This is a genomic window from Streptomyces panaciradicis (assembly GCF_023516615.1).
GTDB lineage: Bacteria > Actinomycetota > Actinomycetes > Streptomycetales > Streptomycetaceae > Streptomyces > Streptomyces panaciradicis.
Window position 1 is genome coordinate 1 of record NZ_JAMGBF010000031.1, and the last position, 57,671, is coordinate 57,671.

Consider the following 57,671-nt stretch of genomic DNA (forward strand, 5'->3'; position numbering starts at 1 on the left):
GTCGACGGACTCCGCCGCCACAGCCGCGGGCGCGACGGGCTGCGCCGCCGGCTGCGGCCGCCGTACGGGCTCGGCTGCGGGCCGGCGCGGCGCTGGCTCGTCGAAGACGGCGGCCACGGGCTTCTGACCGCTCTCCACGGCCCGCACCGCCGCCAGCAGATCGGCGGCCGTGCCGCTCAGCTTGGCGCCCGCCTCGACGGGGCCCTTCCTCTCGGCCTTGCGCCGCTCGATCCGCTCCCGCTCCAGGCGCTGCGCGGCCAACTCGGCCTCCGCCTCGGACTGCTGCTTGCCGGTACCGCCCTCGGCGTCCGTGTCCGTGGCCGTGTCCGTGCCCTCGCCGTCAGCGGCGTCCGGGGCGTCCGGGGCGCCCTCCCGCACGGCGCCTGCCTCCGTCGCGCCGTCCTCCGTCGCGCCGTCCGGCGTCTCCGGACCGGTCTGCTCCGTGGTCTCCGGCTCCGTGCTCACAGCGTGCTCCAGTCGTGATCGGGATAGCGGTGCACGGGCGCCGACACGTCGTCGAGCGCCCGGCAGATCTCGTCAGGAAGACTAAGGGCCTCCACTGACAATGCCGCCGTGAGCTGCTGCGCGTTGCGCGGACCGATGACGGGGGCGGCCACGCCCGGCCGGTCGCGGATCCAGGCGAGGGCGACCTGGAGCGGGGTCACGGCGAGCCCGTCCGCGGCGGTCTGCACGGCGTCGACGATCCGGCTCGCGGTGTCGTCGAGGTAGGGCGCGACGAACCGCGAGAGGTGCTCGGAGGCGCCGCGCGAGTCGGCCGGCCTGGCCTCGCCGCGGTACTTGCCGGTCAGCACGCCGCGGCCCAGCGGCGAGGACGGCAGCAGGCCGATGCCCAGATCCAGCGCGGCGGGCAGCACCTCGCGCTCGACGCCGCGCTGCAGCAGCGAGTACTCCATCTGCGTGCTGGCCAGGCGGGTCCGGGTGCCCGGCGCGGCGAGCTGCCACGTCGCCGCCTTCGCCAGCTGCCAGCCGCAGAAGTTGGAGACACCCGCGTACCGGGCGCGACCGCTGCTGACCGCCAGGTCGAGGGCCTGGAGGGTCTCCTCCAGCGGGGTGCCGGGGTCGAAGGCGTGCACGTGCCAGAGGTCGACGTAGTCGGTGCCGAGGCGGGCGAGCGAGGCGTCCAGGGCGGAGAGCAGATGGCCGCGCGAGCCGTCGAAGCGGCGGTCCGGGTCGGGCACGCTGCCCGCCTTCGTGGAGATCACCAGGTCCCGGCGCGGGACCAGCCCTTCTATGAGGCGTCCCAGCAGGTACTCGGCCTCCCCGTCGCCGTACACGTCGGCCGTGTCGACGAGGCTGCCGCCGGCCTCCCAGAAGGTCTTCAAGAGGTCCGCGGCGTCGTGCTCGTCGGTGTCCCTGCCCCAGGTGAGCGTGCCGAGTCCGATACGGGACACGCGAAGGCCGGTGCGGCCGAGATGCCTCTGCTCCATGAACGCCGAGATTACTGTCCGGAACCTGCGGTGTGGGGGCCTGTGGACAACCAGTTTCCACAGGTTAGGGTCTGCGCAACAGGACGACGTTACTGATCGGTAAGGGGAACGGCCATGCAGCTCGGGATCAACCTCGGCTACTGGGGCGCCGGAATGGACGCGGACAACCTGGAGGTCGCCAAGGAGGCCGACCGGCTCGGGTACGCCGTGTGCTGGGCCGCCGAGGCCTACGGCTCCGACGCGGCCACCGTGCTCAGCTGGGTCGCCGCCCACACCGAGCGGATCGACGTCGGCTCGGCCATCTTCCAGATCCCCGCGCGCCAGCCCGCGATGACCGCCATGACCGCCGCCACCCTGGACTCCCTGTCCGGCGGCCGCTTCCGCCTCGGCCTCGGCGTCTCCGGACCGCAGGTCTCCGAGGGCTGGTACGGCGTCAAGTTCGACAAGCCGCTGGCACGCACGCGTGAGTACGTCGAGATCGTGCGCAAGGCCATGAGCCGCGAACGGCTGTCGTACGAGGGCGCGCACTGGACGCTGCCGCTGCCCGGCGGCCCGGGCAAGCCGATCAAGCTGACCGTGCACCCCACGCGCGAGCACATCCCGCTGTACATCGCCGCGATCGGCCCGAAGAACCTGGAGCAGACCGGCGAGATCGCCGACGGCGCCCTGCTGATCTTCCCCTCCGCCGCGCACCTGGAGGAGACGACCGTCAAGTACCTGCGCGCCGGGCGCGAGAAGGCCGGGAAGACCATGGACGGCTTCGACGTCCACCCGACCCTGCCGCTCGCCGTCGGCGAGGACAAGGACGTCACCGCGCTCGCCGACGCCTTCCGCCCCTACACCGCGCTGTACGTCGGCGGCATGGGCAGCGCCAAGCAGAACTTCTACAACCAGCTCGCCCAGCGCATGGGCTTCGAGGCGGCCGCCGCCGAGGTCCAGGAGAAGTACCTGGCCGGCGACAAGCAGGGCGCCGCGGCCGCCGTCCCGCACGAGCTGATCGACCAGACCACCCTCCTCGGCTCCGTCGACCGCATCGCGGACCGGATGAAGGAGTACGCGGCGGCCGGGGTGACCACCCTGAGCCTCAACCCGGCGGGCTTCACGCTGGAGGAGCGGCTCGCTTCGCTCCGCGCCGGCACCGAGGCCCTGGAGCGCGCCGGCCTGGCCTGACGCCCGGCCGGGGCACTCGCATCGTTCCGCGGCCGTGGTGGGGGCTCGGGGGTCTTCCCCGCCACGGCCGTCACGGGGAACAACGCGCCGCGGCACCCGCGGTTACGCCCTGGACGTGACCGGGCGCCTCCCCCTTTTGGCGCAGTTGTCCGGCACAGCTGTTGCGGCACCTCGAAGGCCGCACTTGACTCGTTCTTTGCGGAATGCTCCGGAACCCGCGACATCCGCGACATCGGCGAGTCCTGCGGAGAGGTGCCCACGATGCTTTCGGCCAAGAGTCTGTTCCAGGAGATCCTCGACGACGACCGGTCCTTCGCGCTCTTCTGCTCCATCGCGGCCAGCGGCGAGTCGCAGGGCGGCTGGGAGAACGGCCGCATCGCGGCCCTCGTGCCGGAGAGCGAGCGCGCGCTCGCGCCCAAGATCACCCGGCACGGCGCCGACGAGGACAAGCACGGACGGATCTTCACCGCCCTGATGAGAAAGCGCGGCCTGAAACCCGTCCCGGTCCCGCCCGAGACCGACTACACGATGCTCCTGGAGCGCCACGGCATCGGCCTGGCCCACGACAAGCTCAAGGGCGACCGGCCGCTGACCGAGCAGGACATCGTCACCTACCTCGCCCACAGCAGGGTCACCGAACAGCGCGCCTCGGAACAGATGGAACTGCTGCGCCGGCACTTCTCCGACCACCCCGACATCGGGCGCGCCGTCCGGATGATCTCCGGCGACGAGGACAACCACCTCGCCTACTGCCACGAGGAACTGCTGCGCCTCGCGTACGCCGGACACGGCCGCGCCATCCAGCGCATCCTGCGCGAGTGCGCGCTCGCCGAGATCCGCGTCTACCGCGACGTCAGCCTCGCCGTCATGGACCACATGGGACGCATCCTCCGCTGGCCGAGGGCCAAGTCCGCGGTGCTCGCCGCCGGCATCCACGCCGTGTACGTCTACGAGCGGATCGCCGGCTGGCGGCGCATGGTGAGCCTGCGCATGCCCCAGCGGCGCGACGCGCTCGGCGGACCGGCGACCACCTCCGCCGAGTTCGCCTGAGCCCGCGGGGGCCCGGCCCCGCTACAGCCAGCCCCGGCGCTTGAACAGCCCGTACAGCAGCACCTCCAGGACGGCCATCAGCGCGATCACCGCCGGGTAAGACCACCACCAGTGCAGCTCCGGCATGTGGTCGAAGTTCATGCCGTAGATCCCGGCGATCATCGTGGGGACCGCGGCCATGGCCGCCCACGCGGAGATCTTCCGCATGTCGTCGTTCTGCCGGACGCCCGTCTGCGCCAGATGGGCCGAGAGCACGTCCGACACCAGCCGGTCCAGGCCCTCCACGGACTCGTTCACGCGCGTGAGGTGGTCGCTGACGTCGCGGAAGAAGGGCTGCGCCTTCTCGTGCACGAAGGGCACCCGCCCGCCGGACAGGCCCCCGCCCGCGAGCCGGGCCAGGGGCTGCGCCAGCGGGCCCGTCGCCCGGCGGAACTCCATGACCTGCCGCTTGAAGGCGTAGATGCGGGACGCGGTGTGCCGTGAGCCGCCGAGCGTCGGCGAGAACACCTCCGCCTCCAGCTCCTCCAGGTCGGTGCCGAGTTCGTCGGCGACCTCGACGTAGTGGTCGACCACGGCGTCGGCGATCGAGTACAGCACCGCCGTCGGACCGTGCCGGAGATTCTCGGGCTCCTCCTCCAGCCGGTGCCGCACATCGGCGAGCGGCGCCTCCTCGCCGTGACGCACGGTCACCACGAAGGAGTCGCCTACGAAGACCATGACCTCGCCGGCGGTGACGATGTCGCTCTTCGGCTCGTACCCCACCGGCTTGAGGACCACGAACAGCGAGTCGTCGTAGACCTCCAGCTTGGGCCGCTGATGCGCCTTCAGGGCGTCCTCGACGGCCAGCGGGTGCAGCCCGAACTCCTCCGTGACCTTGTCGAACTCGTCCTCCGTCGGCTCGTACAGGCCGATCCAGACGAAGTCGTAGGGCCCGCGACGGCACTGCGCGAGCGCGTCCGAGAGGTCCGAGGGCCCCTCCGTCCGGCGCCCGTCGCGGTAGATGGCACAGTCGACGATCACGGAGCGTATTCTCCCTTCGTAGTACGGCGGGTGCACCTCTTCGGGCGCCTACCCTTGGCCGCATGCCCACGCTGATCCTTGTCAGGCACGGACGTTCCACCGCCAACACCGAGGGAGTGCTCGCCGGGTGGACACCCGGTGTCGCGCTCGACGAGCGCGGGGCGGCACAGGCCGCCGCGCTGCCCGGACGGCTCGAAGGGCTGCCGATCTCCGAGGTCGTCAGCAGCCCGCTGCAGCGCTGCCGGGAGACGATCGAGCCGCTCCTGCGCGCCCGGCCCGAGCTCACCGCGCACACCGAGGAGCGGATCGGGGAGGCCCACTACGGCGACTGGTCCGGCCGCAAGCTCGCCGAGCTCAAGGACGAGCCGCTCATGGAGGTCGTGCAGGCGCACCCCTCGGCCGCCGCGTTCCCCGGCGGCGAATCGATGCGCGCGATGCAGTCCCGCGCCGCCGAAGCCGTACGAGAATGGAACGCGCGCGTGGAGCGCGACCACGGCGCCGACGCCGTGTACCTCATGTGCTCGCACGGCGACATCATCAAGTCGCTCGTCGCGGACGCACTCGGACTTCATCTCGACCTCTTCCAGAGGATCTCCGTCGAACCGTGTTCCATCACCGCCATCCGTTACACCCGTCTGAGGCCGTTTCTCGTACGCCTCGGCGACACCGGTGACTTCGCGTCACTGGCGCCGCGCGAAGAACCCCCGGCCGGCGACGCCACGGTCGGGGGCGGCGCGGGCGCACCGTGATCGTCGGGCGCAGTAGGGTGAAGCGGTCGCACTAGCGCCGTTGCCGATCTTCGACTCCAGGAGACAGGACGTGTCCCGTCAGGTGTTCCTCTACGACCCCCCGGACCGCTTCGTGGCCGGTACGGTCGGGCTTCCCGGACGCCGTACGTTCTTCCTCCAGGCCATCGCAGGCTCCCGGGTGACCAGCGTGGCCCTGGAGAAGACCCAGGTCGCCGCACTCGCCGAGCGCATGGACGAGCTGCTCGACGAAGTGGTGCGGCGCAGCGGCGGCAACGCCGCCGTCCCGGCCGTTGCACCCACCGAGATCTCCGACACCGACCCGCTGGACACCCCCGTCGAGGAGGAGTTCCGGGTCGGCACCATGGCCCTCGCCTGGGACGGCGAGGAGCAGCGCATGATCGTCGAGGCGCAGGCCCTCGTCGAACTCGACGCCGAGTCCGAGGAGGACCTCGCCGAGGCCGAGGAGCGCCTGCTGCAGGACGAGGAGAACGGACCCCCGATGCTGCGGGTCCGGCTGACCGGCGCGCAGGCGAGAGCCTTCGCCAAGCGTGCCCTGGACGTCGTCAACGCCGGGCGGCCGCCGTGCCCGCTGTGCAGCCTCCCGCTCGACCCGGAAGGACACGTATGTCCGCGCCAGAACGGATACCGCCGCGGAGCGTGACCACGGTCGAGCTGCTCACCCGGGGTGAGCTCACGGTCCGCGGGCAGATCCGGGACGCCTCCAACGCCGTGCTGTACTGCTCCGTCGCCCACGAGGGCGAGGAGGTCCCCTGCGTCTACAAGCCGGTGCGCGGCGAACGCCCCCTGTGGGACTTCCCCGACGGCACCCTCGCCCAGCGCGAGGTCGCCGCGTACGAGGTCTCCGAGGCCACCGGCTGGGGGCTGGTGCCCCCCACCGTGCTGCGCGACGGGCCCTTCGGCGAGGGCATGTGCCAGGCGTGGATCGACGGCGAGCCGGACACCGAGCTGCTCGCCCTCGTGGACGGCGAGGAACCCGAGGCCGGCTGGAAGGCCATCGGCTTGGCCGAGGTGGGCGAGGGCCGCACGGCCCTCCTCGTGCACGCCGACGACGAGCGGCTGCGCCGGCTCGCCGTCCTGGACGCGGTCATCAACAACGCCGACCGCAAGGGCGGCCACCTGCTGCCCGGCGGAGGCGGCCGGCTCTACGGCATCGACCACGGAGTGACCTTCAACACCGAGAACAAGCTGCGCACCCTGCTGTGGGGCTGGGCGGGGGAGCCGCTGACCGAGGAGGCGGTGACGGTCCTGAAGGGACTCAAGGAGTCTCTCGGTCCCGGCGCCGCGCTCGCCGAGCGGCTCGGCGCGCTGATCACCCCCGCGGAACTCGACGCCACGCGCGCGCGTGTCGCCGTACTGCTGGAGACGGGCAGACACCCCGAGCCGAGCGGGGAATGGCCGGCCATTCCCTGGCCGCCCGTGTAGGAGCAGACGGTTCGCTGCGGCGCAAGACGGCCTTACCGGCCATCCGGCCCGGTCCGGTTCGTATACGGAACATCCGTCCGGTTAGGCTCATGACATGCATGCCTGGCCCGCTTCCGAGGTCCCCGCCCTGCCTGGTCAGGGCCGCGACCTGAGGATCCACGACACCGCGACCGGCGGCCTCGTCACCCTCGACCCCGGTCCCGTCGCCCGTATCTACGTCTGCGGCATCACCCCGTACGACGCCACCCACATGGGGCACGCGGCGACCTACAACGCGTTCGACCTCGTTCAGCGCGTGTGGCTCGACACCAAGCGGCAGGTCCACTACGTCCAGAACGTCACCGACGTCGACGATCCGCTGCTCGAGCGCGCGCAGCGGGACGACGTCGACTGGGTGGCCCTCGCCGAGAAGGAGACGGCCCTCTTCCGCGAGGACATGACCGCCCTGCGGATGCTGCCGCCGCGGCACTACATCGGCGCGGTCGAGGCGATACCGGGCATCGTGCCGCTCGTGGAGCGGCTGCGGGAGGCGGGCGCCGCCTACGAACTCGAGGGCGACGTCTACTTCTCCGTCGAGTCCGACCCGAACTTCGGCAAGGTCTCCGGCCTGGACGCGGCCGCCATGCGGCTGCTGTCCGCCGAGCGCGGCGGCGACCCGGACCGCCCGGGCAAGAAGAACCCCCTCGACCCGATGCTGTGGATGGCCGCCCGCGAGGGCGAGCCCAGCTGGGACGGCGGCTCCCTCGGCCGCGGGCGCCCCGGCTGGCACATCGAGTGCGTCGCCATCGCCCTGGACCACCTCGGCATGACCTTCGACGTCCAGGGCGGCGGCTCCGACCTCGCCTTCCCGCACCACGAGATGGGCGCCTCCCACGCCCAGGTGCTCACCGGCGAGTTCCCGATGGCCAAGGCGTACGTCCACGCCGGCATGGTCGCCCTCGACGGCGAGAAGATGTCGAAGTCCAAGGGCAACCTGGTCTTCGTGTCGCAGCTGCGCCGCGACGGCGTCGACCCCGCCGCGATCCGGCTCTCCCTGCTCGCCCACCACTACCGCTCCGACTGGGAGTGGACCGACCAGGTGCTCCAGGACGCGGTGGACCGGCTCGGCCGCTGGCGCGCCGCCGTCTCCCGGCCCGACGGGCCGCCCGCCGAGGCCCTCGTCGAGGAGATTCGCGAGGCCCTCGCCGACGACCTGGACGCCCCGGCCGCGCTCGCCGCGGTCGACCGCTGGGCGGCGCTCCAGGAAGAACAGGGCGGCACGGACACCGGCGCCCCCGGCGTGGTCTCCCGCGCCGTCGACGCGCTGCTCGGCGTGGCCCTGTAGGCAGGTCGTACGAGAGGGGCGCCTCCCCCGCGGGGAGGCGCCCCTCGTGCGCTGTGCGGGCCGCGTCAGATCCGCTGGATCCGCACGCTGCGCAGGATGTTCGGGGACTGCGTGTCCCAGACACCGATCACCTGGTGACCGAGGGCGAAGGCCTCCTGGATCTGCTGGTGCAGCTGCGGAACGGGGTTGTTCAGGACCCGGAACTGGCCGTTGATGCGCAGGTAGACCTGCTGCGGCTGGCCCTGCAGCGGCTGCGGGATGTCGACGAAGCCGTTCGCCACGCCGGAGGCGAGCGCCTGCGTCTGGACCTGCTGGATCACCTGCTGGACCACCGACTGCGCGAGCTGCGCCAGCTGCTGCTGGGTCTGCTGCTCCTGCTGCCGCGCCTGCTGGTCCTGCTGCTGCATCTGCTGGCCGAGCTGGCCCTGTTGCGGTCCGAACGGCTGCTGTTGCTGCTGCCCTAGCTGCTCCAGCAGCTGGTGGAAGGGCTGCTGCTGACCCAGCTGCTGCAGCTGCGGCATCATGCCGGCGCCGGGCCAGCCGGCGGACTGCTGCTGCCCGAACGGCTGCTGCTGGCCGTAGCCCTGCTGCTGCCCGAGGTTCTGCTGCCCGAGGTTCTGCTGCTCGAAGTTCTGCTGCTCGAAGTTCTGCTGCTCGTAGGGCGAGGTGCTGGGGAACGCCTGGCCGTGCCGGCCCTGCTGTTCCATGTGGCCCATCTGCGGGGTGATGCTCATACGGATGTCACCTTCCCTTGATGTGAGGCCTTGCCTTGCCGGACCGTCAGCCGGAGACCACCAGGCCGACGATCTCGTCGTCCGAGAACCACACCCGGACGTCGGGCCGTCCCCCCGCGAACGCGGCGTGCACCGCCTGGCGGAGCTCGGGGGACGGACGATCGAGGTTGCGCCAGGCGCCGGCCACGAACAGGCGGAGCCTGGGCGGAAGTTCACGGGGGTAGGGCAGCAGCTCGTCCCAGTACCGCTCGGCGCGGCCCGAGCCGATCGCCTGCGGCAGCAGATGGGTGACGGCCGCCTTGATGTCGGGCCGGTTGCCGATCCGCTGGGAGGCGGGGCGGCCCGGTGCGTCCTGCTGCGCGGAGCCGGTGGCCCGCAGCACCAGCCGGGCCCGCTCCGGGGACATCGGTGGCTGGCCGGCCGCCTTGAGCATGCCCTGCAGCGCGGCCAGCGCGCCGACCACCACCGGGGAGGCGGAGGAGGTCCCGGAGAACGTGTCCGTGTACCAGGCGATCTCCTCGGGTCCGCCCTGCAGATCGCCGGGCCGGTCCCAGGAGCCGCCGGTGGTCGTCACCTCACGGCCCCAGCCCTGCGCGTCCAGCCGGGCGCCGTAGTTGGAGAACGCCAGCCGGGAGCGGTCCGGGCCGTGGTCGCGGCCGTGTGTGCCGGGCGGTGGCGCGCCCGCGCCGACGAGGACGGCGGACGAGGACGGGTGGGAGGAGTTGAACGGGTTGCGCCACCACTCGGGGAATTCGTCCGGTCGGCGCTCGTAGAGAGCGTCGTCGAGCGACTCGGCGCCGTTGCCCGCCGCCTCGACGACCAGGACGCCCTTGGCGGTGGCGTACCGGATGGCCGCGAAGTCGTCCGGCCACCATTCGAGGGGGATGCAGCCGCGCTGGTCGTCGCGCTCGGCGTACTCGAACCGCGGCCCCGGCCGGTGCAGTTCGACCAGGACGACGTCGCCGGGGCCGAGCCGGTCGGCCGCCGCGTGGATCGCCGCCGCCGTGCCGATGCCCTGGAAGGAGGCGGCCGCGGTCACCGCGTCGGGCACGATGCCGTTCACCCCGAACTCGCCCCGGTCGCCGCCGATCACGCCGATCACCGCGGTGCCGTGGTTGCGCCACGCGAGGTCGGTCAGGGGAGTGCCGACCACGACGCCGGCCAGCTTGGCGGCCAGGTCCTCATGGCCCAACTGCCAAGCGCCCTCGACGTCGATGACCGTCACCCCCTGACCGGTCCCACCGGGGCGCTGCCAGGCCCAGTGGGCGTCTACCCCCTCGGGGGCGGGGCGCAGGTAGCCCTGCCGGCCGCTGAAGTCCGGTGTGGCCGGGGCGCCTTCCTTCAGCCGGCCGCTGCCGCCGGTGACGGTGGCCGGCACCGCGCCCGGTTTCACGTACGCCGTCTCGATCCCCGGCAGCGCCGCGATCCGTGAACGCAGTTCCTGGGCGCGGCTCTCGCCGCCGCGCACCCGGTAGAACAGCGCGAGGTCGGGCACGCCCTGCTCGCCCGGCGGGGCGGAGGACTGCTGGAGCCGCTCCTCGCTGCCGAACAGCGGCTCCAGCGTGAGCTGTTCGTCGCCGAGGAACATCTCGAGCGCGGAGACGTCGGCGCCGGCCGCCGAGCGCACGCCCTCGGGCCGGGCGCGCAGCCTGGCCTCGGGGCGGGCGACGACGATCAGTTCCTGCTCGGCTCCGCGATAGGTGAATCCCGCTCCGTCGGGGCCCGGCCCGGAGGCTCCGGGGCCCTGCGCCGGCTGTACCTGGTCGCTCATCGCTGCCGCTCCCTTCGGTCCGCGCGGGTGCGCCTTCGCTGCACAACCAAGCACTCCGACGGCGAGGCGTCCAGACCGTTTTCACCAACTCCGTTTGAAACAAGTTGAATTGGGTAACGTGTGCAATCCGTCCGGAAAAAGATGTCACGCGTCAATCCGGCCAAAGGTCACGGACCGTCGCCGGAGTCCGGGGACACGAGAGGGGCGGTGCGCCCGGCGCACCGCCCCTCTCGGTCACTCCTCGGAGGAATCGTCGTCCTCCCCGCCGGGTTTCGGCGGAGTCGTCGGCGGTTTCGTGTGCCCGTCCCGCCGCCGCAGATACCGCTCGAACTCCCGGGCGATCGCCTCGCCGGACGCCTCCGGCAGCTCCGCGGTGTCCCGGGCCTCCTCCAGCGTCTGCACGTACTCGGCGACCTCGCTGTCCTCCGCGGCCAGCTGGTCCACGCCCACCTGCCAGGCGCGCGCGTCCTCGGGCAGCTCGCCCAGCGGGATGCGCACGTCGATCAGGTCCTCCAGCCGGTTCAGCAGCGCCAGCGTCGCCTTGGGGTTGGGCGGCTGCGACACGTAGTGCGGCACGGCCGCCCACAGGCTGACCGCCGGCACGCCCGCGTGCGTGCAGGCCTCCTGGAGGACGCCGACGATGCCCGTGGGGCCCTCGTACTTGGTCTCCTCCAGGTCCATCCGCTGAGCCAGGTCGGCGTCGGACGTCGTTCCGCTGATCGGGACCGGCCGCGTGTGCGGGGTGTCGCCCAGCAGGGCGCCGAGGATGACGACCAGCTCCACGCCCAGCTCGTGCGCGAAGCCCAGCAGTTCGTTGCAGAACGAACGCCACCGCATCGACGGCTCGATGCCCCGCACCAGCACGAGGTCGCGCGGCTTGTCACCGCCCACCCGCACCACCGACAACCTTGTTGTCGGCCAGGTGATCTTGCGTACTCCCGCGTCCATCCACACCGTGGGGCGGTTCACCTGGAAGTCGTAGTAGTCCTCGGCGTCGAGCGCCGCGAACACCTCGCCCTTCCACTCCCTGTCCAGATGCCCGACCGCGGCGGAGGCTGCGTCACCGGCATCGTTCCAGCCCTCGAACGCGGCCACCATGACCGGGTCGATCAGCTCGGGAACCCCCTCGAGCTCGATCACCCAGTGCCTCCTTCCGACGTGCCCTCGCTTGACCCACCAACCTTACGGCGTTCCGCGGGGGCGCCCGCAGCCCCCTTGCACGGGGGAGTGAACGGATCACTGCCCCGTACGGATGCCCCGGACACCCAAGATCGCCACCCCGGGCCACCCCTCGGCGGCAGGCCGCTCACAGCGACGACCGCAGCCACTGCTCCACGCTCGCGATGTGCACCGTCGCCCAGGACCGCGCCGCCTCCGCGTCCCGGTCCCGCAGGGCCGACAGGATCGCCCGGTGCTCGCGCAGGGTGCGGCTGACGGCGTCCTCCTGGGTCAGACCGCGCCAGATCCGGGCCCGGGTGGTGGGACCCGACAGGCCGTCCAGCAGTGAGCACAGCACCGAGTTGCCCGAGCTCTGCACGATGCCCCGGTGGAAGTCGAGGTCGCAGGCGACCAGTTCCTCCACCGAGGGGGCGTCCCCGAGCTTTTCCAACTGGGCGGAGAGCGCGTCCAGTTGCTGCTCGCTGATCCGGGAGGCCGCCATCGCCGTCGCGGCCGGCTCCAGGATGCGGCGCACCGCCAGGAACTCCAGGACGGTGTCGTCGCGGTGGAAGTCCACGACGAAGCTCAGCGCCTCCAGCAGCAGTTGGGGGTCCAGGCTCGTCACATAGGTGCCGTCGCCCTGCCGCACGTCCAGGATCCGGATCAGCGACAGGGCGCGGACGGCCTCGCGCAGGGAGTTGCGGGACAGGCCCAGCTCGGAGGCGAGTTCGCTCTCCTTGGGCAGCCGGTCGCCCGGGCGCAGCGCCCCGGAGACGATCATGCCCTTGATCTTCTCGATCGCCTCGTCGGTGACTGCCATGACCGGCCTCCCTCTCGCCCATCCCTGTCGCCGCACCGTGCCGAGACCTCGGATGTCTGACCTCATTATGTGCCCGCCCAGGTACCCGCCTCCAGGTCGGCGGCCGGCGCCCGCGGGCACGCGAGAGGGGCGGCTCCGTCGGCAGGGAGCCGCCCCTCTCACCGGGGTCCGGCGCCCCGGGGAGAGGGGCCGTTCCCGTCCGTGCCGGCCCCCGGTCGGGTGGAGGGCCGGTGCGCGGTCACTTCTCGTCGAGCAGGTCCTGGACCTTGGCGCGCACCTCGTCCGTGGCCAGGCCGCGGATCGTCAGCGTCGTCCGGCGGCGCAGCACGTCGTCGGGCGTCTCGGCCCACTCGTTGTCCCGGGCGTAGACGACCTGCGCCCAGATCTCCGGGGCGTCGGGGTGGACCCGCCGGCCCAGCTCCGGGTTCTCGTTCGCCAGCCGCGCGATATCGAAGGCCAGCGAACCGTAGTGCGTGGCCAGGTGCTTGGCGGTGTCGGCGGCCATGCGCGGCCCGGGCGCCGGGTTGTCCACCAGCAGCCGGTGCGCGACCGCGCGCGGGTTGGCGACACCGGGCAGCGGCAGCTTCCTGGGCAGGGAGGCGATCGGCTCGAAGTCGTCACCGAGCGGAGCGCCCGGCAGGGCCTCCAGCTTCTTCATGACCGTACGGCCGATGTGCCGGAAGGTCGTCCACTTGCCGCCCGCGACGGACAGCATCCCGCCCCGGCCCTCGGAGACGACCGTCTCGCGCTTGGCCTTGGCGGTGTCGCCGGGGCCGCCCGGCAGCACGCGCAGACCCGCGAAGGAGTACGTGATCAGGTCACGGGACAGCTGCTGGTCGCGGACCGAGAACGCGGCCTCGTCCAGGATCTGGGCTATGTCCTTCTCGGTGACCGCGACGTCCGCCGGGTCGCCCTCGAACTCCTCGTCGGTCGTGCCGAGCAGCAGCATGTCCTCCCAGGGGAGGGCGAAGGTGATGCGGTACTTGTCGATGGGGGTCGCCAGCGCGGCCTTCCACGGAGAGGTCCGCTTCAGGACCAGGTGCGCGCCCTTCGACAGCCGGATCGACGGGGCGGCGTTCGGGTCCTCCATCCGGCGCAGGTGGTCGACCCACGGGCCGGTCGCGTTCAGCACCAGACGGGCGTTCACACCGAACTCGTCGCCCGTCGTACGGTCCTTCAGGTCCGCGCCCGTCACCCGGCCCCGGGTGAACCGCAGCCCGGTCACCTCGGCGTGGTTGAGGACGACGGCGCCCGCCTCGACGGCCGCGCGGACCGTCATCAGCGCCATGCGGGCGTCGTTCATCTGGTCGTCGCCGTAGACGGCGACGGCCTTGAGGTTGTCGGTGCGCAGCTCCGGCACGTCCTGCGCGGCCCGCGCGGGGGACAGCAGGTGGCCGACGCCGTCACCGAACGCGGAGAGCGCGGAGTAGGCGAAGACGCCCGCCCCGAGCTTCGCCGCGCCGTGCGGACCGCCCTTGTACACGGGGAGGTAGAACGTGAGCGGGTTCGCCAGGTGGGGAGCCACCTGGCGGGAGACCGCACGGCGCTCGAAGTGGTTCTCCGCCACCAGCTTCACCGCGCCGGTCTGCAGGTAGCGCAGACCGCCGTGGAGCAGCTTGGAGGAGGCGGAGGAGGTGGCGCCGGCGAAGTCGCCGGCGTCGACCAGAGCCACCCTGAGGCCGGACTGCGCGGCGTGCCAGGCGGTGGAGATGCCCAGGATGCCGCCGCCGATCACGAGAAGGTCGTACGACGCCTTGGAGAGCTGCTCCCGGGTCTCGGCGCGGCTCGGGTTGGAGCCGGAGGCCGGGTGCGTACCGAGGGCAGGCACGGACTGCAGGGTGGTCTGACTGGTCATGTCGGGTTCTTACTCCTCATCGGAGCCGCGAGCCTTGCGGGGCGCTCGTCAGCTCTCGTCCTCGATCCAGCCCATGGTCCGCTCGACGGCCTTGAGCCAGGTCTTGTACTCACGGTCGCGGGTGTCCGCGTCCATGCGGGGGGTCCACTCGGCGGCCCGGCGCCAGTTGGCGCGCAGGTCGTCGGTGCTGGTCCAGAAGCCGACGGCGAGACCGGCGGCGTAGGCGGCGCCGAGGCAGGTGGTCTCGGCGACCATCGGGCGCACCACGGGGGCGTCCAGGAAGTCCGAGAGGGTCTGCATCAGCAGGTTGTTGGAGGTCATGCCGCCGTCGACCTTGAGCGCGGTGAGCTCCACGCCCGAGTCCTTGGTCATGGCGTCCGTGATCTCACGGGTCTGCCAGGCGGTGGCCTCCAGGACGGCGCGGGCCAGGTGCGCCTTGGTGACGTACCGGGTCAGGCCGGCGATCACACCGCGGGCGTCCGAGCGCCAGTGCGGGGCGAACAGACCGGAGAAGGCCGGCACGAAGTAGGCGCCGCCGTTGTCCTCGACGGAGAGCGCGAGCGTCTCGATCTCGGCGGCGGTGGAGATCAGGCCCATCTGGTCGCGCATCCACTGCACCAGCGAACCGGTGACGGCGATCGAGCCCTCGAGGGCGTAGACCGGGGCGTCGTCGCCGATGCGGTAGCCGACGGTGGTGAGCAGACCGGAGTACGAGTTGATGATCTTCTCACCGGTGTTCATGAGCATGAACGTGCCGGTGCCGTACGTCGACTTGGCCTCGCCCTCGGAGAAGCAGGTCTGGCCGAACAGGGCCGCCTGCTGGTCGCCGAGCGCCGAGGCTACCGGGATGCCGCCGAGCAGCTCGCCCAGCTTGCCGCCCTTGATCTCGCCGTAGACCTCGGCGGAGGAGCGGATCTCGGGCAGCATCGCGAGCGGCACGCCGATGGACTCGGCGATCTTCTCGTCCCACTCCAGCGTGTGCAGGTTCATCAGCATGGTGCGGGAGGCGTTGGTGACGTCGGTGTAGTGCTTGCCGCCGTCGACACCACCGGTCAGGTTCCAGATGACCCAGGTGTCCATGGTGCCGAAGAGGATGTCGCCGCGCTCGGCGCGCTCGCGCAGGCCCTCGACGTTGTCGAGCAGCCAGCGGGCCTTCGGGCCGGCGAAGTAGGAGGCGAGGGGGAGACCCGTCTCGCGGCGGAAGCGGTCCTGGCCGACGTTGCGGCCGAGCTCCTTGCACAGGGCGTCGGTGCGGGTGTCCTGCCAGACGATGGCGTTGTGGACGGGCTCACCGGTGTTCTTGTCCCACAGCAGCGTCGTCTCGCGCTGGTTGGTGATGCCGATGGCCTTGATGTCGTCGCGGGTGATGCCGGCCTTCTGGACGGCCCCGGCGACGACTTCCTGGACGTTGGTCCAGATCTCGTTGGCGTCGTGCTCGACCCAGCCCGGCTTCGGGAAGATCTGCTCGTGCTCCTTCTGGTCGACGGAGACGATACGGCCGTCCCGGTCGAAGACGATGCAGCGGCTGGAGGTGGTGCCCTGGTCGATGGCGGCGATGAAGGGGCCGGCGGTGTGCGCGTCGGTCACTGTGTGCTCCTGGGTTCCGTGAGATGGGGGAAGGTCTACCGAGTTGCTTTAGGCGAAAGCGACGTTGTAGATGCCTGCAGCGATCGCGCCGCCGATCAGCGGACCGACCACCGGGATCCAGGCGTAGCCCCAGTCGGAGCCGCCCTTGTTGGGCAGGGGCAGGAGGGCGTGCACGATGCGCGGACCCAGGTCACGGGCCGGGTTGATCGCGTAGCCCGTCGGGCCGCCGAGGGAGAGACCGATCGAGACGACCACGAGCGCGGTGATCAGCGCGCCCAGGGTGCCCAGGCCGTTGCCCTTGTCGTTGAGGCCCTGCGTGAGCACGGCCAGGACCAGCACGATGGTGCCGATGATCTCCGTGGCGAGGTTCTGCCACACGACACGGATCTCCGGACCGGTGGAGAAGACGCCGAGGACCGGGCCCGCGCCCTTCTCCTGCGCCTCCACGGCCTTGGCCGTCGTGGCCTGCGCACCGGGGCCGCCGACGATCTCCTTGTCGGTCAGGTGCGCGTGGAACTGGCCGTAGTAGGCGACCCACACCAGGGTCGCGCCGATCGCGGCGCCGAGCAGCTGGCCGGCCCAGTAGACCGGGACGTTGCTCCAGTCACCGTCCTTGATGGCGAGCGCGAGCGTCACGGCCGGGTTGAGGTGGGCGCCGGACAGCGGCGCCGAGGTGTAGACGGCCGTCAGCACGGCGAAGCCCCACCCGAAGGTGATGGCGAGCCAGCCGGCGTTGCGCGCCTTGGAGGCCTTCAGCGTGACGGCCGCGCAGACGCCGCCGCCGAGCAGGATGAGTATGGCGGTACCGATGGTCTCGCCGATGAAGATGTCGGAGCTGGACACCCGCGACTCCTTTGTCCTTCGTCCAGGGGACCGAACCCCGGGTCCCTCCGGAGGTTCGAGCTGCCCTCGGGGTGAGAGCGGTGTCGGCCCTTGGCGTTGTCACACTCTAACGCGTATTGCCGGTAGGTGTTCGACAATGCCGACCGATGGACGGGAGTCTCGCCGCGGCGTCACGTGTGCGTCAAGAGTTCTGTTGTCGAAAGCACGATCGTTACTGATTGCCGTGAGTCGTCGATCTTGCTGGTCAGATGCGTACGGCGGAGTAACAAGCACCCTGCGTACCGGCCGGGTGGTACGTCCGTTGTGTCAGGGTACGGGTGAGACCGGGACGCGCCCAGAGGCGTCCCGGTCATCGAACCGCCGGTTCAGAAGCGCCCGGCTCCCAGATCCCGCGAGACGGCGCGGGCGCAGTCCCGCACGGCGGCGATCAGCTCGGGGCGCAGCGCGTCCTTCTCCTCGGCCCGGCACAGCCGTTCCACGGCGCCGGTGATGCCGACCGCGCCGACCGGCATGCGCCGCCGGTCGTGGATGGGCGCGGCGACGGACGCCACGCCCTCCCAGGTCTCCTCGACGTCGGCCGCGTACCCACGCGCGCGCGTGATGTCGAGGATGTGCTCGAAGTCCTCCGCCTCGCACACCGTGCGGTCGGTGAACGGCTTGCGGTCGGCCTCCATCGCCTCGCTGTGCGCGACCGGGTCGTAGGCCGACAGGACCTTGCCCAGGGCCGTGGAGTGCAGCGGCTGCATGGCCCCTATCTCCAGCACCTGCCGGCTGTCGTCGGGCCGGAAGACGTGGTGCACGATCAGCACGCCCTGCTGGTGCAGCACCCCGAGGTACACGCTCTCGCCGCTGGAGCGGGCCAGGTCGTCCGTCCACACCAGGGCACGCGCGCGCAGCTCGTGGACGTCCAGATAGGTGGTGCCCAGCCGCAGCAGCTCCGCTCCCAGCTGATAGCGCCCGGAGGCCTCGTCCTGCTCGACGAAACCCTCCTGCTGGAGGGTGCGCAGTATGCCGTGGGCGGTGCCCTTGGCGAGACTGAGCGACGAGGCGATGTCCGAGAGGCCGAGCCGCCGCTCGCCGCCCGCGAGCAGCCGCAGCATCGCGGCCGCCCGTTCGAGCGACTGGATGTTCCGTGCCATCGCCGTACTGCCTCCGTCCCCTTCGAACGTCGACGTAACGTCGTCGTTGCCACCGTTCGGCAATGCCGAACACTACCGGTCCATGCCGACCCACCGCTAATACTCGTACGGCACCTGTTGTGTCACACGTCTCCCCCCAGGTACCTGTCGGCCATCCCGGTCCGCCTCGTGGACGCCCCGAACGCGGGGCGGCCCACCCGGTTACTCTGGCCAGGTGCGCCCACCGCGGAGAGTTCCACGGAACGCGCAAAGCCGACAGCCGTCGCACCATAAGGGAGCCCCTTTCATGGCCTCGTCGCCAACGACCCCTTCCGCCGACAGCCGGGCCCGTGTGTCCGCGCTCCGTGAGGCCCTCGCCACCCGAGTGGTGGTGGCCGACGGAGCCATGGGCACGATGCTCCAGGCCCAGGACCCCACCCTCGAGGACTTCCAGAACCTCGAAGGATGCAACGAGATCCTCAACGTCACCCGGCCGGACATCGTCCGCTCCGTCCACGAGGAGTACTTCGCGGCGGGCGTCGACTGCGTCGAGACGAACACCTTCGGCGCCAACCACACGGCCGCCACCGAGTACGACATCGCCGACCGTGTGCACGAGCTGTCCGAGGCCGGGGCCCGCATCGCCCGCGAGACCGCCGACGAGTTCGCCGCCCGCGACGGCCGCACCCGCTGGGTCCTGGGGTCCATCGGCCCCGGCACCAAGCTCCCCACCCTCGGCCACGTCGGCTACACCACGATCCGCGACGGCTACCAGGCCAACGCCGAGGGCCTGCTCGCCGGCGGCGCCGACGCCCTGATCGTGGAGACCACCCAGGACCTGCTGCAGACCAAGGCCTCGGTCGTCGCCGCCCGCCGCGCCATGGAGGCCACCGGCACCCAGGTGCCCCTGCTGGTGTCGATGGCCTTCGAGACCACCGGCACCATGCTGCTCGGCTCGGAGATCGGCGCCGCCCTGACGGCCCTGGAGCCCCTCGGCATCGACATGATCGGCCTGAACTGCTCGACCGGCCCCGCCGAGATGAGCGAGCACCTGCGCTACCTGGCCCGGCACTCCCGCACCCCACTGCTGTGCATGCCGAACGCCGGACTGCCCATCCTCACCAAGGACGGCGCGCACTTCCCGCTCGACCCCGAGGGCCTCGCCGACGCCCAGGAGACCTTCGTCGGCGACTACGGCCTGAACCTGGTCGGCGGCTGCTGCGGTACGACGCCCGAACACCTGCGCCAGCTCGTGGAGCGCGTCCGCGAGGCCGCGCCCGTCGAGCGGACCCCCGAGCCCGAGCCCGGCGCCGCCTCCCTCTACCAGACCGTGCCGTTCCGCCAGGACACCTCCTACCTGGCCATCGGCGAGCGCACCAACGCCAACGGCTCGAAGAAGTTCCGCGAGGCCATGCTGGAGGGCCGCTGGGACGACTGTGTGGAGATGGCCCGCGAGCAGATCCGCGAGGGCGCCCACATGCTGGACCTCTGCGTGGACTACGTCGGCCGTGACGGCGTCGCCGACATGGAGGAACTTGCCGGCCGCTTCGCCACCGCCTCCACGCTGCCGATCGTGCTGGACTCCACCGAGGTCGACGTCATCCGGGCGGGCCTGGAGAAGCTCGGCGGCCGCGCGGTCATCAACTCCGTCAACTACGAGGACGGCGACGGCCCGGAGTCCCGCTTCACCCGCGTCACCGAACTCGCCCGGGAGCACGGCGCCGCGCTGATCGCGCTGACCATCGACGAGGAGGGCCAGGCCCGCACCCCGGAGAAGAAGGTCGAGATCGCCGAGCGGCTCATCGACGACCTCACCGGCAACTGGGGCATCCAGGAGTCGGACATCCTCATCGACACCCTGACCTTCACCATCTGTACCGGTCAGGAGGAGTCCCGCAAGGACGGTCTCGCCACCATCGAGGCGATCCGCGAGCTCAAGCGCCGCCACCCGGACGTGCAGACCACGCTGGGCCTGTCCAACATCTCCTTCGGCCTCAACCCGGCCGCCCGCATCCTGCTGAACTCCGTCTTCCTCGACGAGTGCGTCAAGGCGGGCCTGGACTCGGCGATCGTGCACGCCTCCAAGATCCTGCCCATCGCCCGGTTCAGCGAGGAAGAGGTCACCACGGCCCTCGACCTCATCTACGACCGCCGCAGCGAGGGCTACGACCCGCTGCAGAAGCTCATGCAGCTCTTCGAGGGCGCCACCGCCAAGTCGCTGAAGGCCGGCAGGGCCGAGGAACTGGCCGCCCTCCCGCTGGAGGAGCGCCTCAAGCGCCGCATCATCGACGGCGAGCGCAACGGCCTGGAGGCCGACCTCGACGAGGCCCTCCAGGACCGCCCCGCCCTCGACATCGTCAACGAGACCCTGCTGGACGGCATGAAGGTCGTCGGCGAGCTGTTCGGCTCCGGCCAGATGCAGCTGCCGTTCGTGCTGCAGTCCGCCGAGGTCATGAAGGCCGCCGTCGCCCACCTCGAACCGCACATGGAGAAGTCCGACGCGGAGGGCAAGGGCACCATCGTGCTGGCCACCGTGCGCGGCGACGTGCACGACATCGGCAAGAACCTCGTCGACATCATCCTGTCCAACAACGGCTACAACGTCGTCAACCTCGGCATCAAGCAGCCGGTCTCCGCGATTCTGGAGGCCGCCGAGGAACACCGCGCCGACGTCATCGGCATGTCCGGCCTGCTGGTGAAGTCCACGGTGATCATGAAGGAGAACCTGGAGGAGCTCAACCAGCGCGGACTCGCCGCCGACTACCCCGTCATCCTCGGCGGTGCCGCGCTCACCCGCGCCTACGTCGAGCAGGACCTGCACGAGATCTACGAGGGCGAAGTCCGCTACGCCCGCGACGCGTTCGAGGGCCTGCGCCTCATGGACGCCCTCATCGGCGTCAAGCGGGGCGTGCCCGGCGCGGTCCTGCCCGAGCTCAAGCAGCGCCGCGTGCGGGCCACTTCGGCCGTCGAGGTCGAGGAGCGCCCGGAGGAGGGCCACGTCCGCTCCGACGTCGCCACCGACAACCCGATCCCCACCCCGCCGTTCTGGGGCACCCGCGTCATCAAGGGCATCCAGCTCAAGGAGTACGCGTCCTGGCTCGACGAGGGCGCCCTGTTCAAGGGCCAGTGGGGCCTGAAGCAGGCCCGCACCGGCGAGGGGCCGACGTACGAGGAACTCGTCGAGACCGACGGCCGCCCGCGCCTGCGCGGGCTGCTGGACCGGCTGCAGACCGAGAACCTGCTCGAAGCGGCCGTCGTCTACGGCTACTTCCCCTGCGTCTCCAAGGACGACGACCTGATCATCCTGGACGAGCAGGGCAACGAACGCACCCGCTTCACCTTCCCGCGCCAGCGCCGCGGCCGCCGCCTGTGCCTGGCGGACTTCTTCCGCCCCGAGGAGGCCGGCGAGATTGACGTGGTCGGCCTCCAGGTCGTCACCGTCGGCTCCAGGATCGGCGAGCAGACCGCCAAGCTCTTCGAGGCCAACGCCTACCGCGACTACCTCGAACTGCACGGCCTGTCCGTGCAGTTGGCCGAGGCCCTCGCCGAGTACTGGCACGCGCGTGTGCGGTCGGAGCTCGGCTACGCCGGGGAGGACCCCGGCGACATCGAGGACATGTTCGCCCTGAAGTACCGCGGCGCCCGCTTCTCGCTCGGCTACGGAGCGTGCCCGAACCTGGAGGACCGGGCCAAGATCGCCGACCTCCTCGAACCCGAGCGCATCGGAGTCCAGCTGTCCGAGGAGTTCCAGCTGCACCCCGAGCAGTCCACGGACGCCATCGTGATCCACCACCCGGAGGCGAAGTACTTCAACGCCCGCTGAGAAACCGCCCGCGCCGCGAGCGGAAAACCGCCCGCGCCGGGCACGGAAAACCGCCCGCGCGGGCGCGGAAACGCAGCTCACAGCGCCCCCCGGCGGTACAGACGGTGTGCCCCGGAGCGCGCCGGATAAACGAGGCGCTTCGGCGCCGGGCGACGTACACTGGTCGGTCCACTGCAGGCCGGTTCCCCGCGCGGGAACCGGCCTGCTCGTCCCCAAGGAGGTGCGCCCGGATGACAAGCACGGTCCCCGCGCTCGGAACCCGTACGGCCGAAGGCTCAGCACTGCAGGCCGTGCTCCTCGACATGGACGGCACTCTGGTGGACACCGAGGGCTTCTGGTGGGACGTCGAGGTCGAGGTCTTCGCCGCCCTCGGTCACACCCTCGACGACTCCTGGCGCCACGTCGTGGTCGGCGGCCCCATGACCCGCAGCGCAGGGTTCCTGATCGAGGCCACCGGCGCCGACATCAGCCTCGCCGAGCTCACGGTGCGGCTCAACCAGGGCTTCGAGGACCGTATCGACCAGGCCCTGCCCCTGATGCCGGGCGCCGCCCGGCTGCTCGCCGAACTCTACGAGTACGAGGTCCCGACCGCCCTGGTCTCCGCCTCCCATCGGCGCATCATCGACCGGGTGCTGACCTCGCTCGGCTCCCAGCACTTCGCCCTGTCGGTCGCCGGCGACGAGGTGCGGCGCACCAAGCCCCACCCCGACCCCTACCTGGTCGCCGCCGCCGGGCTCGGCGTGGACCCCGCCAGATGCGCCGTCGTCGAGGACACCGCGACCGGCGTCGCGGCGGCCGAGGCGGCCGGCTGCCATGTCGTGGCCGTCCCCTCCGTCGCCCCCATCACCCCCGCCGAGCGGCGGACCGTGGTGAACTCGCTCGAACAGGTCGACCTCGCCTTTCTGCGCGGGCTGATCGCCGGCCGATGACGGAAATGCGCCGCCCGTTCACACAGCGTGCGGCGCGGATAGCGCGGCGAATTCCGGCGCGGGCGCGCGAGCGAATTCGAACCCATCCGGACGGCCGAATTCCGGTGGCTCACCCCGTTGTTGATGTGTGAGGTTCACCACGCGCACAGGGGTCGACAGCCTCGGTTCGCTGTGCTGCGCACGCCCTTTCCCGGGTCTGCGGCGGGACCTTGTGTCCCGATTGATGGAAAGCTGCACGAATCCTTCCGCTGTCGGGTTTTCGGTGTGTCCACGCCCGGTTTCGCTGCGTGATGGCCGCTCAACTCCGGTGACCGCGAACCTCCCCGCAGGTGCGGACTAATCTCGTCGCGAGAACCGTCGCCCTTACCCCCGTGTGCCGCCGCGACACCCCTGCATGCCGGTTACACGGACCTGAACAGCTCTGGAGAAACACGAGCATGAACCGCAAGACTTTGGTGCTGCCGGCCGTCGTCGGCCTGCTCGCGCCCGTGCTCGCCGCCTGCGGCGGCTCCGACAGCGGCAGCGATGGTGGCGGTGCCATCAAGGTCGGCACCACCGACACGTTCACGGCGACGAAGTCCGCCCCGGCACCCCTGGACCCGGCCTACGCCTACGACGTCGGCACCTGGAACATCCTGCGCCAGACCGTGCAGACCCTGATGATCCAGCCCAAGGGCGAAGGCGCCCCGGTGCCCGAGGCCGCCAAGAGCTGTGGCTTCACCGACAGCGGCAACGAGCGCTACGCCTGCACCCTGCGCGACGGCCTGAAGTTCGCCAACGGCGACAAGATCACCGCGGCCGACGTGAAGTACTCCATCGACCGCGCGCGTGCCATCAAGGCCGACTCCGGCGTGTCCGCCCTGCTGAACACCATCGACACCGTCGAGACGCAGGGTGACAACGAGGTCATCTTCCACCTCAAGACCGCCGACGCCACCTTCCCGTACAAGCTGTCGACCCCGGTCGCCGGCATCGTCAACCCCGACGACTACGAGAAGAACAAGCTGCGCGACGGCTTCGACATCGACGGCTCCGGCCCCTACACCCTGTCGACGGACGTCAAGAACGACGCGATCGTCACCGCCACCTTCACCAAGAACCCCAACTACAAGGGGACGCTGAAGGTCAACAACTCCAAGGTCCAGATGGTGTCCTACCAGGACGCCTCGGCCATGGGCGCCGCCCTGGACAAGGGTGACATCGACGTCATGACCCGCACGATGTCGCCGGAGCAGATCCAGAAGCTGTCGAACAGCACCAGCGACAACGAGGACCTGGTCGAGCTGTCCGGCCTGGAGATCCGCTACCTCGCCTTCAACACCGACGCCAAGTCCGTGAAGGCCAAGGCGGTCCGGCAGGCGATTGCCCAGCTGATCAACCGCGGCGAACTCGTCTCCAAGGTCTACGGCACCCAGGCCGAGCCGCTGTACTCGCTGGTCCCGGCGAGCATCACCGGCCACTCCAACTCGTTCTTCAACAAGTACGGCGACCCCAGCACCGCCAAGGCCAAGGCCCTGCTGACCAGTGCCAACATCACCACCCCGGTCAAGCTGACGCTGCACTACACGACCGACCACTACGGGCCGGCCACCGCGAAGGAGTTCAAGATCCTTCAGCAGCAGCTCAACAGCAGCGGTCTGTTCGACGTCAGCATCCAGGGCTCCAAGTGGGACGACTTCGTCCCCGCCGAGCGCAAGGGCAAGTACGACGTCTGGGGCATGGGCTGGTTCCCCGACTTCCCGGACGCCGACAACTACGTGGCGCCGTTCCTCGACACGGACAACTTCCTGAAGCTGCCGTACAGGAACAGCCGGATCATCAACACCCTGATCCCGGACTCCCGGCGCGAGGCCGACCGCCTCGCCGCCGGCTCCGACATCACCACGATCCAGGACATCGTCGCCGAGGACGTCCCGATCATCCCGCTGTGGCAGGGCAAGCAGTACGTCGCCGCCCGCGACAACGTCACCGGCACCGCCTATGCTCTCAACTCCTCCGCGACCCTGCAGCTGTGGGAGCTCGGCCGTGGGGTGAGCGGCTAGTCTCTTGGTGCCCGGGGCCCGGGGACGGCGGCCCCGGGGTCCCGATACCGACGACAAGGCACATGCTGTGAACATGCGCAACCAGTGGCCGGTCCTGCCCATAGTGGCGGGGCTGGCCTCCGGCCTGTTGACCGGCTGCGGCGCGGGCGACGGCGATTCCGGGGGAACCGGGCCCTCCGTGGTCATGGGGATGTCCGACGACGTCCTGGCCACCGACCCCGCCTCCGGTTACGACCCCGGCTCCTGGCTGTTGTTCAACAATGTCTTCCAGTCGCTGCTCGCCTTCCCCAACGGAGGCACCGAGCCGGTGCCCGAGGCCGCCAAGTCGTGCGACTTCGCCGACACCGCGACCAAGGTCTACCGGTGCACCCTCAAGGACGGCCTGAAGTTCAGCAACGGTGACTCGCTCACCTCCGAGGACGTCAAGTTCTCCTTCGACCGCATGCTGAAGATCAACGACGACGCCGGTCCGGCGATCATGTTCCCGATGCTGGGCAGGATCGACACACCGGACGCGAAGACGGTCGTGTTCCACCTGAAGGAGCCCGACGCCACCTTCCCCAGCAAGATCGCCTCCGGCGCGGGTTCCATCGTCGACCACAACGCGTACGACGCGGACAAGCTCCGCAAGGACGGCAAGGCCGTCGGCTCGGGCCCCTACAAGCTGGACTCCTTCGACGACGGCAAGGCCGTCTTCTCGGTCAACGGCAACTACAAGGGCACCGCGAAGGTCAAGAACTCCGGCGTCACCCTCAAGTTCTTCCACGGCGACCAGGCCAAGCTGAAGCAGGCCCTCCAGAACGACAAGATCGACATCGCCTACCGGGGCCTGAGCGCCGGCGACATCGCCGACCTGCAGAACGCCGACAACAAGGCCACCACCGAGGTCGTCGAGGGCAGCAGCGCCGAGGTGCAGCACCTCGTCTTCAACATGAAGGACCCGGTCGCCGGAAAGCTCGGCGTGCGCAAGGCCATCGCCTACCTGCTCGACCGCGACGCCCTCATCAAGAACGTCTACGAGGGCACGGCCACCCCGCTCTACTCGATCATCCCGGCCGGCATCGTGGGCCACAACACGGCGTTCTTCGACACCTACGGCGCCAGCCCCTCACCGGCCAAGGCCGCCGCCGCCCTCAAGGCCGCGGGCATCACCGGCAAGGTCAAGCTCACCCTCTGGTCCACGCCCTCCCGCTACGGCCCCGCCACCGACCAGGAGCTCAAGGCCATCGCCGGACAGCTCAACGCCAGCGGCCTGTTCGACGCCGACGTCAAGTCCGTCTCCTTCGACCAGTACGAGAAGGACATCGCCAAGGGCAAGTACGGCGTCTACGTCAAGGGCTGGGTGCCGGACTACCCGGACGCCGACAACTTCACCGCCCCCTTCTTCGGCAAGGGCAACGTCCTGAGCAACAACTACCGCAACGACACCATCACCGGCACGCTTATCCCGCGCACCGCCGCCGAGAGCGACCGCGCCGCCACCGACAACGACTACGGCAGGCTGCAGGACATCGTCGCCCAGCAGCTGCCCGTCCTCCCGGTCTGGCAGGCCAAGCAGTACGCGGTCACCCGCGAGAACGTCTACGGCCTCGAGTACTGCCTCGACGCCTCGACGGTCTTCCGCTTCTGGGAACTCAGCAAGAGCTGAGCGACGGCCCCGCACACACGAAAGGGCGCCCCTCGGCCACAAGGGGCGCCCTCCGCCGTCACCGGCCCCGCTACTGCGCGCCGGGGCGCACCAGCCCGCTCTCGTACGCGTACACCGCGGCCTGCACCCGGTCCCGCAGCCCCAACTTCGTCAGCACATGACCCACATGCGTCTTCACCGTCGTCTCGCTGACGAACAGGTCGGCCGCGATCTCGGCGTTCGACAGACCGCGCGCCACCAGCTTCAGCACCTCCACCTCACGCTCGGTGAGCGTGTGCAGCGTGTCCGGCACCGGCTCGTCCCCGGAGGGCAGATGCGTGGCGTACTTGTCCAGCAGCCGCCGGGTGATGCTCGGCGCCAGCATGGCCTCACCCGCCGCCACCACCCGGATCGCCTGCACGAGCTCATTGGCCGGCGCGTCCTTCAGCAGGAACCCGCTCGCCCCCGCCCGCAGCGCCTCCACCACGTACTCGTCGAGGTCGAAGGTGGTCAGCACCAGCACCTTCGCCGGGCCGTCCCGGCCGGGCCCGGTGATCTGCCGGGTCGCCTCCACCCCGTCCATCCGAGGCATCCGGATGTCCATCAGAACCACATCGGGCTGCAGCGCCCGCACCTGGTCGAGGGCCTGGAGGCCGTCTCCGGCCTCGCCGACGACCGCGAGATCCTGCTCCGCCTCCAGGATCATCCGGAAACCGGTACGCAGCAGCGGCTGGTCGTCGACCAGTAGGACGCGGATGGCCACGTGACACTCCTTCGCTAGTCCGGCCCCATTCTGCCCTGCGGGACGTCCCCCGACCCGACCGCCCTCACCGGCAGCGGATACGGCGGGGGAGTGCCCCCGAACTCCGGGCAGTGCGCCTGGTGGTCGCACCAGCCGCACAGCTTCGTCGGCCGGGGCCGCCAGTCGCCGGACTCGGTGGCCTGCCGGATCGCCTCCCACAGCGCGAGCAGCTTCCGCTCGACCCGCTCCAGGTCGGCGAGGACCGGGTCGTACGTCAGAACGTCCCCACTGCCGAGGTACACCAGCTGCAGCCGCCGCGGGACCACCTTCTTCAGGCGCCACACCACCAGGGCGTAGAACTTCATCTGGAACAGCGCGCCTTCGGCGTACTCCGGCCGGGGCGCCTTGCCCGTCTTGTAGTCGACGATCCGCACCTCGCCCGTCGGCGCCACGTCGACCCGGTCGATGATCCCGCGCAGCGTCAGCCCCGAGTCCAGCTCCGCCTCCACGAACAACTCCCGCTCCGCGGGCTCCAGCCGGGTCGGGTCCTCCAGCGTGAACCACCGCTCCACGAGCCGCTCGGCCTCGCCCAGCCAGCGCGCCAGCCGCTCCCCGTCGGGATCGTCCTCGAACAGCTCCACGACCTCCGGCCTGCTCTCCCGCAGCCGGTCCCACTGACCCGGGATCAGGGACTTGGCGCGTGGCGCCGTCCGCTCCGCGGCGGGCGCGTCGAAGAGCCGCTCCAGCACCGCGTGCACCAGCGTCCCGCGGGTCGCCGCCTCGCTCGGCTTCTCCGGCAGCCGGTCGATGACACGGAAGCGGTACAGCAGAGGGCACTGCATGAAGTCACCGGCACGCGAGGGCGACAGACTCGCCGGCGCCATGGCGGCAGGCCGGTCCGCCTCCGCCGCCGCCCCCACGACCGCTGCCGCCGTCACCGCGGTCATCACCGTCGCCGTCACCGTCGGCACCGCCGTCTGCTCGGCCACCTCAGGAAGATCCACCGGTGCCGGACCCCCGCCATGGGCCTCAGCCGTGCCCTCCGCGCTGTTCTCCATGCCCACAGACCTTACGGCCCGCCACTGACAGTGACCCACCCACCGGCGCGACAGGCGCCGCCGCCGGGGAAACACCGGGGGTGCCGGGGCGGAACGCACCGCGACGGACGCATACCATCGACCCCAAGACCCTTCCGCCCGGCAGGCGCGGAACGCTTCGAACGAGGGGACATCGTGGACCAGAGCGGCGGGAGCGGGCAGCCGCGGCCCGGCACCGACGAGCCGGCCGGGCCCCACACGGCACCGGCCACCCCCTCACCCGGCCAGACCGACGCACAGCCCACGGACGCACGACGGACCACCACGACCAGGGACGCCGCCAAGGGAGACCCCTCGATGGGCGACAGCACGCCGACCACCGACACCGGGACCACCCCGGCCGACAGCGCCCCGAACGCGCACCGCGACGAGCACGGGCACCCACGCCGGGACACCACCCCGGAGGACGGCCCCGCTCCCCAGGAGCACCCCGGCCGGCCCGCCGCCCCGCAGAGCGACGACGCCTCCCCGGCACACCGCCCCGCGCAGCCGGACACCGACCGGCCGACCCCCACGAACGACACGGACGCCGCAGACGCCACGGACGCCGGCCAGGCCGCCCCGGACGAGCCCGCAGGCCGCCCCACCGCCCCCCACACGCCCGCGGACCACCCCACCGCCCCCGACGCCGGCCACCGCGCCGCGCACGGCGCAGGCACCGCCCCCGGCCACATGTCCCACCCCGACCGCACCCTCGCCCACTCCGGCGCCAAGAACCCCCCGCCACAGCGCCGCGAATCCCCCCGGGGCGGACTCCTCATGGGCCGCCCCTTCGGCGTACCCGTCTACGTCGCCCCCAGCTGGTTCCTCGTCGCCGCCCTCATCACCTGGGTCTTCGGCGGCCAGCTCGACCGCGTCCTGCCCGAACTCGGCGCCGCCCGCTACCTGGTCTCCCTCTTCTTCGCGGTCGCCTTCTACGCCTCCGTCCTCGTCCACGAACTCGCCCACACCGTCGCCGCCCTCCGCTTCAAACTCCCGGTCCGCCGCATCCAGCTCCAGTTCTTCGGCGGCGTCTCCGAGATCGAGAAGGAAGCCGAGACCCCCGGCCGCGAGTTCGTCCTGGCCTTCGTCGGCCCCCTGCTCTCCCTCGTCCTCGCCGGGATCTTCTACGTCGCCATGCAGCCCGTCGAGCCCGGCACCGTCCCCGGCGTCCTGCTCGCCGGCCTGATGATCTCCAACCTCATCGTCGCCGCCTTCAACCTCCTGCCCGGCCTCCCCCTCGACGGCGGCCGGATGCTCCGCGCCGTCGTCTGGAAGATCACCGGCAAGCCCATGAACGGCACCGTCGCCGCCGCCTGGGTCGGCCGCGCCCTCGCCGTCTCCGTCCTCATCGGCCTGCCGCTGCTCACCCAGTCCGGCGCCCTCGGCTCCACCGCCGAGGACAGCGTCGGCATGGACACCGTCACCGACGCCCTGCTCGCCGCCATCCTCGCCGCGATCATCTGGACCGGCGCCGGCAACAGCCTCCGCATGGCCCGCCTGCGCGAACACCTCCCGGAACTGCGCGCCCGCAACCTCACCCGCCGCGCCGTCCCCGTCGAGACCGACACCCCCCTCTCCGAGGCCCTGCGCCGCGCCAACGCCGCCGGCGCCCGCGCCCTCGTCGTCGTCGACGCCGACGGCACCCCGCTCTCCCTGGTCCGCGAGGCCGCCATCGTCGGCGTCCCCGAACACCGCCGCCCCTGGGTCGCCGTCAGTGGCCTGGCCCAGGAACTCACCGACGGCATGCGCGTCTCCGCCGAACTCGCCGGCGAGGACCTCCTCGACGTCCTGCGCGCCACCCCCGCCACCGAGTACCTGGTCGTCGAGGAGACCGGCGAGATCTACGGCGTACTGTCCGCCGCCGACGTCGAGCGGGCCTTCGTCAAGGCCATGGCCCGCCCCTCCTAGTGGTCGGCGGCCCCCGCAAACCCCGGTAGGCTGTTCACATGTCCGAACCGACCGGTGCCGCCCGCAGGCGCGGGCCCTTCAAGGTCGGGGACCAGGTTCAGCTGACCGACCCCAAGGGCCGCCACTACACGTTCACGCTCGAAGCCGGAAAGAACTTCCACACCCACAAGGGTTCCTTCCCGCACGACGAGCTGATCGGCGCACCCGAGGGCAGCGTTGTCCGCACCACCGGTAACGTCGCCTACCTCGCGCTGCGCCCCCTGCTCCCCGACTACGTCCTGTCCATGCCCCGCGGGGCAGCCGTCGTCTACCCCAAGGACGCGGGGCAGATCCTCGCCTTCGCCGACATCTTCCCCGGCGCCCGCGTCGTGGAGGCCGGAGTCGGCTCCGGCTCGCTCAGCAGCTTCCTGCTGCGCGCCATCGGCGACCAGGGCATGCTCCACAGCTACGAGCGCCGCGAGGACTTCGCCGAGATCGCCCAGCAGAACGTCGAGCGCTACTTCGGCGGACCGCACCCCGCCTGGCAGCTCACCGTCGGCGACCTCCAGGACAACCTCTCCGACACCGACGTCGACCGCGTCATCCTCGACATGCTCGCCCCTTGGGAATGCCTCGAGGCCGTCTCCAAGGCACTCGTCCCCGGCGGCATCCTGTGCTGCTACGTCGCCACCACCACCCAGCTCGCCCGGACCGTCGAGTCCATCCGCGAGATCGGCTCCTTCAACGAGCCGACCGCCTGGGAGACGATGATCCGCAACTGGCACATCGAGGGCCTGGCCGTCCGCCCCGACCACAGGATGATCGGCCACACCGGCTTCCTCCTCACCGCCCGCCGCCTCGCCGACGGCGTCGAGCCCCCCATGCGCCGCCGCCGCCCCGCCAAGGGCGCCTACGGCGAGGACTACGCCGGCCCCAACGCCGACGGCGGCGGCCGCTGACCCGGCCGCACCCCCGCAGCAACGCACGGACGCCGCGGTCGAGTTCCGGGACAATCCACCGGAACTCGACCGCGGCGCCTTTCTCCTGACAGCACGCCACGAACCGCACAAACCCGGCGGGCTCCGTTCGTCATCCCGCACCCCGCCGTTCCCCCGCACTGTGACGTGTGGCACGATGCGAGCCACCCCCACCGGCACAGCCCTCACAGGAGACGCTCCTAGTGCAGCAACCCGCCGTCCCGGAACTGGCACACACGCACACCCGGCCCATCCACTGGGTCGCCACCGCCACGGCGGTCGCCGGCGTCATGGCCCTCTCCTCGGTCCTGCAGCCCAACTCGGCGACAGCCGCCCAGACCACCGCCCCGCACACGAAGACCGTCCACGCCGCCGCACCCGGCACGGCCGGAGTCGACTTCCCGATCACCTGCGGCCCGGTCAAAGCGGTCGTGCACAAGAAGACCACCGGAGACCTCGACGGCGACGGCAACCCCGAAACGGTCGCGATCGTGCACTGCGACGCCCCCATGGGCACCCCGCCCGACGGCGTCTACGTCCTCACCCGCGCCTCGAACGGCACACCCCGCCTGGTCGCCACCCTCCTCGACCCCAAGGCCGGAGACACGGTGAGCGACCTCGCGATACGCGACGGCGCCGTCAACGCCACCCTGCTCGGCTACTCCACCGACAACGTGCCCCGCTGCTGCCCCGACGTCACCGACCACGTGAAGTGGCAGTGGAAGAGCGGCACGTTCGTCCGCTCGGCACCCGCCGCCACCCACAGCGTCTGAGTCACGCCCCCCGGCCCATGTGAGAAATCAGACAACCGTAACGGCCCGCACCCGTTACCTCACTCAGCGTCCGGACCGAAGACCTCGACCCTGTCCGAAACGCGACGCACATGGATGCACTCGCCCGGACACTCCTTCGCCGAGTCCACCACGTCCGTCAGAAGCGGCAGCGGAACACGCGTCGTAGCGCCCTTCTCCTGCAACAGCTCGTCCGCCGGGCCCTTCACGTACGCCAGACCGTCGATGTCCAGCTCGAACACCTCCGGCGCGTACTGCGCGCAGATCCCGTCGCCGGTACACAGGTCCTGATCGATCCAGACCTCCAGCTGATCGCCGCCGGCCACGGCCTCCTGCTGCACGCTCATCTCTCCTGCCGTTTGAAAGTCGAGCTGGCGGGAATCGGGCCAGCTCTGACGGGTGTTGAACACTGTGACCCTACCTCCGGCAGCTTTCCAATCATGTTCGGTGGGTATTCCCCTGGCGTGAGGGAGAGCGCAAGGGTGAAGATCGGACACACCCCGACCGTCTTTGTGATCTAGGGGTTTCAATCGACACCCACCCAGGTAGGGTCTGGAAGCGTCCAGCTCCCCTTGGAGGAGGTGAGGACCGTGGCAGCCCACGACGACGACATGAACCGCGGCATCCGCCCGGGACGCGGGTCCGACGACCCGGCCGGGCAGATTGCCTACCTTGAGCAGGAGATCGCCGTCCTGCGACGCAAGCTCGCCGACTCTCCGCGACACACGAGGATTCTCGAAGAGCGGATCGTCGAGCTGCAGACCAACCTGGCCGGCGTGTCCGCCCAGAACGAGCGACTCGCCAACACACTCCGCGAGGCCCGCGACCAGATCGTGGCCCTCAAGGAGGAGGTCGACCGGCTCGCACAGCCACCGGCCGGCTTCGGCGTCTTCCTCGAAGCCAACGAGGACGGCACCGCCGACATCTTCACCGGGGGCCGCAAGCTCCGGGTGAACGTCAGCCCCAGCGTCGACCTCGAAGAACTCCGGCGCGGCCAGGAAGTAATGCTCAACGAAGCGCTCAACGTGGTCGAAGCCATGGAGTTCGAGCGCGTCGGGGACATCGTCACCCTCAAGGAGATCCTCGAGGACGGCGAACGCGCCCTGGTGCTCGGGCACACCGATGAGGAGCGGGTGGTACGGCTCGCCGAGCCACTGCTGGACGTGAACATCCGCCCCGGTGACGCCCTGCTGCTCGAACCCCGCTCCGGCTACGTCTACGAGATCGTCCCCAAGAGCGAAGTCGAAGAACTCGTCCTCGAAGAAGTACCGGACATCGGCTACGAGCAGATCGGCGGCCTCGGCGGCCAGATCGAGGCCATCCGCGACGCCGTCGAGCTCCCGTACCTCTACCCCGACCTCTTCAAGGAGCACGAGCTCCGCCCGCCCAAGGGCGTCCTGCTCTACGGACCCCCCGGATGCGGCAAGACACTCATCGCCAAGGCCGTCGCCAACTCGCTGGCCAAAAAGGTCGCCGAGGTCACCGGCCAGGCCCAGGGCAAGAGCTTCTTCCTCAACATCAAGGGCCCCGAGCTCCTCAACAAGTACGTCGGCGAGACCGAGCGGCAGATCCGCCTCGTCTTCCAGCGCGCCAGGGAGAAGGCCAGCGAGGGCACCCCCGTCATCGTCTTCTTCGACGAGATGGAATCCCTCTTCCGCACCCGCGGCTCCGGCGTCAGCTCCGACGTCGAGAACACCATCGTCCCCCAGCTGCTCGCCGAGATCGACGGAGTCGAAGGCCTGCAGAACGTGGTCGTCATCGGCGCCTCCAACCGCGAGGACATGATCGACCCCGCCATCCTGCGCCCCGGCCGCCTCGACGTGAAGATCAAGATCGAGCGCCCGGACGCCGAGGCCGCCAAGGACATCTTCGGCAAGTACCTCACCGAACGCCTCCCGCTCCACGCCGACGACCTCGGCGAACACGGCGGCAGCAAGTCGACCACCGTCGAAAGCATGATCCAGACCGCGGTCGAGCACATGTACGCGGAATCCGAGGAGAACCGCTTCCTGGAGGTCACCTACGCCAACGGTGACAAGGAAGTCCTCTACTTCAAGGACTTCAACTCCGGCGCCATGATCGAGAACATCGTCGGCCGCGCCAAGAAGATGGCGATCAAGGACTTCCTCGACCACAACCAAAAGGGCCTCCGCGTCTCTCACCTCCTCCAGGCATGCGTGGACGAGTTCAAGGAGAACGAGGACCTGCCCAACACCACCAACCCGGACGACTGGGCCCGAATCTCCGGAAAGAAGGGCGAACGGATCGTCTACATCCGTACCCTCATCACCGGAAAGCAGGGCGCCGACACCGGACGCTCCATCGACACGGTGGCGAACACCGGTCAGTACCTGTAAAGACAGGGCGGCTGCGGGTGCCCTCACCGGGGTACCCGCAGCCGACTGTTTTTCCGGCAACCAACCGGAACCAAGGCGAGCAAGGCAATGACGCAAATGATCTCCCCACCAGCGCAAAGCCGTTCTAGGCTCTTCGGTACCGCCGAGTCGCGCAGTGCGGGGACGGGCACCGCACACGCACCGGAGCGCCAGCGGTACTTGAGCGGCGTCCCCGACCGAGGGCGCCGCCGGGCAAGGAGGGCCGCATGACCGTACGGCGAGTAATGGGCATCGAGACGGAGTACGGCATCTCCGTCCCCGGCCACCCCAACGCCAATGCCATGCTCACCTCGTCCCAGATCGTCAACGCCTACGCGGCGGCGATGCACCGGGCCCGCCGGGCCCGCTGGGACTTCGAGGAGGAGAACCCGCTGCGGGACGCGCGCGGCTTCGACCTCGCACGTGAGGCCGCCGACGCCAGCCAGCTCACCGACGAGGACATCGGCCTCGCCAACGTGATCCTCACCAACGGCGCACGGCTCTACGTCGACCACGCACACCCCGAATACAGCGCACCCGAAGTCACCAACCCCCGCGACGCCGTCCTCTGGGACAAGGCCGGCGAGCGCATCATGGCCGAGGCCGCCGAACGCGCGGCCCAGCTCCCCGGCGCCCAGCCGATCCACCTCTACAAGAACAACACCGACAACAAGGGCGCCTCCTACGGCACGCACGAGAACTACCTGATGAAGCGGGAGACCCCCTTCTCGGACATCGTGCGCCACCTCACGCCCTTCTTCGTCTCCCGCCAGGTCGTCACCGGCGCCGGCCGCGTCGGCATCGGCCAGGACGGCCACGAACACGGCTTCCAGCTCAGCCAGCGCGCCGACTACTTCGAAGTCGAGGTCGGCCTCGAGACCACCCTCAAGCGCCCCATCATCAACACCCGCGACGAACCCCACGCCGACGCCGAGAAGTACCGCCGCCTGCACGTGATCATCGGCGACGCCAACCTCTCCGAGATCTCCACCTACCTCAAGCTCGGCACGACCGCCCTGGTCCTGTCCATGATCGAGGACGGATTCATCGCGGTGGACCTGGCCGTGGACCAGCCCGTCCGCACCCTCCACCAGGTCTCCCACGACCCGACCCTCAAGCGCCTGGTCACCCTCCGCAGCGGCCGCACACTCACCGCGGTCCAGCTCCAGATGGAGTACTACGAGCTCTCCCGCAAGTACGTCGAGGAACGCTACGGCGCCGACGCGGACGAGCAGACCAAGGACGTCCTGACCCGCTGGGAGGACACCCTCAACCGCCTGGAACACGACCCGATGAGCCTGGCCGGCGAGCTGGACTGGGTCGCCAAGCGCGAACTCATGGAGGGCTACCGGCGCCGCGACGGCCTCGACTGGGACGCCGCCAAGCTGCACCTCCTCGACCTGCAGTACGCGGACGTACGGGCCGAGAAGGGCCTGTACAACCGCCTGGAGGCCCGCGGCCGCATGAAGCGGCTGCTGACCGAGGACGAGGTCGAGCGGGCCCGCACGAAGCCCCCGGAGGACACCCGCGCCTACTTCCGCGGCCGCTGCCTCGAGCAGTACGCCGACGACGTCGCCGCGGCCTCCTGGGACTCCGTGATCTTCGACCTCCCGGGCCGGGACTCGCTCCAGCGTGTCCCAACCCTCGAACCGCTTCGCGGAACGCGAAATCACGTCAAGGAGCTCCTCGACCGCTGCCGGACGGCGGAAGACCTGGTCAGGGTGCTGTCGGGCAACTGAGCGGGTACCCGGGCGGCCTCCGCCGAACAGGGTGGAAAGTCCGCCGTCCGGGAATCATCGAGGTGGTCCTCGTACGTTGGAGAAACGCAGGGCCATTGTCAGACCCGGCTTGTAGGGTCTGATCATCACCGATCGGCAGGAATGCCGACCTGTCGACCATGTCGGGCGAACTGAGCGGGGTGAGGGTCATGGCAACCAAGGACACCGGCGGCGGCCAGCAGAAGGCGACGCACTCGACCGAACAGGCCGAGGAGCAGACGACCGAAGCACAGGGCTCCGAAGACCTGAAGGAACGACACGAGAAGCTGAGCGACGACGTCGACTCGGTTCTGGACGAGATCGACGACGTCTTGGAGGAGAACGCCGAGGACTTCGTGCGGTCCTTCGTTCAAAAGGGTGGACAGTAAGTCACATCCGTGAACGACGGGGGATCGAAAAAGTGCTCGGCATGCCAGGAGCTGCTCCCGGTCGGCGCATTCGCGGCGAACAGATCGAGGCCTGACGGCCTGCAGGCGAACTGTCGCGAATGTGCGGCCGAGTACTACCGGCGACGCCAGGAAGCGCGGGGCAGGACGGTTCGGCAGAAGGTGGACGTGCCCGAGGGGCACAAGTTCTGCCGGACGTGCGGCGAGACCAAACCCCACGGCGAGTGGCATCGCAACGCGACTGCGTCCGATGGTCTCTCGACTCGCTGCAAGGCGTGCCGCGCGGTCCGGAGTCGGCAAGATCATCTGAAGCGTGAGTACGGCCTCACCGAAGCCGAGCGCGACGAAATGGTCGCTGCTCAAATGGGGCTGTGCGTGATCTGTCTAAAGGCTCCCGCCGCGCATGTGGATCATTGCCACAAGACGGGTAAGGTCCGAGGCGTACTGTGCTTCAACTGCAATTCGGCCATCGGCAAGTTGGGTGACGATCCCGACGCCGTCCGCCGGGCCGCCGCTTACTTGGAAGGAATCGCGTGGAAGCCAACACTCGTAGCACCGGGCGTCTACCAGCTGCCTTCCTGACGCCTGGGTCCTCGTCCTTCATGGACTTCCTGTCGGAGCACCAGCCTGAGATGCTGCCCGGCAACCGTCAACTGCCGCCCACGCAGGGTGTGATCGAGGCGCCGCACGGCACCACGATCGTGGCCGTGACGTTCCCGGGCGGTGTCGTGCTGGCCGGTGACCGCCGGGCCACCATGGGCAACATGATCGCCCAGCGCGACATCGAGAAGGTCTTCCCCGCCGACGAGTACTCGGCCGTCGGTATCGCCGGCACCGCCGGTCTGGCCGTGGAGATGGTGAAGCTGTTCCAGCTGGAGCTGGAGCACTTCGAGAAGGTCGAGGGCGCCCAGCTGTCGCTGGAGGGCAAGGCGAACCGCCTGTCGACCATGATCCGTTCGAACCTGGGCATGGCGATGCAGGGTCTGGCCGTGGTGCCTCTGTTCGCCGGGTACGACGTGGATCGGGAGAGGGGCCGGATCTTCTCCTACGACGTCACGGGCGGCCGCAGCGAGGAGCACGGCTACGCGGCCACGGGCTCCGGTTCGATCTTCGCGCGCGGGGCCATGAAGAAGCTCTACCGTGAGGATCTGACCGAGGACCAGGCCACCACGCTGGTGGTGCAGGCCCTGTACGACGCGGCAGACGACGACTCGGCGACCGGTGGTCCCGATGTCGCCCGCCGGATCTATCCGATCGTCACCGTGATCACCGAGGACGGTTTCCGCCGGCTGACGGAGGACGAGTCCTCCGAGATCGCCCGTTCGATCCTGGCGCGGCGGCTGGAGCAGCCCGACGGCCCGCGGGCCGCGCTGCTGTAGCGGCGGCCGGTCTTATCAAGGTGATCCAGTTGACCTCGACAGAAAGGGACGGGTAACCGGTGTCGACGCCGTTCTATGTCTCCCCCCAGCAGGCCATGGCCGACCGGGCGGAGTACGCCCGCAAGGGCATCGCCCGTGGTCGCAGCCTGGTCGTGCTCCAGTACGCCGACGGCATCGTGTTCGTCGGTGAGAACCCGTCCCGTGCGCTGCACAAGTTCAGTGAGATCTACGACCGGATCGGTTTCGCGGCCGCCGGCAAGTACAACGAGTACGAGAATCTGCGGATCGGCGGTGTGCGCTACGCGGACCTGCGGGGGTACACCTACGACCGGGACGATGTGACGGCTCGCGGTCTGGCGAACGTCTACGCGCAGACGCTGGGCACGATCTTCTCCTCGGCCGGCGAGAAGCCGTACGAGGTGGAGCTGGTCGTGGCCGAGGTGGGTGAGACGCCGGAGGGTGATCAGATCTACCGGCTGCCGCACGACGGGTCGATCGTGGACGAGCACGGTTCGGTCGCGGTGGGCGGCAACGCTGAGTTGATCAGCAACTACCTCGATCAGCAGCACCGGGAGGGCATGTCCCTCGCGGAGGGGCTGAAGCTGGCGGTGCAGGCTCTGTCGCGTGAGTCGAACGGCACGCAGCGGGAGATTCCCGCGGAGCGTCTTGAGGTGGCGGTGCTGGATCGTACGCGTCCGCAGGCGCGGAAGTTCAAGCGGATCGTGGGTCGGCAGCTGGCCCGGCTGCTGGAGGCCGGCGGGGCGTCGACGGAGGCGGAGAGCAGCACGGAGGGTGAGGGTCCGGACGAGGAGTAGTCCGCCACTGTTTTGTCCTGTGTGTGCCCCGGTCGCTGGTGCGGCCGGGGCACGCGGCGTTCAGGAGGCGTTGGGCGGGGCTGTGGAGCCTCGTACGACCAGGGTGACGGGGATGTCGCCCGCGTCCGGTGTGCGGCCGTCCAGGACGGCCAGGAGGGCTTGCATGCCGCGTTCGCCGACTGTCTCGGCGTCCAGGCGGACGGTGGTCAGTTCGGGTTCGAGGGCGGTGGCGAGGGCGAGGTCGTCGAGTCCGGTGACGGAGATGTCGTCGGGGATGCGCAGGCCGAGGCGGCGGATGGCCTTGTAGGCGCCGGCGGCGAGTTTGTCGTCGTCGCAGACGAGCGCGGTGGGGTGGGGGCCCGGTGCGGTGAGGGCGGTGGTCGTGGCGGTGAGGGCCGCTTCGATGGAGAGGGCGGAGTGGGCCGTGCGCACGGAGGTGCCGGGGGTGGTGGTGACGCGGTCGGCGAGTTCGCGTGCGCGGACCTCGAAGGTCCAGGAGGGGACGTCGGCGGCGAGGTGGAGGAAGCTGCGGTGTCCTTGGGCGAGGAGGTGGTCGGCGATCTGGCGGACGCCGTCGGTGATGTCGAGGTTGACGGTCGCGGCGCCGAGGCTGCCTGCGGGGTCGCTGTCGAGCATGACGAGGGGCAGTTGGTCGCCGCGGATCTCGGTGAGGGCGTCGGCGGCCATGGAGGAGGCGATGACGCCGTCGAGGGCGGCCTGGGCGGAGGCGAAGGGGTCGCGGGCGGGGCCGATGCCGGCGGGGGAGGGGTAGAGGACGACGCCGAAGCCGTGGCGGGCGGCGACGCGGGCGGCGCCGGTGTAGACGCCGGCGAAGAACTCGTTGGTGAGGGCGGGGACGACGAGGAGGACGGTGCGGGTGCGGCCGAGGCGGAGGTTGCGGGCGGCGAGGTTGGGGCGGTAGCCGAGGTCGCGGGCGGCTTCGCGGACGCGTTCGGCGGTGGCGGCGGAGACGCGGCCGCGCCATTTGTCGCCGAGGACCAGGGAGACGGCGGCCTGGGAGACGCCGGCGGCCTGGGCGACGTCTCGGCTCGTGGGGCGGGTGCTGCCTCGTGCCACCGTCGGCCTGCTCCTTCGTGTGGACTGGTGAACAGCGCACATGGTACGTATGGGAGTCGACGTTATACGTAAAACTTGGAGGCGGGGCATGGCCGCGGGATACCTGGAGATCCTCAGGGCGCGGCATGCCGCGCGTCTGCTGGCGGGCACGCTGGTGGGCCGGCTGCCCAATGCCACCGCGGCCATCGCGATCGTGCTGTTCGTCCGCGCGGAGGGCGGCACGTACAGCCTGGCCGGCGCGCTGGCGGCGGTGTACGGGGTGGCCAACGCGGTCGGGCAGCCGGTGCTCGGGCGGCTGGTGGACCTGCACGGGCAGCCCCGTGTGCAGCTGCCCGCCGCGCTCGCCTCGGCGCTCGCCATGGCCTGCTTCGCCGTCACGGACACCGATCCGCTCGCGCTCGCCTATGTGTGCGTGGCGGCCGCCGGGCTGTTCACGCCGCCTCTGGAGGGCGGTCTGCGGGCGCTGTGGCCGGGTGTGCTGGGCCGGGAGGAGCAGGTGCACACGGCGTACGCGATGGACGCCGTGGCGCAGGAGGTGATGTTCGCGGCCGGGCCGCTGCTGGTGACGCTGTGCGTGTCGCTGTGGTCGGCGGGGGCGGCGCTGGTGGTGGTGAACGTCCTCGGGGTCCTCGGGGCGCTGTCGGTGGTGGTGTCGCCGCCTTCGCGTGCGTGGCGGTCGGCGCCGCGCGAGGCGCACTGGCTGGGCGCGCTGCGTTCTCCGGGGCTGCTGGCGCTGCTGGGGGCGTTCCTGTTCGTGGGCATGGCGCTGGGGTCGATCACGGTGGCTTCGGTGCCGTATGCCGACGAGCACGGCGGGGACGCGGTGTACGGCTGGATCATGGCGGCGATCGGGCTGGGCGCGCTGGTCGGGGGGACGGTGTACGGGGCGCGGCGGTGGACCGGGGAGCCGGCGCGGCGACTGCAGGTCCTGGTCGCTCTTCTGGCGGTGTGTTACCTGCCGCTGATGCTCATGCCGGGTGCGGTGGCGATGGTGTTGCTGACGGTGGTCGCCGGGTTGTTCCTGGCGCCGGTCATCGCGTGCGCGTTCGTCCTGGTGGACCGGCACGCGCCGCGGGGGACGGTGACGGAGGCGTTCTCGTGGATCGTGACGACGTTCACGGTCGGGGCGTCGGTGGGAACGGGCCTGGCGGGTCCGGTCGTCGAGGCGGGCGGGGCCGTGTGGGGGTACGCCGTTCCGGGTGCGGCGGGGGGTGTGTCGCTGCTGGTCCTGCTGGCCACGGGGCGGGTCCTCGCAGCTCCCGGCGGGCCGCGGGTAGTTGCCGCTTGTTCGGAAAATGATCCAAACCGTGCCGTCGAACCCCGTTTCAGCTCAGGGGATCGGGCGTAATGTTCAGTCATGGACCGCCGCATTTTCGGGCTGGAGAACGAGTACGGCGTCACATGTACGTTCAGGGGACAGCGCCGCCTGTCTCCCGACGAGGTGGCGCGGTACCTCTTCCGCCGTGTCGTGTCATGGGGCCGCAGCAGCAATGTCTTTCTGCGAAACGGCGCCCGCCTCTATCTCGACGTGGGCTCACATCCGGAATACGCGACACCCGAATGTGACAACGTGACCGAACTGGTCACCCACGACAAGGCCGGCGAGCGCATTCTGGAAGGGCTTCTGGTAGACGCCGAACGACGCCTGCACGAGGAGGGAATCGCGGGCGACGTCTACCTCTTCAAGAACAACACCGACTCGGCGGGGAACTCCTACGGTTGTCATGAGAACTATCTCGTGGCCCGGCACGGGGAGTTCTCGCGGCTGGCGGACATCCTCATCCCGTTCCTGGTCACGCGACAGCTGTTGTGCGGGGCGGGCAAGGTGCTGCAGACGCCGCGCGGTGCGGTGTACTGCGTCAGCCAGCGGGCCGAGCACATCTGGGAGGGCGTCTCCTCGGCGACGACCCGTTCCCGGCCGATCATCAACACCCGCGACGAACCGCACGCGGACGCCGAGCGCTACCGCCGGCTGCATGTGATCGTGGGCGACTCGAACATGTCCGAGACGACCATGCTGCTGAAGGTCGGGGCGACCGACCTGGTGCTGCGCATGATCGAGGCGGGCACCGTGATGCGTGACCTGACCCTGGAGAACCCGATCCGGGCGATCCGCGAGGTCAGCCACGACATCACCGGCCGGCGCAAGGTGCGCCTGGCCAGCGGCCGGGAGGCCTCCGCGCTGGAGGTGCAGCGCGAGTACTACGAGAAGGCCGTGGACTTCTGCGAGCGCCGCGGTATCCGTACCGGCACCGTCGAGCAGGTCCTGGAGCTGTGGGGCCGCACGCTGGACTCGATCGAGTCCGAGGACCTGGACCGTATCGGCACCGAGATCGACTGGGTGATGAAGTACAAGCTCATCGAGCGGTACCGGGCCAAGCACAACATGACCATGTCCCACCCGAGGGTCGCGCAGATAGACCTCGCCTACCACGACATCCACCGCCGTCGTGGCCTGTACTACCTGCTCGAGAAGAAGGGCCAAGCGGCCCGTATCTGCAACGACTTGAAGATCTTCGAGGGCAAGTCCGTGCCGCCGCAGACCACTCGGGCCCGGCTGCGCGGTGACTTCATCCGCAGGGCCCAGGAGCAGCGCCGGGACTTCACGGTCGACTGGGTGCATCTCAAGCTCAACGACCAGGCGCAGCGCACGGTGTTGTGCAAGGACCCGTTCCGTTCGGTGGACGACCGGGTGGAGAAGCTGATCGCGGGAATGTGAGCGATGTGAGGTACCTGTTCCGGTGAAAGACCGGAACGCAACGCGGGCGCCGTACGTTTTCAGTGCGGCGCCCTTCTCACGCCGTAGAGTTGCGCGCACGCCAGTCCACAAGATCGACCGATTGAGGCCCCCACCGTGCGCCGACGCTCCCTACTCATCGCCGTGCCCGCCGGATTCGCCACGCTCGCCGCGTGCGGCGACGGCGGCAAGTCCGACTCGGCCAAGGCCAGCGACAGCGCGTCGCCCTCCGCCTCGGCCACGTCCGCCGCGCCGCCGCCGAAGATCGTCGACGGTCCGCTGCCGGCGGTCACCGCGGGCACGAAGTTCGGTGAGAAGCCGACCGTGGCGAAGGGCAGCGGCGATCCGTCGAAGCAGCTCGCGGTGAAGACGCTCATCGCGGGCAGCGGCAAGACCGTCGCGGAGAACGACTACATCCAGGCCCACTACCTCGGCCAGATCTGGAACACGGCGAAGGTCTTCGACAACTCCTACGACCGCAAGTCCCCGCTGCTCATCCAGCTGGCGCAGGGCAGCATCATCGACGGCTGGCGCTATGCCCTGGCCGGCAAGAAGGTCGGCAGCCGCGTCATGTTCTCGGTCCCGCCGACCTGGGGGTACGGCACGTCGGGCAATGCGCAGGCGGGCATCAAGGGCACCGACACGCTGGTGTTCGTCGCCGACATCCAGGACACGTTCAACGCGTCGAGCTCGGCGAAGGGCACGAACGTCGCGCAGAGCGACGCGAAACTGCCCAAGGTCGGCACCAACACCGACGGCAAGGCGCCCTCGATCGAGGTGCCCAAGGGCGCCGCGCCGACGACGCTGGTGTCGAAGTACGTCATCGAGGGCGACGGGGACGAGGTCAAGGCCGACAGCAGCGTCCTGGTGCAGTACAAGGGCGTGCTGTGGGACGGCGGCAAGGAGTTCGACTCGACGTACGGCCGCAAGGCGCTGATGTCGTTCTCGCTGCAGCAGGTCGTCAAGGGCTGGGCGCAGGGCCTGACCGGCAAGAAGGTGGGCAGCCGTGTCCTGATCGTGGTGCCGCCGAAGCTGGGTTACGGCGACAACCCGCCGCCCAACAGCGGCATCAAGAAGGACTCGGTGCTGGTCTTCTCGGTCGACATCCTCGCGAAGATGTAGCGCCGTGAGGTGTAAGACTGTGCGTGTTGCCTTTCCGACAAGCAGGAGCTGAAAGACGTGAGCATCGAGAAGCCCGAGATCGACTTCCCGGGCGGCGAGCCCCCGGCGGACCTCGAGATCAAGGACATCTGGGAGGGCGACGGCGCCGTTGCGCAGGCCGGGCAGACCGTCACCGTCCACTACGTGGGCGTGGCCTTCAGCACCGGTGAGGAGTTCGACGCCAGCTGGAACCGCGGCACCCCGTTCCGCTTCCCGCTGGGCGGCGGCCGCGTCATCAAGGGCTGGGACCAGGGTGTGCAAGGCATGAAGGTCGGCGGCCGCCGCCAGCTGACCATTCCGGCCCGCCTCGCCTACGGCAACCAGAGCCCGACCCCGGCGATCAAGCCGGGCGAGACGCTGATCTTCGTGGTCGACCTGCTCGGCGTCTGATCGTCGTACCGCGTTCGGTCGCGGTCGTACGGGATCGGTTCACGGTCGGTTCGTCGTGCGACGGCCGACCGGACCCGATCACCTGGGGTCCATGCCTGCCCGGGCATGGGCCCTCGGCTTTTGCCGCGCCACTTCGGGGCGGTACGGTCAACGTCGTCAAGGACCATAGGGAGGCGAAGGGCGTCGTGGCCATTGCCAAGGCCGAGCGGCTGATGAACCTGGCGCTGTGTCTGCTCGGGACGCGGCGGCCGCTCAGCAAGCGCGAGCTGCGTGAGTCCATCGAGGCGTACCTTGAGGCCAGCTCGGAGGACGCCTTCAGCCGGATGTTCGAGCGCGACAAGGACGATCTGCGCGAACTGGGCCTGGTCATCGAGACGGTGGAGAACCTCGACGGCGAGGTCGGCTACCTGGCCCGCCGTGACAGCAACCGTCTGCCCCCCGTCACCCTGGACGCCGAGGAGGCCGCCGCGCTGGGCCTGGCCGCCAAGGTCTGGCAGCAGGCCCGGCTCGCCGGTGCGGCCAGCGGCGCCCTGCAGAAGCTGCGCGCGGCCGGGCTGCCCGAGGACTTCGACCCGTACGAGGCGCATGGCGCCCTGGAGCCGCGCATCCCGGTGCACGAGGCCGCGTTCGAGCCGCTGATGCTGGCCTGCCGCGACCGGCGTCCCGTCGTCTTCGACTACCGCAAGGCCAACGCCGCCCGCCCCGAGCCCCGGCATGTGGAGCCGTGGGCGCTGGAGTGCTGGCGCGGCCACTGGTACCTGGCCGGTTTCGACCGCGACCGGGGTGCCGAGCGGGTGTTCAGGCTGTCGCGGATCACCGGCAAGGTCCGCAGCCGCGGCGGCCGGTTCACCGTCGAGATCCCGGACGTCGTCACCGTCCGTGAGACAGTCGCGAGCTGGGCGGGGGAGACCGCGGACCGTTCCGCGCTGATCCGGCTGCGCTCGGGCGCGGGGTACCCCCTTCGGGCGAAAGCCACCTCGGTGCGGGAACTCGGCGACGGGTGGGACGAGTTGGAGATTCCGTACGGGCACGGGCTGGATGCCTGGCTGGTGGAGTTCGGGCCGGACGTGGTGGTGCTGGAGCCGGCCGAGCTGCGCGCGGACGTGGTGGACCGGCTGCGTGCCGTGGCCAAGGGCTGAGGGGGAGCGGAGCGAAGCAGTGGCAGGCAAACCGGTCAGGCCCGTGAACGCCATCGACCAGACCCGGCGGATGCTCTCCCTGGTGACGTATCTCAAGGAGCGCCCCGGAGCCCGGGTCGAGGACGTCGCGCGCGCCTTCGGCATCAGCGAGGACGAGCTGGTCTCCGACCTCGACGTGCTGCCCATGTGCGGCACCAGCTTCCGGGGCGGTGACCTGCTCGACATCGACACCGACGGCGAGCGCATCTGGTGGCACAACCCCGACGACGTCGCCGAGCCGCTGCGGCTGGCCGCCGACGAGGCGACCGCGCTGCTGGTGGCGGCCCGTGCGGTGGCGACGCTGCCCGGGCTGCGCGAGGGCGACCGGCAGGCCCTGCTGCGGGCCACCGCCAAGGTGGAGACGGCGGCGGGCGAGGCGGCCGGCGCCAGCTCCCGGCTGTCGGTGACCTTTGAGTCGGAGGGCGGGGTCTTCGCCGACGTCGACCGGGCCATCTCCGAGCGGCGCCGGCTGTGGATCCGCTACTACTCGCCGGCCCGCGACGAGGTCACCGAGCGGGAGATCGACCCGATCCGCCTGGTCAGCGTCGGGCACACGTACGTGGAGGCGTGGTGCCGTCGTTCCGAGGCGCGCCGCACCTTCCGGCTGGACCGGGTCGCCGAGATCAAGATTCTCGACGAGCCGTCCGCGCCGCCCGAGGTGGAGCTGCGGGATCTGTCCGAGGCGCTGGTGCAGCCGGCCGCCGAGGACCCGGAGGTCGTCATCGAGGTCGGTCCGGGCGGCCGCTGGGTCGCCGAGTACTACCCGCACGACAGCGCGGATGAGCTTGCGGACGGCGGGCTGCGTATCACTCTGCGGACCCCCGATCCGGCGTCGCTGCGGCGGCTGGCTCTGCGGCTCGGGCGCGACGGCCGGATCGTGTCGCCGCCCGACCTCGCGGACAGCGCCCGTCACGCGGCCCGCGAGGCGCTGCTGGCGTACGACGGGGTGGGGGCGGCGCACGACAGCCGGGAGTGACCTCTCGGGGACGCGCCGGTGTCCGGGGGGACGCGGGCGCGCGGGGGGCCGACGGGTGAGCCCGGCCGCCGTTGTGGCAGCGGCCGTGTCGCCCCGAGGCGTTCGACCACAGGAAGGGGAGCAGGAGCTTTGAGCGAGTCGTCGGTGTCTGAGGTGCAGGGCATGTCGGTGGCGGCGGCCTTCGCCGGGATGAGAAGCGTGTCGGTGGTGATGTTCAGGGCGGGCTGCCCGGACTGCCGGAGCAGCTTCGAGCTCGCCGCGGGCGCCCTGCGGCTCGCCATCGGCGCCACCAGCCGCAGCACCTTCTACTCCTTCACCTGCCCCGACTGCGGCGCCTCGGTCCGCAAGCCGGCCGGGGAGCGGATCGTGGAGCTGCTGACCGGCGGCGGCGTGCGGACCCTGCGGCTGCACACCCCTTAGGAAGGTCTAGGCTCGACGTCATGTTCTGGCCGATGTTCGCGGTAGCTGTGGGTTTCCTGGGTCTCGCGGTGCTCGGGGTGTTCGCCGTGCGGGTGTTCCTGGAGGCGCAGCGGCTGGGGCGGCAGGTCAGCGACTCCGCACGCCGTATCAACCGGGCCGCGGAGGACCTGGAGCGGGCCGCCGTGAGCACCGCCCGCGCTGTGGATTCCCTGTGAGTGGCGCTGTGGCGAAGGTGTGAGTCCTGCGCCGCAGGCGTTTTGGGTCACTTCGGCCTGTCACCCGGCCCGCACTGGCGGGTACGCTCAAGGTCGCGGACCGGAGAACGAGGCCCGGGCCGCGGACGGGAGTACGCACGGGGATTGCCTCACGTTCACCCCCGAGCGTTACGATCGCTGCCAGCACGATCGATCGGACAAGTGTCCGACCGGTCGGACAGCATCCCACCCCCAGCCGCCTCGGTGAGAAGGTAAAGACTTATGTTCGGAAGGCTCGGCGCCCCCGAGATCATTCTCATCCTCGTCGTCGTCATCCTGCTGTTCGGCGCGAAGAAGCTTCCCGACATGGCGCGCTCGCTCGGCAAGTCCGCCCGCATCCTCAAGAGCGAGGCGAAGGCGATGAAGGAAGAGGGCAGCGGCACGGCCACGCCGGCCGGCCCGCCGAACAACGGTGAGCAGCCCCCCGCCCAGCGCACCATCCAGGCCGCCCCCGGTGACGTGACCAGCTCGCGTCCGGTCACCGAGCCGACGGACACCACCAAGGCCTGATGCAGGGCCGGACGCCTCCGGCCTGCCGCACGAGATGAGGACGTGGGTTGCCCAAGTCTGCCCGCAAGCAGGAGAAGGATCCCGAGGGGCGGATGCCCCTTGCGGACCACCTTCGTGAGCTCCGCAACCGGCTCGCGAAGGCCATGCTGGCCATCGTCGTCGTGACGATCGTCGCCGCCTTCTTCTACAACGACATCATCAACTTCCTCACCAAGCCGGTCCTCGACTCGGTCGGGTGCGGGGAGACTTTCGAGCAGCTGGCGAAGTCGAAGTCCAGCTCTCACCCGTGCGCACAGATCACGATCAACGGTCTGCTCGCGCCGTTCACGCTGGCTCTCCAGGTCTCCCTGATGGCCGGCGTGGTGTTCGCCTCGCCGGTCTGGCTGTACCAGCTCTGGGCCTTCGTCGCGCCTGGTCTGCACCGGCACGAGAGGAAGTACGCTTACGCGTTCGTGGGCACCGGCGCGCCGCTCTTCTTCGCAGGCGCGTTCTTCGCGTACAAGGTGCTGCCGACCACCGCGAAGGTGCTCATCGACTTCACCCCGCACGGCGTGAGCAACCTGCTGCCGCTCGACGACCTGCTGCAGCTCGTCACACGCATGGTGATCGTTTTCGGCCTCTCCTTCGAGCTGCCGCTGCTGCTGATCATGTTGAACCTCACCGGGGTGCTCAGCGGCACGAGGATGCTCGGCTGGTGGCGCGGCATGATCATGGGCATCACGGTCTTCGCGGCCGTCGCCACGCCCAGCACGGACCCGCTGTCGATGCTGGCGCTGGCCGGGCCGATCTGGGTGCTGTACTTCGGTGCGGTCGCGTTCTCGCTCTTCAACGACCGCCGCAAGCGCCGCCGCGAGGAGGCCGGGCCCGCCGACGACGAGGCCTCCGACCTCGACCTCACCCCCGAGGACATCGGCGAGGTGGAGGTCGTCTCCGCCACCCGCGCCCTGCCCGAGCAGGCGAGCACGGACCGGGTCAACGGCTACGACGACGTGACCTGAGCGAAGCGTCCGCACGCTACGAGAGGTGTCCGAGTCCTCCGGGACCCGGGCACCTCTCGGTGTTTGACGGCCGGGGTTCCGGATAATGATCGTCCTGTTGTCAGTGGGGCCCGGTACGCTCGAAAGCACGATGACAGAGGACCTCTCACCGGCCGAGCGGTATGCGGCTGCCCGTAGGCGCGCTGCCGAGCAGGCCACCGCGCTCGCCTCCTTCCGCGAGATGTACGACTTCGGCCTGGACCCCTTCCAGATCGAGGCCTGCCAGGCACTCGAATCGGGCAAGGGGGTGCTGGTCGCCGCGCCCACCGGTTCGGGCAAGACGATCGTGGGCGAGTTCGCCGTCCACCTGGCCCTGCTGCAGGGCAAGAAGTGCTTCTACACCACGCCCATCAAGGCGCTGTCGAACCAGAAGTACGCCGATCTCTGCCGCCGCTACGGAGCGGCGAAGGTCGGCCTGCTCACCGGCGACAACAGCGTCAACTCCGAGGCGCCGGTGGTCGTGATGACCACCGAGGTGCTGCGGAACATGCTGTACGCGGGCTCGCAGACCCTCCTGGGGCTCGGATACGTGGTCATGGACGAGGTGCACTACCTCTCCGACCGCTTCCGGGGAGCGGTGTGGGAAGAGGTGATCATCCACCTTCCCGAGTCCGTGACCCTGGTGTCCCTGTCGGCGACCGTCTCCAATGCGGAGGAGTTCGGCGACTGGCTCGACACCGTCCGCGGCGACACCGAGGTGATCGTCTCCGAGCACCGGCCCGTGCCGCTGTTCCAGCACGTGCTCGCCGGACGCCGGATGTACGACCTGTTCGAGGAGGGCGAGGGCAGCAGGAAGGCCGTCAACCCGGACCTCACCCGGCTCGCCCGGATGGAGGCCAGCCGGCCGTCCTACCAGGACCGCAGGCGTGGGCGCGCCATGCGTGAGGCCGACCGGGAGCGGGAGCGGCGGCAGCGATCCCGGGTGTGGACGCCCGGGCGGCCCGAGGTCATCGAGCGGCTCGACGCCGAGGGCCTGCTGCCCGCCATCACCTTCATCTTCAGCCGCGCCGCCTGCGAGGCGGCCGTCCAGCAGTGCCTGTACGCCGGACTGCGGCTCAACGACGACGAGGCCCGCGAGCGGGTGCGGGCGCTCGTGGAGGAGCGCACGGCGTCCATTCCCTCCGAGGACCTCCACGTCCTGGGCTACTACGAATGGCTGGAAGGCCTCGAGCGCGGTATCGCGGCCCATCACGCGGGCATGCTGCCGACGTTCAAGGAGGTCGTCGAGGAGCTGTTCGTACGCGGCCTGGTGAAGGCCGTGTTCGCGACCGAGACGCTCGCGCTCGGCATCAACATGCCCGCCCGCTCGGTGGTGTTGGAGAAGCTCGTCAAGTGGAACGGCGAGCAGCACGCCGACATCACGCCCGGTGAGTACACCCAGTTGACGGGGCGTGCCGGCCGGCGCGGCATCGATGTCGAGGGACATGCCGTGGTGCTGTGGCAGCGCGGGATGAGCCCCGAGCACCTCGCGGGGCTCGCGGGCACGCGTACGTATCCGCTGCGCTCCAGCTTCAAGCCGTCGTACAACATGGCGGTCAACCTCGTGGAGCAGTTCGGGCGGCACCGCTCGCGCGAGCTGCTGGAGACGTCGTTCGCGCAGTTCCAGGCCGACAAGTCGGTCGTCGGGATCTCGCGGCAGGTGCAGCGCAACGAGGAGGGGCTGGAGGGCTACAAGGCCTCCATGACCTGCCACCTCGGCGACTTCGACGAGTACGCCCGGCTGCGCCGCGAACTGAAGGACCGCGAGACGGAGCTGTCCCGGCAGGGGGCGGCACAGCGTCGCGCGGAGGCCGCGGTGGCGCTGGAGAAGCTCAAGCCGGGCGACGTCATCCACGTGCCGACGGGCAAGTACGCGGGACTGGCCCTGGTGCTGGACCCGGGGCTGCCCGCCGGGCGGTCCAACGGGCACCGCGGCTTCGAGCACCACGACGGGCCGCGGCCGCTGGTGCTGACCGCCGAGCGGCAGGTCAAGCGACTGGCCTCGATCGACTTCCCGGTGCCCGTCGAGGCGTTGGAGCGGATGCGGATCCCCAAGTCCTTCAACCCCCGCTCGCCGCAGTCGCGTCGGGACCTGGCCTCCGCGCTGCGCACCAAGGCCGGGCACATCCCGCCGGAGCGGGCCCGCAAGAAGCGGTCCCAGGCCGCCGACGACCGCGAGATCGCGCGCTTGCGGACCGCGATCCGGGCGCATCCGTGCCACGGGTGCAGCGACCGTGAGGACCACGCCCGTTGGGCCGAGCGCTACCACCGGCTGCTGCGGGACACCTCGCAGCTGGAGCGGCGCATCGAGGGACGCACGAACACCATCGCGCGGACCTTCGACCGGATCGTCGCCCTGCTGACCGAGCTGGACTACCTGCGGGCCGACGAGGTCACCGAGCACGGCAAGCGGCTCGCCCGGCTCTACGGCGAACTGGACCTGCTGGCCAGCGAATGTCTGCGCGCCGGGGTCTGGGAAGGCCTCGCCCCCGCCGAACTGGCCGCCTGCGTCTCGGCGTTGGTGTACGAGGCGCGGGTCGGCGACGACGCGATGGCGCCGAAGCTGCCGTCCGGCAAGGCCAAGGCCGCGCTGGGCGAGATGGTGCGGATCTGGGGGCGGCTGGACGCCCTGGAGGAGGAGTTCCGGATCACGCAGACCGAGGGGGTCGGGCAGCGGGAGCCGGACCTCGGGTTCGCCTGGGCCGCGTACATGTGGGCCTCGGGCAAGGGGCTGGACGAGGTGCTGCGGGAGGCGGAGATGCCCGCCGGCGACTTCGTACGGTGGTGCAAGCAGGTGATCGACGTGCTCGGGCAGATCTCGGCGGCCGCTCCCGTCTCCGGCGGCGAGGCGTCCTCCACGGTCGCGAAGAACGCCCGCAAGGCCGTCGACCTGCTGCTGCGCGGTGTCGTCGCCTACTCGTCGGTGGGGTGACCGGCACGGCGGCGTGAGGGATCACGGCCCCGGCGTGGGCCGGGCCGTGGTCTCACCTGCTGAGGGTGAGGCGCGCCCGCGCCCGGACGGTGCTTGATGAAGCCGGGCGGGGAAGGGAGCGACGCCATGACGACACTCGGGCCGGTTCAGCTGGTGACCTTCGGGTTCGGTCCCGACGCCACGTTCGAGGGCCGTGTGCTCGAGGAGCTGGCGACGCTGGAGCGCAGTGGGCAGATCCGTGTCCTGGACGTGCTGTTCCTGCGGAAGGCGACCGACGGCGACGTCGAGACGCTCGACTACCGGTCCGAGGGCATGGGCGAGACGCTCGCCGCCCTGCTGGGGCTGGGGCTGGGTTCGGGCCCGGCGGAGGCGGCCGGTGCGCAGGAGAGCGCCGTGGCGGAGGCGGACGGCTCCGGGGCCAGGCAGTTCGGGTTCACGCCGGACGATCTCAAGACGCTGTCGGAGGAACTGCTGCCGGGGACCGCGGCGGGCTTCCTGCTGCTGGAGCACCTGTGGGCGAAGAAGCTCCTCGAAGCCGTCCGGGAGACCGGCGGCCGCCCCCTCGCGGAGGGATTCCTGACGGCCGAGGCCCTCGCCCCCGTGGAGGCCGAACTCCGGGCGGCCACGGGGAGCACCGACGGACCGGCCGACTCGTTGTAGACGTCAGGCAGCCGCCGTCCGGTGTCCGTGGTGGGGGGCGAAGCGGCCCAGGGCGAGCCTCGTGACACGGCGCCAGTCGGCCGGGCCGCCGCCGGAGGGCACGCCGGGGCGGTGGCGGGGGAGCACGACCCGCAGCGCGCCCGGCGCGGAGCGGCACACCACGGGGGTCGGCAGCGTCACGTACTCCCCGTCGATGCCGACCGCGACGGTGTCGGTGTCCGCCTCGACGACGACTTCCTCGGCGTTCAGCCGCAGCACCGACCCGGACTGCGGGCCGCGTACCAGACGCGCCGCCTGGACGGTGTTGTCCACGCGGACGCACAGCACCCCGAGGCGTCCGGAGTCCAGCCGCGCCCGGCGTCCCGGATGCGCGGCGTCGATCGCTCGCTGGTAGGGGTTGTTGCTGACCAGGAGCGCCTGCAGGCCGTCGGCCCGCGCGGAGCCGGCCCGCATCCGCAGCGTGGCGGCGTCCTTGCCGGTGAGCAGGCCGGGGAGGGTCTGCAGAGCGGTGTGCACCTTGGCGTCCCGGTAGGCGGGGTCGGCGACCACGGACGCGTACGTCCCGAAGGACGCGTTGTTGACGAACACGCGGTCGGCGGCGAATCCGAGGTCCACCCGGATCTCGACACCGTCGGTCAGGGCCTCCAGGGCCGCCGAGGGATCCTCCCGGTCCAGGCCCAGGTCGAGGGCGAAGTGGTTGCGGGTGCCCGCCGGGATCACGGCGAAGGGCACGTCGTGCCGGGCCGCCACCTCCGCGACCAGGGCCTGGGTGCCGTCGCCGCCCGCCACCGCGAGCAGGTCGGCGCCCTCGGCCACCGCCCGGCGCGCGAGGTCCACGACGTTCTGGCCCCCGTCGAGCAGGACCACCTCGGCGCCCGCCTCCCGTGCCTTCTCCACCAGGTGGAAGCGGCCCACCTTGCCGCCGCCGGAGCGGGGGTTCATCACGATCCAGGGACGGCGGGGCGGCGCGGCCGGCACCGCCTCGCGGACGCCGTGCGAGGGGGCTGCCGCGGTGTGCGCCGCCGCGACGGCCACCATCCACAGCGCCAGCGACAGACACGCAGGCCACAGCATGCCGTTGGCCGCGTACAGGGCGAGCACCGTCAGCGGCGCGGCCACCGACAGCAGCACCCCCAGGGCCCGCAGGACGCCGGTGTGGGCCAGCGTCCACCACACGCCGACGGCGGCGAGGGCCAGGCCGGCCACCCCGACCAGCACCCACAGCACGCTGCGCAGTCCGGCGACGATCAGCGGTACGAGAACGCTGCCCAGCAGGGCGAGCAGGGCGACGCGTGCCCGCACGACGCGGCCCGTGGGCGCCTCGTCGGGCGCGCCCGCGGGCCGCGTCGTGCGCGTGTCAAGGTCGTGGTGCCGTCCCATGTCCTGCCACCACCTCCGGCGGGCACGGACGGGGGCCGCCCGTCACGTGCCCTGCCGATCTGTGCCGTCACCTCAGATGTCGTGTCCCGGGTGGTCGAACATCGCCTCGGGGGACTCGCGCTTGACCACGCACAGGGCCCAGATGACGAAGCCCGAGAAGGCGATCATCACGACCGACCAGACCGGGTAGTACGGCAGCGAGAGGAAGTTGCCGATGATGACGAGCCCCGCGATGGCCACACCGGCGACACGCGCCCAGGTGGCCGTCCCGAACAGGCCCAGGCTGACGATCACGGCGATCGCGCCCAGGGCGAGGTGGATCCAGCCCCAGCTGGTCAGGTTGAACTGGAAGACGTAGTTGGGTGTGGTGACGAAGACGTCGTCCTTGGCGATCGCCATGATGCCCCGGAAGACGTCGAGGATCCCGACGAGCATCAGCATGACGGCGGCGAAGGCCATCAGTCCCTGAGCCCAGTTCTGCTTCGTCGCACGCGTACGCGTGGGGTGTGTGGCGGTCATCGTGGACACCTCGTTTCGATCGGTCCGGCGCGCTCAGTGGTGGGAGCCGACGCCGCCACCGGGGCCCGGTGTGGCTCCGTGGCCGCTGAGCACCATGTCCTTGGCCCTGGCGAATTCCTGGTCGGTGATGTCACCGCGGGCACGGATCTCGGACAGCCGGGCGAGTTCGTCCACGCTGCTGGACCCGCCGCTTCCGGCGGTCTTGCGGATGTAGGAGTCGAACTCCTGCTGCTGCGCCCTTGCCTGCGCCACCTCACGGCGGCCCATGTTCTTGCCGCGGGCGATCACGTAGACGAACACGCCGAGGAAGGGCAGGAGGATGACGAACGCCAGCCAGCCGGCCTTGCCCCAGCCGCTCATGTCGTCGTCACGGAAGATGTCGACGACGATCCGGAACAGCAGGATGAACCACATGATCCACAGGAAGAACCACAGCATGGACCAGAAGACGCTCAGCAGCGGATAGTCGTACGCGAGGTACGTGCTCATGACTCTCCTCCGTTCCGGGCGGGCGCCCGGCCGCATGTCTCTGCGTGTCTCAGCGTGCCCACGGCAAGCGCCCGGCGGCTTCACCCGGTAGGGGTGAGACCCGCGCGCCCCGGCGCACGCCGGCTCAGGCCGTCGTACCGGGCTGCCGGCCGCCGGTGACGCCCGACCTGCGCAGCGCCGCCCGCCAGGCGAGGGCCAGCACCAGTTCGACCAGGCCGAGCAGGACCAGCCACAGCCCGAGCAGCCGGGTCAGGGCCCGCGCCGACTCGGCGGGCAGGGCCAGGACCACGACCCCGGCGAGGATGCCGATCACCGCGGCGCCCACGACGAAGCCCCGGTGCGGCAGGTCCTCGGCGGTGATCGCCGTGAAGAGCGTCAGGATCCCGGACACCAGCCAGACGATGCCGACGACCAGCGACAGCGCGGCGATGGTCTGCAGCGGGTTGCGCAGGCACAGCACCCCGGCCAGTACGTAGAGCACGGCCATCAGCAGCCCGGCGAGCCGTTCGCCCGCCCCTTGCGAGCCGAACAGCGCCACGAACCGGAAAGCCCCCTGCACCAGCAGGTACAGGCCGATGAGGACGGCCAGGACGTGCAGCGTCTCGTCCGGCCAGACCAGCACCAGCACACCCGGCACGAGCGTCGCGATCGCGGAGGCCAGGATCCAGGTCCAGGAACGGCCCAGCTCCTCCAGCGCCCGCTCGGCCCCGTCCGCCTGGCCGGGGAAGGCCCCGTCCGGGCTGCGCGCTTGTCCGGTACGCGGGTTCGGACCGAGCGGAACGGTCATGGCTCCTCCTCGCGCGATCGGGCGGAGCGTCGCCGGACCGCCGGCGGGGCGGTGCGCGGGGACCTCACCGGGCCAGCGTCCTGCGCCCCGGCGGCCGCCGGGTCACCCGCCCCGGGTGATCCGCCGGCACCGCCGTGCCGCTGGGCTGGAAGACGTGTACGCCACGAGGTGCCAGACGGGCGGGCGCACCGGACCAGGAGGACGAGCCATGACCGTACCCAACTCCTTCACCGCGTCCCTCCCGGCGGCCGAGCGGGCGGAGATCGGCCGCCGGGCCCGGGCCCGTGCCTCGCGCTCGTGCCACGGGTGGTACGACGGCGGGCCGGACCGCTTCGACCCGATCGAGGTGATCGAGCGCCAGTCCGCGACCCGCGTGCCCGAGCTGGTGCCCGTGCGCTACGGCCGCATGCTGGAGTCGCCGTTCCGCTTCTACCGCGGCGCGGCGGCGATCATGGCCGCGGATCTGGGGCCCACACCGAACTCGGGACTGCAGGTGCAGCTGTGCGGTGACGCCCATCTGCTGAACTTCCGGATGCTCGCCTCACCGGAGCGGCATCTGGTCTTCGACATCAACGACTTCGACGAGACCTTCCCCGGCCCCTTCGAATGGGACGTCAAACGGCTGACGACCAGTTTCGTCACGGCGAGCCGGGAGAACGGCTTCTCCGTCAAGGAGCAGAACCGCGCCGTGCTGACCTGCGTGGCGGCCTACCGCCGCCGGATGCGGGAGTTCGCCGGCATGCGCACCCTGGACGTCTGGTACGCCCAGGACGACGTGGACAGCCTGCGCAGGCTGCTGGCGTCGGCGATGGACAAGGACGTCAGGCGCCGTACCGAACGCGCCGCGGCCCAGGCCCGCACCCGCACCCACATGCAGGCGTTCGAGAAGCTGACCCGGGACACGGCCGAGGGCCGCCGCATCACGCCCGACCCGCCGCTGATCACCCCCCTCAGAGACCTGGTGGCCGGCTCGGCGGGGGACGAGGAGGAGAAGGTGCTGCGGAGCGTGGTGGAGGACTACGCGCGCACCCTGCCGTCGGAGCGCAGGCATCTGCTGCGCCACTACCACCTCGTCGACATGGCCCGGAAGGTGGTGGGCGTCGGCAGTGTCGGCACCCGCTGCTGGATCCTGCTGATGCTCGGCCGGGACGACGACGACCCGCTGCTGCTGCAGGCCAAGGAGGCCCAGGAGTCGGTGCTGGCCGCCCACACCGGCGGCACCGGCTTCGACAACCAGGGCCGCCGGGTGGTGACCGGGCAGCGCCTCATCCAGACGACCAGCGACATCTTCCTGGGCTGGACGCACGTGGTGGGCCTGGACGGCCGGGACCGCGACTTCTACGTACGGCAGCTGCGCGACTGGAAGGGCATCGCACGCCCCGAGACCATGGGGCCGGACGCGCTGAACCTCTTCGCCCAGGTGTGCGGCGCCAGTCTGGCCAGGGCCCACGCCCGCTCCGGCGACCCGATCGCCATCGCCGCCTACCTGGGCGGCAGCGACCGCTTCGACCGCGCCCTCACCGAGTTCGCCCAGTCCTACGCCGACCGCAACGAGAAGGACTTCGAGGCGCTCGGGGCCGCGGTCCGCTCCGGCCGGGTCACCGCCGAGGACCTGTGAGCGGACGTCGGGCTCACTCCGGCACCTGGCGCATCTCCAGCACGTGCAGGCCCAGCGACTGACAGCGTGCCAGCAGCCCGAACAGCTGGGCCTCGTCGATGACCGATCCGTACAGGACCGTCTGCCCGGACATCACCACGTGGTCCAGCTCAGGGAAGGCCTTGGCCAGCGTCTCCGACATGTGTCCGTCGACTCGGATCTCGTAGCGCATGGGCTTTGCTCCCGCGAGCGGCCTGGTAAGGCGGTCTGCGCCCCGTACCGCGATGGTCCGGCCCGGCGGTGTGCGGGGCCTCACCCGGCAGGTGTGATCCGTGGCCGCGTTCGGCGGATCGATGCGCCGGGCCCCCGGAGACGCTTCGCAACGGTCAGTGCGTCACGACGAACTTGAAGGAGACGATCAGCAGGCCGAGGAGGAGGTTGACCGCCGCGGTGGCCACCACCAGGCGCCAGGAGGCGCCGGACCGGCGTGCCGCGGCCATCGACCACCCCACCTGCCCGGCGACGGCGACGGCGAGCGCGAACCAGAGGGTGCCCGGCACGTCCAGGCCCAGCAGGGGGCTGACGGCCACGGCGGCGGCCGGGGGGACGGCGGCCTTGACGATCGGCCACTCGTCACGGCACGCGTGCAGCACCGCGTGCCGGTCGAGGGGGCGCTGCGCCAGCCGTGCCCCGAACAGCTGGGCGTGCACGTGCGCGATCCAGAAGACCAGGCCCGTGAGCAGCAACAGCAGGACGAGTTCCAGCCGCGGGGAGGAGCCGAGCGCGCCGGCGCCGATGACCACGGAGGCGGCGAGCATGGACCCGTAGACGCCGCCGGTGTAGTCCGTGTGGGCGGTCTGCCGGGCGG

The 57,671-nt window shown here is 70.5% G+C and carries 52 protein-coding genes and 1 pseudogene (1 of these 53 running past the window's edge); 32 read left to right on the forward strand and 21 right to left on the reverse strand.

All coding sequences use genetic code 11. From position 1 onward, the window contains the following. Together M8J74_RS13170 and M8J74_RS13175 are read right to left on the reverse strand one after the other, a co-directional pair. Window positions 1–465 (reverse strand): annotated as a pseudogene (locus M8J74_RS13170) (DNA helicase RecD); the annotation flags it as partial. Further along, window positions 462–1,448 (reverse strand): aldo/keto reductase, encoded by a 987-nt coding sequence (locus M8J74_RS13175; protein WP_249836567.1) that lies wholly within the window; start codon window positions 1,446–1,448, stop codon window positions 462–464. The gene M8J74_RS13175 and the pseudogene M8J74_RS13170, both read right to left, overlap by 4 nt. 114 nt (window positions 1,449–1,562) lie before the next feature. Here M8J74_RS13175 and M8J74_RS13180 point away from each other — a divergent pair, with 114 nt between their 5' ends. Both M8J74_RS13180 and M8J74_RS13185 read left to right on the forward strand, forming a co-directional pair. Further along, the gene (locus M8J74_RS13180; protein ID WP_249836568.1) at window positions 1,563–2,618 is read left to right on the forward strand and encodes an LLM class F420-dependent oxidoreductase; all 1,056 of its coding nucleotides are present in this window, start codon (window positions 1,563–1,565) and stop codon (window positions 2,616–2,618) included. A 261-nt stretch (window positions 2,619–2,879) separates the two neighbouring features. Then, on the forward strand, window positions 2,880–3,668 hold the full coding sequence (locus M8J74_RS13185; protein ID WP_249836569.1) for a ferritin-like domain-containing protein: 789 nt from the start codon (window positions 2,880–2,882) through the stop codon (window positions 3,666–3,668). A gap of 21 nt (window positions 3,669–3,689) precedes the next feature. Here M8J74_RS13185 and corA read toward each other — a convergent pair whose 3' ends face one another. Beyond that, window positions 3,690–4,688 carry a magnesium/cobalt transporter CorA gene (gene corA, locus M8J74_RS13190; RefSeq protein ID WP_249836570.1) on the reverse strand — a complete coding sequence of 333 codons (999 nt, stop codon included), beginning with the start codon at window positions 4,686–4,688 and terminating at the stop codon, window positions 3,690–3,692. Window positions 4,689–4,750: 62 nt separating this feature from the next. Here corA and M8J74_RS13195 point away from each other — a divergent pair, with 62 nt between their 5' ends. The 4 genes from M8J74_RS13195 (at window position 4,751) to mshC (ending at window position 8,204) form a co-directional block, all read left to right on the forward strand. After that, window positions 4,751–5,437, forward strand: a complete 687-nt coding sequence (locus M8J74_RS13195; protein WP_249836571.1) for a histidine phosphatase family protein — start codon at window positions 4,751–4,753, stop codon at window positions 5,435–5,437. Between the two features lie 70 nt (window positions 5,438–5,507). Further along, window positions 5,508–6,098, forward strand: a complete 591-nt coding sequence (locus tag M8J74_RS13200) for a DUF3090 domain-containing protein (protein WP_058926312.1) — start codon at window positions 5,508–5,510, stop codon at window positions 6,096–6,098. Further along, window positions 6,062–6,880 carry an SCO1664 family protein gene (locus M8J74_RS13205; protein WP_249836572.1) on the forward strand — a complete coding sequence of 273 codons (819 nt, stop codon included), beginning with the start codon at window positions 6,062–6,064 and terminating at the stop codon, window positions 6,878–6,880. Before M8J74_RS13200 ends, M8J74_RS13205 begins: the two co-directional genes overlap by 37 nt. Window positions 6,881–6,974: 94 nt before the next feature. Continuing rightward, window positions 6,975–8,204 (forward strand): cysteine--1-D-myo-inosityl 2-amino-2-deoxy-alpha-D-glucopyranoside ligase, encoded by a 1,230-nt coding sequence (gene mshC, locus M8J74_RS13210; RefSeq protein ID WP_249836573.1) that lies wholly within the window; start codon window positions 6,975–6,977, stop codon window positions 8,202–8,204. A gap of 65 nt (window positions 8,205–8,269) precedes the next feature. On the opposite strand, the gene M8J74_RS13215 is transcribed toward mshC, so the two are convergent. The 8 genes from M8J74_RS13215 to M8J74_RS13250 form a co-directional block, all read right to left on the reverse strand. Then, window positions 8,270–8,938 (reverse strand): hypothetical protein, encoded by a 669-nt coding sequence (locus tag M8J74_RS13215; protein WP_249836574.1) that lies wholly within the window; start codon window positions 8,936–8,938, stop codon window positions 8,270–8,272. A 46-nt stretch (window positions 8,939–8,984) separates the two neighbouring features. After that, on the reverse strand, window positions 8,985–10,709 hold the full coding sequence (locus M8J74_RS13220; protein WP_249836575.1) for a S8 family peptidase: 1,725 nt from the start codon (window positions 10,707–10,709) through the stop codon (window positions 8,985–8,987). Window positions 10,710–10,943: 234 nt separating this feature from the next. Then, complete coding sequence (locus tag M8J74_RS13225) at window positions 10,944–11,849, reverse strand: PAC2 family protein (RefSeq protein WP_058926316.1); 906 nt, start codon at window positions 11,847–11,849, stop codon at window positions 10,944–10,946. A 166-nt stretch (window positions 11,850–12,015) separates the two neighbouring features. Then, entirely contained in the window at window positions 12,016–12,687 is a 672-nt protein-coding gene (locus M8J74_RS13230) for a FadR/GntR family transcriptional regulator (protein ID WP_058926317.1), read from the reverse strand. A 238-nt stretch (window positions 12,688–12,925) separates the two neighbouring features. Continuing rightward, window positions 12,926–14,542 carry a glycerol-3-phosphate dehydrogenase/oxidase gene (locus M8J74_RS13235; RefSeq protein WP_249836576.1) on the reverse strand — a complete coding sequence of 539 codons (1,617 nt, stop codon included), beginning with the start codon at window positions 14,540–14,542 and terminating at the stop codon, window positions 12,926–12,928. 48 nt (window positions 14,543–14,590) lie between these two features. Continuing rightward, window positions 14,591–16,129 (reverse strand): glycerol kinase GlpK, encoded by a 1,539-nt coding sequence (gene glpK / locus M8J74_RS13240; protein WP_249836577.1) that lies wholly within the window; start codon window positions 16,127–16,129, stop codon window positions 14,591–14,593. A 48-nt stretch (window positions 16,130–16,177) separates the two neighbouring features. Beyond that, a complete protein-coding gene (locus tag M8J74_RS13245; protein ID WP_058926320.1) occupies window positions 16,178–16,972 on the reverse strand; it encodes an MIP/aquaporin family protein in 795 nt (264 codons plus the stop codon). Between the two features lie 365 nt (window positions 16,973–17,337). Next, window positions 17,338–18,111 carry an IclR family transcriptional regulator gene (locus tag M8J74_RS13250; protein WP_058926321.1) on the reverse strand — a complete coding sequence of 258 codons (774 nt, stop codon included), beginning with the start codon at window positions 18,109–18,111 and terminating at the stop codon, window positions 17,338–17,340. A gap of 286 nt (window positions 18,112–18,397) precedes the next feature. On the opposite strand from M8J74_RS13250, the gene metH reads away from it, so the two are divergent. The 4 genes from metH to M8J74_RS13270 all read left to right on the forward strand — a co-directional run bounded on the left by metH (window position 18,398) and on the right by M8J74_RS13270 (window position 26,532). Beyond that, window positions 18,398–21,913, forward strand: coding sequence for a methionine synthase (gene metH / locus M8J74_RS13255; protein ID WP_249836578.1), 3,516 nt, complete (start codon window positions 18,398–18,400; stop codon window positions 21,911–21,913). A gap of 230 nt (window positions 21,914–22,143) precedes the next feature. Beyond that, window positions 22,144–22,842 (forward strand): HAD family hydrolase, encoded by a 699-nt coding sequence (locus M8J74_RS13260; protein ID WP_249836579.1) that lies wholly within the window; start codon window positions 22,144–22,146, stop codon window positions 22,840–22,842. A gap of 437 nt (window positions 22,843–23,279) precedes the next feature. Beyond that, window positions 23,280–24,884 carry an ABC transporter substrate-binding protein gene (locus M8J74_RS13265; protein ID WP_249836580.1) on the forward strand — a complete coding sequence of 535 codons (1,605 nt, stop codon included), beginning with the start codon at window positions 23,280–23,282 and terminating at the stop codon, window positions 24,882–24,884. A gap of 67 nt (window positions 24,885–24,951) precedes the next feature. Then, entirely contained in the window at window positions 24,952–26,532 is a 1,581-nt protein-coding gene (locus tag M8J74_RS13270; protein WP_249836581.1) for an ABC transporter substrate-binding protein, read from the forward strand. A gap of 70 nt (window positions 26,533–26,602) precedes the next feature. On the opposite strand, the gene M8J74_RS13275 is transcribed toward M8J74_RS13270, so the two are convergent. Then, on the reverse strand, window positions 26,603–27,274 hold the full coding sequence (locus M8J74_RS13275) for a response regulator (RefSeq protein WP_058926326.1): 672 nt from the start codon (window positions 27,272–27,274) through the stop codon (window positions 26,603–26,605). A gap of 14 nt (window positions 27,275–27,288) precedes the next feature. Next, window positions 27,289–28,311 (reverse strand): RecB family exonuclease, encoded by a 1,023-nt coding sequence (locus tag M8J74_RS13280; RefSeq protein WP_249836582.1) that lies wholly within the window; start codon window positions 28,309–28,311, stop codon window positions 27,289–27,291. Window positions 28,312–28,485: 174 nt separating this feature from the next. On the opposite strand from M8J74_RS13280, the gene M8J74_RS13285 reads away from it, so the two are divergent. From M8J74_RS13285 to M8J74_RS13295, 3 genes are all read left to right on the forward strand, one after another. Then, window positions 28,486–30,240, forward strand: coding sequence for a site-2 protease family protein (locus M8J74_RS13285; protein ID WP_249836583.1), 1,755 nt, complete (start codon window positions 28,486–28,488; stop codon window positions 30,238–30,240). A gap of 38 nt (window positions 30,241–30,278) precedes the next feature. Continuing rightward, complete coding sequence (locus tag M8J74_RS13290) at window positions 30,279–31,178, forward strand: tRNA (adenine-N1)-methyltransferase (protein WP_020939007.1); 900 nt, start codon at window positions 30,279–30,281, stop codon at window positions 31,176–31,178. Between the two features lie 221 nt (window positions 31,179–31,399). After that, the gene (locus tag M8J74_RS13295) at window positions 31,400–31,969 is read left to right on the forward strand and encodes a hypothetical protein (protein WP_249836584.1); all 570 of its coding nucleotides are present in this window, start codon (window positions 31,400–31,402) and stop codon (window positions 31,967–31,969) included. A gap of 59 nt (window positions 31,970–32,028) precedes the next feature. Here M8J74_RS13295 and M8J74_RS13300 read toward each other — a convergent pair whose 3' ends face one another. Next, window positions 32,029–32,334, reverse strand: coding sequence for a ferredoxin (locus tag M8J74_RS13300; protein WP_058926330.1), 306 nt, complete (start codon window positions 32,332–32,334; stop codon window positions 32,029–32,031). A 243-nt stretch (window positions 32,335–32,577) separates the two neighbouring features. On the opposite strand from M8J74_RS13300, the gene arc reads away from it, so the two are divergent. The 6 genes from arc (at window position 32,578) to prcA (ending at window position 38,720) form a co-directional block, all read left to right on the forward strand. Further along, complete coding sequence (gene arc / locus M8J74_RS13305; RefSeq protein ID WP_058926331.1) at window positions 32,578–34,344, forward strand: proteasome ATPase; 1,767 nt, start codon at window positions 32,578–32,580, stop codon at window positions 34,342–34,344. Window positions 34,345–34,589: 245 nt separating this feature from the next. After that, window positions 34,590–36,101 (forward strand): depupylase/deamidase Dop, encoded by a 1,512-nt coding sequence (gene dop, locus M8J74_RS13310; protein WP_372500166.1) that lies wholly within the window; start codon window positions 34,590–34,592, stop codon window positions 36,099–36,101. Window positions 36,102–36,289: 188 nt separating this feature from the next. Further along, window positions 36,290–36,508: a ubiquitin-like protein Pup gene (locus tag M8J74_RS13315; protein WP_058928511.1), complete on the forward strand. Its 219-nt coding sequence runs from the start codon at window positions 36,290–36,292 to the stop codon at window positions 36,506–36,508. Window positions 36,509–36,517: 9 nt separating this feature from the next. After that, the gene (locus M8J74_RS13320) at window positions 36,518–37,108 is read left to right on the forward strand and encodes an endonuclease VII domain-containing protein (protein WP_249836585.1); all 591 of its coding nucleotides are present in this window, start codon (window positions 36,518–36,520) and stop codon (window positions 37,106–37,108) included. Next, window positions 37,060–37,905 (forward strand): proteasome subunit beta, encoded by an 846-nt coding sequence (prcB, locus tag M8J74_RS13325; RefSeq protein ID WP_249836586.1) that lies wholly within the window; start codon window positions 37,060–37,062, stop codon window positions 37,903–37,905. Before M8J74_RS13320 ends, prcB begins: the two co-directional genes overlap by 49 nt. A gap of 59 nt (window positions 37,906–37,964) precedes the next feature. Then, complete coding sequence (prcA, locus tag M8J74_RS13330; RefSeq protein WP_249836587.1) at window positions 37,965–38,720, forward strand: proteasome subunit alpha; 756 nt, start codon at window positions 37,965–37,967, stop codon at window positions 38,718–38,720. Window positions 38,721–38,780: 60 nt separating this feature from the next. Here prcA and M8J74_RS13335 read toward each other — a convergent pair whose 3' ends face one another. Continuing rightward, window positions 38,781–39,797, reverse strand: a complete 1,017-nt coding sequence (locus M8J74_RS13335; protein ID WP_249836588.1) for a LacI family DNA-binding transcriptional regulator — start codon at window positions 39,795–39,797, stop codon at window positions 38,781–38,783. An 88-nt stretch (window positions 39,798–39,885) separates the two neighbouring features. On the opposite strand from M8J74_RS13335, the gene M8J74_RS13340 reads away from it, so the two are divergent. The 12 genes from M8J74_RS13340 (at window position 39,886) to M8J74_RS13395 (ending at window position 52,031) form a co-directional block, all read left to right on the forward strand. Further along, a complete protein-coding gene (locus M8J74_RS13340; RefSeq protein ID WP_249836589.1) occupies window positions 39,886–41,145 on the forward strand; it encodes an MFS transporter in 1,260 nt (419 codons plus the stop codon). Between the two features lie 9 nt (window positions 41,146–41,154). Continuing rightward, window positions 41,155–42,516 carry a Pup--protein ligase gene (gene pafA, locus M8J74_RS13345; RefSeq protein WP_030955459.1) on the forward strand — a complete coding sequence of 454 codons (1,362 nt, stop codon included), beginning with the start codon at window positions 41,155–41,157 and terminating at the stop codon, window positions 42,514–42,516. A 135-nt stretch (window positions 42,517–42,651) separates the two neighbouring features. Next, a complete protein-coding gene (locus tag M8J74_RS13350) occupies window positions 42,652–43,656 on the forward strand; it encodes an FKBP-type peptidyl-prolyl cis-trans isomerase (protein ID WP_249836590.1) in 1,005 nt (334 codons plus the stop codon). A 57-nt stretch (window positions 43,657–43,713) separates the two neighbouring features. Then, window positions 43,714–44,085, forward strand: coding sequence for an FKBP-type peptidyl-prolyl cis-trans isomerase (locus M8J74_RS13355; protein ID WP_249836591.1), 372 nt, complete (start codon window positions 43,714–43,716; stop codon window positions 44,083–44,085). Between the two features lie 185 nt (window positions 44,086–44,270). Beyond that, entirely contained in the window at window positions 44,271–45,224 is a 954-nt protein-coding gene (locus M8J74_RS13360) for a helix-turn-helix transcriptional regulator (RefSeq protein WP_249836592.1), read from the forward strand. A 19-nt stretch (window positions 45,225–45,243) separates the two neighbouring features. Beyond that, window positions 45,244–46,239, forward strand: coding sequence for a helix-turn-helix transcriptional regulator (locus M8J74_RS13365; protein ID WP_249836593.1), 996 nt, complete (start codon window positions 45,244–45,246; stop codon window positions 46,237–46,239). A 129-nt stretch (window positions 46,240–46,368) separates the two neighbouring features. After that, entirely contained in the window at window positions 46,369–46,659 is a 291-nt protein-coding gene (locus tag M8J74_RS13370) for a hypothetical protein (RefSeq protein WP_249836594.1), read from the forward strand. A 20-nt stretch (window positions 46,660–46,679) separates the two neighbouring features. Beyond that, window positions 46,680–46,874, forward strand: coding sequence for a hypothetical protein (locus tag M8J74_RS13375; RefSeq protein WP_142150771.1), 195 nt, complete (start codon window positions 46,680–46,682; stop codon window positions 46,872–46,874). A gap of 261 nt (window positions 46,875–47,135) precedes the next feature. Then, window positions 47,136–47,423: a Sec-independent protein translocase subunit TatA gene (tatA, locus tag M8J74_RS13380; protein WP_142150769.1), complete on the forward strand. Its 288-nt coding sequence runs from the start codon at window positions 47,136–47,138 to the stop codon at window positions 47,421–47,423. A gap of 47 nt (window positions 47,424–47,470) precedes the next feature. Next, on the forward strand, window positions 47,471–48,421 hold the full coding sequence (tatC, locus tag M8J74_RS13385) for a twin-arginine translocase subunit TatC (RefSeq protein ID WP_249836595.1): 951 nt from the start codon (window positions 47,471–47,473) through the stop codon (window positions 48,419–48,421). A gap of 85 nt (window positions 48,422–48,506) precedes the next feature. Then, on the forward strand, window positions 48,507–51,371 hold the full coding sequence (locus tag M8J74_RS13390; protein WP_249836596.1) for a DEAD/DEAH box helicase: 2,865 nt from the start codon (window positions 48,507–48,509) through the stop codon (window positions 51,369–51,371). 126 nt (window positions 51,372–51,497) lie between these two features. Then, window positions 51,498–52,031 (forward strand): DUF1269 domain-containing protein, encoded by a 534-nt coding sequence (locus M8J74_RS13395; RefSeq protein ID WP_249836597.1) that lies wholly within the window; start codon window positions 51,498–51,500, stop codon window positions 52,029–52,031. Window positions 52,032–52,034: 3 nt separating this feature from the next. Here the strand turns inward: M8J74_RS13395 and M8J74_RS13400 are convergent, their stop codons facing one another. From M8J74_RS13400 to M8J74_RS13415, 4 genes are all read right to left on the reverse strand, one after another. Then, complete coding sequence (locus tag M8J74_RS13400; protein WP_249836598.1) at window positions 52,035–53,411, reverse strand: diacylglycerol/lipid kinase family protein; 1,377 nt, start codon at window positions 53,409–53,411, stop codon at window positions 52,035–52,037. Between the two features lie 72 nt (window positions 53,412–53,483). Then, a complete protein-coding gene (locus M8J74_RS13405; RefSeq protein ID WP_249836599.1) occupies window positions 53,484–53,930 on the reverse strand; it encodes a DUF7144 family membrane protein in 447 nt (148 codons plus the stop codon). Window positions 53,931–53,963: 33 nt separating this feature from the next. Further along, complete coding sequence (locus tag M8J74_RS13410; protein WP_249836600.1) at window positions 53,964–54,419, reverse strand: SHOCT domain-containing protein; 456 nt, start codon at window positions 54,417–54,419, stop codon at window positions 53,964–53,966. 124 nt (window positions 54,420–54,543) lie between these two features. Further along, window positions 54,544–55,206: an HdeD family acid-resistance protein gene (locus M8J74_RS13415; RefSeq protein ID WP_249836601.1), complete on the reverse strand. Its 663-nt coding sequence runs from the start codon at window positions 55,204–55,206 to the stop codon at window positions 54,544–54,546. Between the two features lie 208 nt (window positions 55,207–55,414). Between M8J74_RS13415 and M8J74_RS13420 the strand changes: the two genes are divergently transcribed. Further along, window positions 55,415–56,824, forward strand: coding sequence for a DUF2252 domain-containing protein (locus M8J74_RS13420; protein ID WP_249836602.1), 1,410 nt, complete (start codon window positions 55,415–55,417; stop codon window positions 56,822–56,824). A 13-nt stretch (window positions 56,825–56,837) separates the two neighbouring features. Here M8J74_RS13420 and M8J74_RS13425 read toward each other — a convergent pair whose 3' ends face one another. Both M8J74_RS13425 and M8J74_RS13430 read right to left on the reverse strand, forming a co-directional pair. After that, a complete protein-coding gene (locus tag M8J74_RS13425; RefSeq protein WP_058926352.1) occupies window positions 56,838–57,035 on the reverse strand; it encodes a DUF8691 family protein in 198 nt (65 codons plus the stop codon). 154 nt (window positions 57,036–57,189) lie between these two features. Next, on the reverse strand, window positions 57,190–57,671 hold the 3' portion of the coding sequence (locus M8J74_RS13430; RefSeq protein WP_249836603.1) for a hypothetical protein. It continues 37 nt past the right edge of the window; 482 of the gene's 519 nt are visible here — the last part of the coding sequence; its start codon lies beyond the right edge, outside the window — the gene reads right to left on this strand; it ends in the stop codon at window positions 57,190–57,192.

Coding starts and splice junctions, on each gene's coding strand:
- M8J74_RS13175 (WP_249836567.1), bottom strand. CDS start 1,448: ATGGAGCAGAGGCATCTCGGCCGCACCGGCCTTCGCGTGTCCCGTATC.
- M8J74_RS13180 (WP_249836568.1), top strand. CDS start 1,563: ATGCAGCTCGGGATCAACCTCGGCTACTGGGGCGCCGGAATGGACGCG.
- M8J74_RS13185 (WP_249836569.1), top strand. CDS start 2,880: ATGCTTTCGGCCAAGAGTCTGTTCCAGGAGATCCTCGACGACGACCGG.
- M8J74_RS13195 (WP_249836571.1), top strand. CDS start 4,751: ATGCCCACGCTGATCCTTGTCAGGCACGGACGTTCCACCGCCAACACC.
- M8J74_RS13205 (WP_249836572.1), top strand. CDS start 6,062: ATGTCCGCGCCAGAACGGATACCGCCGCGGAGCGTGACCACGGTCGAG.
- mshC (WP_249836573.1), top strand. CDS start 6,975: ATGCATGCCTGGCCCGCTTCCGAGGTCCCCGCCCTGCCTGGTCAGGGC.
- M8J74_RS13215 (WP_249836574.1), bottom strand. CDS start 8,938: ATGAGCATCACCCCGCAGATGGGCCACATGGAACAGCAGGGCCGGCAC.
- M8J74_RS13220 (WP_249836575.1), bottom strand. CDS start 10,709: ATGAGCGACCAGGTACAGCCGGCGCAGGGCCCCGGAGCCTCCGGGCCG.
- M8J74_RS13230 (WP_058926317.1), bottom strand. CDS start 12,687: ATGGCAGTCACCGACGAGGCGATCGAGAAGATCAAGGGCATGATCGTC.
- M8J74_RS13235 (WP_249836576.1), bottom strand. CDS start 14,542: ATGACCAGTCAGACCACCCTGCAGTCCGTGCCTGCCCTCGGTACGCAC.
- M8J74_RS13250 (WP_058926321.1), bottom strand. CDS start 18,111: ATGGCACGGAACATCCAGTCGCTCGAACGGGCGGCCGCGATGCTGCGG.
- metH (WP_249836578.1), top strand. CDS start 18,398: ATGGCCTCGTCGCCAACGACCCCTTCCGCCGACAGCCGGGCCCGTGTG.
- M8J74_RS13260 (WP_249836579.1), top strand. CDS start 22,144: ATGACAAGCACGGTCCCCGCGCTCGGAACCCGTACGGCCGAAGGCTCA.
- M8J74_RS13265 (WP_249836580.1), top strand. CDS start 23,280: ATGAACCGCAAGACTTTGGTGCTGCCGGCCGTCGTCGGCCTGCTCGCG.
- M8J74_RS13280 (WP_249836582.1), bottom strand. CDS start 28,311: ATGGAGAACAGCGCGGAGGGCACGGCTGAGGCCCATGGCGGGGGTCCG.
- M8J74_RS13290 (WP_020939007.1), top strand. CDS start 30,279: ATGTCCGAACCGACCGGTGCCGCCCGCAGGCGCGGGCCCTTCAAGGTC.
- M8J74_RS13300 (WP_058926330.1), bottom strand. CDS start 32,334: ATGAGCGTGCAGCAGGAGGCCGTGGCCGGCGGCGATCAGCTGGAGGTC.
- dop (WP_372500166.1), top strand. CDS start 34,590: ATGACCGTACGGCGAGTAATGGGCATCGAGACGGAGTACGGCATCTCC.
- M8J74_RS13315 (WP_058928511.1), top strand. CDS start 36,290: ATGGCAACCAAGGACACCGGCGGCGGCCAGCAGAAGGCGACGCACTCG.
- M8J74_RS13340 (WP_249836589.1), top strand. CDS start 39,886: ATGGCCGCGGGATACCTGGAGATCCTCAGGGCGCGGCATGCCGCGCGT.
- pafA (WP_030955459.1), top strand. CDS start 41,155: ATGGACCGCCGCATTTTCGGGCTGGAGAACGAGTACGGCGTCACATGT.
- M8J74_RS13375 (WP_142150771.1), top strand. CDS start 46,680: ATGTTCTGGCCGATGTTCGCGGTAGCTGTGGGTTTCCTGGGTCTCGCG.
- tatA (WP_142150769.1), top strand. CDS start 47,136: ATGTTCGGAAGGCTCGGCGCCCCCGAGATCATTCTCATCCTCGTCGTC.
- M8J74_RS13390 (WP_249836596.1), top strand. CDS start 48,507: ATGATCGTCCTGTTGTCAGTGGGGCCCGGTACGCTCGAAAGCACGATG.
- M8J74_RS13395 (WP_249836597.1), top strand. CDS start 51,498: ATGACGACACTCGGGCCGGTTCAGCTGGTGACCTTCGGGTTCGGTCCC.
- M8J74_RS13400 (WP_249836598.1), bottom strand. CDS start 53,411: ATGGGACGGCACCACGACCTTGACACGCGCACGACGCGGCCCGCGGGC.
- M8J74_RS13405 (WP_249836599.1), bottom strand. CDS start 53,930: ATGACCGCCACACACCCCACGCGTACGCGTGCGACGAAGCAGAACTGG.
- M8J74_RS13410 (WP_249836600.1), bottom strand. CDS start 54,419: ATGAGCACGTACCTCGCGTACGACTATCCGCTGCTGAGCGTCTTCTGG.
- M8J74_RS13415 (WP_249836601.1), bottom strand. CDS start 55,206: ATGACCGTTCCGCTCGGTCCGAACCCGCGTACCGGACAAGCGCGCAGC.
- M8J74_RS13420 (WP_249836602.1), top strand. CDS start 55,415: ATGACCGTACCCAACTCCTTCACCGCGTCCCTCCCGGCGGCCGAGCGG.
- M8J74_RS13425 (WP_058926352.1), bottom strand. CDS start 57,035: ATGCGCTACGAGATCCGAGTCGACGGACACATGTCGGAGACGCTGGCC.